The organism is Streptomyces sp. NPDC107546 (assembly GCF_055639175.1).
Genome location: NZ_JBVKBA010000011.1, coordinates 113,721 through 169,195, shown reverse-complemented (window position 1 = coordinate 169,195; position 55,475 = coordinate 113,721). Strand labels below are relative to the sequence as shown.

Annotated in this window: 52 protein-coding genes, 1 tRNA gene and 1 pseudogene (2 of these 54 cut by a window edge); 23 read left to right on the top strand and 31 right to left on the bottom strand. The window is 70.7% G+C overall.

Annotated elements, in window-relative coordinates; all coding sequences use genetic code 11:
- Positions 1-74: the end of an aggregation-promoting factor C-terminal-like domain-containing protein gene (locus ACZ7L1_RS18645; protein ID WP_471438405.1), read on the top strand. 346 nt of this gene lie to the left of the window's left edge; only the last 74 of its 420 coding nucleotides appear in the window; its start codon lies off the left edge, out of view; its stop codon occupies positions 72-74.
- 88 nt (positions 75-162) lie between these two features.
- On the opposite strand, the gene ACZ7L1_RS18640 is transcribed toward ACZ7L1_RS18645, so the two are convergent.
- Positions 163-594, bottom strand: a complete 432-nt coding sequence (locus tag ACZ7L1_RS18640; RefSeq protein ID WP_471438404.1) for a hypothetical protein — start codon at positions 592-594, stop codon at positions 163-165.
- Between the two features lie 104 nt (positions 595-698).
- Between ACZ7L1_RS18640 and ACZ7L1_RS18635 the strand changes: the two genes are divergently transcribed.
- Complete coding sequence (locus ACZ7L1_RS18635) at positions 699-1,385, top strand: YoaK family protein (protein WP_471438402.1); 687 nt, start codon at positions 699-701, stop codon at positions 1,383-1,385.
- 28 nt (positions 1,386-1,413) lie between these two features.
- Here ACZ7L1_RS18635 and ACZ7L1_RS18630 read toward each other — a convergent pair whose 3' ends face one another.
- Positions 1,414-3,036, bottom strand: coding sequence for a glycosyltransferase family 87 protein (locus ACZ7L1_RS18630; RefSeq protein WP_471438400.1), 1,623 nt, complete (start codon positions 3,034-3,036; stop codon positions 1,414-1,416).
- A gap of 89 nt (positions 3,037-3,125) precedes the next feature.
- On the bottom strand, positions 3,126-4,637 hold the full coding sequence (locus tag ACZ7L1_RS18625) for an MFS transporter (protein WP_471438398.1): 1,512 nt from the start codon (positions 4,635-4,637) through the stop codon (positions 3,126-3,128).
- 96 nt (positions 4,638-4,733) lie between these two features.
- Between ACZ7L1_RS18625 and ACZ7L1_RS18620 the strand changes: the two genes are divergently transcribed.
- Both ACZ7L1_RS18620 and ACZ7L1_RS18615 read left to right on the top strand, forming a co-directional pair.
- On the top strand, positions 4,734-5,213 hold the full coding sequence (locus ACZ7L1_RS18620) for a winged helix-turn-helix transcriptional regulator (protein WP_471438396.1): 480 nt from the start codon (positions 4,734-4,736) through the stop codon (positions 5,211-5,213).
- Between the two features lie 83 nt (positions 5,214-5,296).
- Entirely contained in the window at positions 5,297-5,905 is a 609-nt protein-coding gene (locus ACZ7L1_RS18615; RefSeq protein WP_471438533.1) for a type 1 glutamine amidotransferase family protein, read from the top strand.
- 143 nt (positions 5,906-6,048) lie between these two features.
- On the opposite strand, the gene ACZ7L1_RS18610 is transcribed toward ACZ7L1_RS18615, so the two are convergent.
- Positions 6,049-7,284, bottom strand: a complete 1,236-nt coding sequence (locus tag ACZ7L1_RS18610; RefSeq protein ID WP_471438395.1) for a cytochrome P450 — start codon at positions 7,282-7,284, stop codon at positions 6,049-6,051.
- 258 nt (positions 7,285-7,542) lie between these two features.
- Between ACZ7L1_RS18610 and ACZ7L1_RS18605 the strand changes: the two genes are divergently transcribed.
- Positions 7,543-8,712, top strand: coding sequence for a steroid 3-ketoacyl-CoA thiolase (locus ACZ7L1_RS18605; protein WP_471438393.1), 1,170 nt, complete (start codon positions 7,543-7,545; stop codon positions 8,710-8,712).
- Here ACZ7L1_RS18605 and ACZ7L1_RS18600 read toward each other — a convergent pair.
- Positions 8,696-8,782, bottom strand: a pseudogene (locus ACZ7L1_RS18600) (DUF397 domain-containing protein); the annotation flags it as partial. The gene ACZ7L1_RS18605 and the pseudogene ACZ7L1_RS18600 sit on opposite strands and share 17 nt — an antisense overlap.
- A gap of 8 nt (positions 8,783-8,790) precedes the next feature.
- Positions 8,791-10,836, bottom strand: coding sequence for a bifunctional glycosyltransferase 87/phosphatase PAP2 family protein (locus ACZ7L1_RS18595; protein WP_471438391.1), 2,046 nt, complete (start codon positions 10,834-10,836; stop codon positions 8,791-8,793).
- A 550-nt stretch (positions 10,837-11,386) separates the two neighbouring features.
- On the opposite strand from ACZ7L1_RS18595, the gene proP reads away from it, so the two are divergent.
- Both proP and ACZ7L1_RS18585 read left to right on the top strand, forming a co-directional pair.
- Positions 11,387-12,766: a glycine betaine/L-proline transporter ProP gene (proP, locus tag ACZ7L1_RS18590; RefSeq protein ID WP_471438389.1), complete on the top strand. Its 1,380-nt coding sequence runs from the start codon at positions 11,387-11,389 to the stop codon at positions 12,764-12,766.
- A 168-nt stretch (positions 12,767-12,934) separates the two neighbouring features.
- A complete protein-coding gene (locus tag ACZ7L1_RS18585; RefSeq protein WP_446790155.1) occupies positions 12,935-13,609 on the top strand; it encodes an O-methyltransferase in 675 nt (224 codons plus the stop codon).
- Between the two features lie 16 nt (positions 13,610-13,625).
- On the opposite strand, the gene ACZ7L1_RS18580 is transcribed toward ACZ7L1_RS18585, so the two are convergent.
- On the bottom strand, positions 13,626-14,021 hold the full coding sequence (locus ACZ7L1_RS18580; protein ID WP_471438387.1) for an FHA domain-containing protein: 396 nt from the start codon (positions 14,019-14,021) through the stop codon (positions 13,626-13,628).
- Between the two features lie 118 nt (positions 14,022-14,139).
- On the opposite strand from ACZ7L1_RS18580, the gene ACZ7L1_RS18575 reads away from it, so the two are divergent.
- Positions 14,140-14,559, top strand: a complete 420-nt coding sequence (locus ACZ7L1_RS18575) for a DnaJ family domain-containing protein (RefSeq protein WP_471438385.1) — start codon at positions 14,140-14,142, stop codon at positions 14,557-14,559.
- A gap of 178 nt (positions 14,560-14,737) precedes the next feature.
- Here the strand turns inward: ACZ7L1_RS18575 and ACZ7L1_RS18570 are convergent, their stop codons facing one another.
- Positions 14,738-15,277: a hypothetical protein gene (locus ACZ7L1_RS18570; protein WP_471438383.1), complete on the bottom strand. Its 540-nt coding sequence runs from the start codon at positions 15,275-15,277 to the stop codon at positions 14,738-14,740.
- A 5-nt stretch (positions 15,278-15,282) separates the two neighbouring features.
- Positions 15,283-15,957, bottom strand: a complete 675-nt coding sequence (locus tag ACZ7L1_RS18565; protein WP_471438381.1) for a hypothetical protein — start codon at positions 15,955-15,957, stop codon at positions 15,283-15,285.
- A gap of 175 nt (positions 15,958-16,132) precedes the next feature.
- On the opposite strand from ACZ7L1_RS18565, the gene ACZ7L1_RS18560 reads away from it, so the two are divergent.
- Positions 16,133-16,624: a GNAT family N-acetyltransferase gene (locus ACZ7L1_RS18560; RefSeq protein ID WP_471438379.1), complete on the top strand. Its 492-nt coding sequence runs from the start codon at positions 16,133-16,135 to the stop codon at positions 16,622-16,624.
- Positions 16,625-16,670: 46 nt separating this feature from the next.
- On the opposite strand, the gene ACZ7L1_RS18555 is transcribed toward ACZ7L1_RS18560, so the two are convergent.
- Positions 16,671-18,809 (bottom strand): MDR family MFS transporter, encoded by a 2,139-nt coding sequence (locus ACZ7L1_RS18555; protein WP_471438377.1) that lies wholly within the window; start codon positions 18,807-18,809, stop codon positions 16,671-16,673.
- Positions 18,810-18,997: 188 nt separating this feature from the next.
- Here ACZ7L1_RS18555 and ACZ7L1_RS18550 point away from each other — a divergent pair, with 188 nt between their 5' ends.
- Positions 18,998-19,963 (top strand): peptidoglycan-binding domain-containing protein, encoded by a 966-nt coding sequence (locus tag ACZ7L1_RS18550; protein ID WP_471438375.1) that lies wholly within the window; start codon positions 18,998-19,000, stop codon positions 19,961-19,963.
- Positions 19,964-20,024: 61 nt separating this feature from the next.
- On the opposite strand, the gene ACZ7L1_RS18545 is transcribed toward ACZ7L1_RS18550, so the two are convergent.
- Complete coding sequence (locus tag ACZ7L1_RS18545; protein WP_471438374.1) at positions 20,025-20,684, bottom strand: HAD-IA family hydrolase; 660 nt, start codon at positions 20,682-20,684, stop codon at positions 20,025-20,027.
- 209 nt (positions 20,685-20,893) lie between these two features.
- Positions 20,894-21,475 (bottom strand): TMEM165/GDT1 family protein, encoded by a 582-nt coding sequence (locus ACZ7L1_RS18540; protein ID WP_471438372.1) that lies wholly within the window; start codon positions 21,473-21,475, stop codon positions 20,894-20,896.
- Between the two features lie 406 nt (positions 21,476-21,881).
- Between ACZ7L1_RS18540 and ACZ7L1_RS18535 the strand changes: the two genes are divergently transcribed.
- The 3 genes from ACZ7L1_RS18535 (at position 21,882) to ACZ7L1_RS18525 (ending at position 24,187) form a co-directional block, all read left to right on the top strand.
- Entirely contained in the window at positions 21,882-22,526 is a 645-nt protein-coding gene (locus ACZ7L1_RS18535) for an HNH endonuclease family protein (RefSeq protein WP_471438370.1), read from the top strand.
- A gap of 310 nt (positions 22,527-22,836) precedes the next feature.
- Positions 22,837-23,289, top strand: coding sequence for a DoxX family protein (locus ACZ7L1_RS18530; protein WP_471438368.1), 453 nt, complete (start codon positions 22,837-22,839; stop codon positions 23,287-23,289).
- Between the two features lie 298 nt (positions 23,290-23,587).
- Positions 23,588-24,187 carry a DedA family protein gene (locus ACZ7L1_RS18525; RefSeq protein WP_471438366.1) on the top strand — a complete coding sequence of 200 codons (600 nt, stop codon included), beginning with the start codon at positions 23,588-23,590 and terminating at the stop codon, positions 24,185-24,187.
- Here the strand turns inward: ACZ7L1_RS18525 and ACZ7L1_RS18520 are convergent.
- Positions 24,159-24,410, bottom strand: coding sequence for a DUF2277 domain-containing protein (locus ACZ7L1_RS18520; protein ID WP_471438364.1), 252 nt, complete (start codon positions 24,408-24,410; stop codon positions 24,159-24,161). The genes ACZ7L1_RS18525 and ACZ7L1_RS18520 overlap by 29 nt on opposite strands.
- 199 nt (positions 24,411-24,609) lie before the next feature.
- Between ACZ7L1_RS18520 and ACZ7L1_RS18515 the strand changes: the two genes are divergently transcribed.
- Positions 24,610-24,963: a hypothetical protein gene (locus ACZ7L1_RS18515; RefSeq protein ID WP_471438362.1), complete on the top strand. Its 354-nt coding sequence runs from the start codon at positions 24,610-24,612 to the stop codon at positions 24,961-24,963.
- Between the two features lie 186 nt (positions 24,964-25,149).
- Here ACZ7L1_RS18515 and ACZ7L1_RS18510 read toward each other — a convergent pair whose 3' ends face one another.
- Both ACZ7L1_RS18510 and ACZ7L1_RS18505 read right to left on the bottom strand, forming a co-directional pair.
- A complete protein-coding gene (locus ACZ7L1_RS18510) occupies positions 25,150-25,659 on the bottom strand; it encodes a hypothetical protein (protein ID WP_471438360.1) in 510 nt (169 codons plus the stop codon).
- A 254-nt stretch (positions 25,660-25,913) separates the two neighbouring features.
- Positions 25,914-25,985, bottom strand: a tRNA-Val gene (locus ACZ7L1_RS18505).
- Between the two features lie 176 nt (positions 25,986-26,161).
- Here ACZ7L1_RS18505 and ACZ7L1_RS18500 point away from each other — a divergent pair.
- Positions 26,162-26,938 carry a DUF4097 family beta strand repeat-containing protein gene (locus tag ACZ7L1_RS18500; protein ID WP_471438358.1) on the top strand — a complete coding sequence of 259 codons (777 nt, stop codon included), beginning with the start codon at positions 26,162-26,164 and terminating at the stop codon, positions 26,936-26,938.
- 228 nt (positions 26,939-27,166) lie between these two features.
- Positions 27,167-28,516 (top strand): hypothetical protein, encoded by a 1,350-nt coding sequence (locus ACZ7L1_RS18495; protein ID WP_471438356.1) that lies wholly within the window; start codon positions 27,167-27,169, stop codon positions 28,514-28,516.
- Positions 28,517-28,545: 29 nt separating this feature from the next.
- On the opposite strand, the gene ACZ7L1_RS18490 is transcribed toward ACZ7L1_RS18495, so the two are convergent.
- From ACZ7L1_RS18490 to ACZ7L1_RS18480, 3 genes are all read right to left on the bottom strand, one after another.
- Positions 28,546-29,700 (bottom strand): amidase domain-containing protein, encoded by a 1,155-nt coding sequence (locus ACZ7L1_RS18490; RefSeq protein ID WP_471438354.1) that lies wholly within the window; start codon positions 29,698-29,700, stop codon positions 28,546-28,548.
- A 126-nt stretch (positions 29,701-29,826) separates the two neighbouring features.
- The gene (locus ACZ7L1_RS18485) at positions 29,827-31,125 is read right to left on the bottom strand and encodes a polysaccharide deacetylase family protein (RefSeq protein WP_471438352.1); all 1,299 of its coding nucleotides are present in this window, start codon (positions 31,123-31,125) and stop codon (positions 29,827-29,829) included.
- Positions 31,126-31,180: 55 nt separating this feature from the next.
- The gene (locus ACZ7L1_RS18480) at positions 31,181-33,331 is read right to left on the bottom strand and encodes a transglycosylase domain-containing protein (protein ID WP_471438532.1); all 2,151 of its coding nucleotides are present in this window, start codon (positions 33,329-33,331) and stop codon (positions 31,181-31,183) included.
- Between the two features lie 643 nt (positions 33,332-33,974).
- Between ACZ7L1_RS18480 and ACZ7L1_RS18475 the strand changes: the two genes are divergently transcribed.
- Complete coding sequence (locus tag ACZ7L1_RS18475) at positions 33,975-34,199, top strand: FmdB family zinc ribbon protein (RefSeq protein ID WP_366024281.1); 225 nt, start codon at positions 33,975-33,977, stop codon at positions 34,197-34,199.
- On the opposite strand, the gene ACZ7L1_RS18470 is transcribed toward ACZ7L1_RS18475, so the two are convergent.
- The 4 genes from ACZ7L1_RS18470 to ACZ7L1_RS18455 are packed head-to-tail and all read right to left on the bottom strand — an operon-like array spanning position 34,161 to position 38,870.
- Positions 34,161-34,394, bottom strand: coding sequence for a hypothetical protein (locus tag ACZ7L1_RS18470; RefSeq protein ID WP_471438350.1), 234 nt, complete (start codon positions 34,392-34,394; stop codon positions 34,161-34,163). The two genes, ACZ7L1_RS18475 and ACZ7L1_RS18470, sit on opposite strands and share 39 nt — an antisense overlap.
- Positions 34,391-35,203 (bottom strand): HAD family hydrolase, encoded by an 813-nt coding sequence (locus ACZ7L1_RS18465; protein WP_471438348.1) that lies wholly within the window; start codon positions 35,201-35,203, stop codon positions 34,391-34,393. The genes ACZ7L1_RS18470 and ACZ7L1_RS18465 overlap by 4 nt, the downstream gene beginning before the upstream one ends.
- Positions 35,200-37,647: a phosphoribosyltransferase gene (locus tag ACZ7L1_RS18460; protein ID WP_471438346.1), complete on the bottom strand. Its 2,448-nt coding sequence runs from the start codon at positions 37,645-37,647 to the stop codon at positions 35,200-35,202. The genes ACZ7L1_RS18465 and ACZ7L1_RS18460 overlap by 4 nt, the downstream gene beginning before the upstream one ends.
- A gap of 17 nt (positions 37,648-37,664) precedes the next feature.
- Complete coding sequence (locus ACZ7L1_RS18455; RefSeq protein WP_471438344.1) at positions 37,665-38,870, bottom strand: HpcH/HpaI aldolase/citrate lyase family protein; 1,206 nt, start codon at positions 38,868-38,870, stop codon at positions 37,665-37,667.
- A gap of 189 nt (positions 38,871-39,059) precedes the next feature.
- Here ACZ7L1_RS18455 and ACZ7L1_RS18450 point away from each other — a divergent pair, with 189 nt between their 5' ends.
- Entirely contained in the window at positions 39,060-39,938 is an 879-nt protein-coding gene (locus ACZ7L1_RS18450) for a TerD family protein (protein WP_471438342.1), read from the top strand.
- A 107-nt stretch (positions 39,939-40,045) separates the two neighbouring features.
- Here the strand turns inward: ACZ7L1_RS18450 and ACZ7L1_RS18445 are convergent, their stop codons facing one another.
- The 6 genes from ACZ7L1_RS18445 to ACZ7L1_RS18420 all read right to left on the bottom strand — a co-directional run bounded on the left by ACZ7L1_RS18445 (position 40,046) and on the right by ACZ7L1_RS18420 (position 45,090).
- Positions 40,046-40,777: a TerD family protein gene (locus ACZ7L1_RS18445; RefSeq protein ID WP_471438340.1), complete on the bottom strand. Its 732-nt coding sequence runs from the start codon at positions 40,775-40,777 to the stop codon at positions 40,046-40,048.
- A gap of 109 nt (positions 40,778-40,886) precedes the next feature.
- Entirely contained in the window at positions 40,887-42,035 is a 1,149-nt protein-coding gene (locus tag ACZ7L1_RS18440) for a DUF475 domain-containing protein (RefSeq protein ID WP_471438338.1), read from the bottom strand.
- Positions 42,036-42,206: 171 nt separating this feature from the next.
- Positions 42,207-42,782, bottom strand: a complete 576-nt coding sequence (locus ACZ7L1_RS18435) for a TerD family protein (RefSeq protein ID WP_388986806.1) — start codon at positions 42,780-42,782, stop codon at positions 42,207-42,209.
- Positions 42,783-43,226: 444 nt separating this feature from the next.
- Positions 43,227-43,802 carry a TerD family protein gene (locus ACZ7L1_RS18430; protein WP_471438336.1) on the bottom strand — a complete coding sequence of 192 codons (576 nt, stop codon included), beginning with the start codon at positions 43,800-43,802 and terminating at the stop codon, positions 43,227-43,229.
- Between the two features lie 155 nt (positions 43,803-43,957).
- Positions 43,958-44,416 carry a peroxiredoxin gene (locus tag ACZ7L1_RS18425; protein ID WP_471438334.1) on the bottom strand — a complete coding sequence of 153 codons (459 nt, stop codon included), beginning with the start codon at positions 44,414-44,416 and terminating at the stop codon, positions 43,958-43,960.
- 236 nt (positions 44,417-44,652) lie between these two features.
- Positions 44,653-45,090: a DUF3052 domain-containing protein gene (locus tag ACZ7L1_RS18420; RefSeq protein WP_200417185.1), complete on the bottom strand. Its 438-nt coding sequence runs from the start codon at positions 45,088-45,090 to the stop codon at positions 44,653-44,655.
- A 426-nt stretch (positions 45,091-45,516) separates the two neighbouring features.
- Between ACZ7L1_RS18420 and aceE the strand changes: the two genes are divergently transcribed.
- Both aceE and ACZ7L1_RS18410 read left to right on the top strand, forming a co-directional pair.
- The gene (aceE, locus tag ACZ7L1_RS18415) at positions 45,517-48,264 is read left to right on the top strand and encodes a pyruvate dehydrogenase (acetyl-transferring), homodimeric type (RefSeq protein ID WP_471438332.1); all 2,748 of its coding nucleotides are present in this window, start codon (positions 45,517-45,519) and stop codon (positions 48,262-48,264) included.
- 104 nt (positions 48,265-48,368) lie between these two features.
- Positions 48,369-49,115 carry a potassium channel family protein gene (locus tag ACZ7L1_RS18410; RefSeq protein WP_471438330.1) on the top strand — a complete coding sequence of 249 codons (747 nt, stop codon included), beginning with the start codon at positions 48,369-48,371 and terminating at the stop codon, positions 49,113-49,115.
- Between the two features lie 122 nt (positions 49,116-49,237).
- On the opposite strand, the gene ACZ7L1_RS18405 is transcribed toward ACZ7L1_RS18410, so the two are convergent.
- Together ACZ7L1_RS18405 and ACZ7L1_RS18400 are read right to left on the bottom strand one after the other, a co-directional pair.
- Entirely contained in the window at positions 49,238-49,537 is a 300-nt protein-coding gene (locus ACZ7L1_RS18405; protein ID WP_471438328.1) for a small hydrophobic protein, read from the bottom strand.
- Between the two features lie 192 nt (positions 49,538-49,729).
- Complete coding sequence (locus tag ACZ7L1_RS18400; RefSeq protein WP_471438326.1) at positions 49,730-51,346, bottom strand: MFS transporter; 1,617 nt, start codon at positions 51,344-51,346, stop codon at positions 49,730-49,732.
- A gap of 112 nt (positions 51,347-51,458) precedes the next feature.
- On the opposite strand from ACZ7L1_RS18400, the gene ACZ7L1_RS18395 reads away from it, so the two are divergent.
- The 3 genes from ACZ7L1_RS18395 (at position 51,459) to ACZ7L1_RS18385 (ending at position 54,491) form a co-directional block, all read left to right on the top strand.
- Complete coding sequence (locus ACZ7L1_RS18395) at positions 51,459-52,100, top strand: TetR family transcriptional regulator (protein WP_471438324.1); 642 nt, start codon at positions 51,459-51,461, stop codon at positions 52,098-52,100.
- Positions 52,101-52,356: 256 nt separating this feature from the next.
- Positions 52,357-53,574, top strand: coding sequence for an alpha/beta hydrolase (locus tag ACZ7L1_RS18390; protein ID WP_471438322.1), 1,218 nt, complete (start codon positions 52,357-52,359; stop codon positions 53,572-53,574).
- A gap of 65 nt (positions 53,575-53,639) precedes the next feature.
- Entirely contained in the window at positions 53,640-54,491 is an 852-nt protein-coding gene (locus tag ACZ7L1_RS18385) for a DUF4429 domain-containing protein (protein WP_471438320.1), read from the top strand.
- Between the two features lie 24 nt (positions 54,492-54,515).
- Here ACZ7L1_RS18385 and ACZ7L1_RS18380 read toward each other — a convergent pair whose 3' ends face one another.
- Positions 54,516-55,475 carry the 3' portion of an aldo/keto reductase gene (locus ACZ7L1_RS18380; protein WP_471438318.1) on the bottom strand. 57 nt of this gene lie beyond the right edge of the window, so the window shows 960 of its 1,017 coding nt (coding positions 58-1,017); the start codon falls outside the window, past its right edge; the stop codon is at positions 54,516-54,518.

Sequence of the window (55,475 nt, the reverse complement as noted above, 5' to 3'; positions counted from 1 at the left end):
TGGACTACATGAACTCCCGCTACGGCAGCCCCGCCGCGGCGTGGAACTTCTGGTCCACCCACCACTGGTACTGATCGAGCCGGTCCACGCGACCACACCGGTCCCACGCGACCACGAAGGCGGCGACCCCGAATCCGGGGCCGCCGCCTTCGGCGTGTCCGGTCAGCGGCGCACCGTGTCGAAGTACCGCACCACCTGCGGCGCCGACACGGCAAACGACCCGAAGTGGTCCACCTGGCCCTGGTCCAGCGAGCGCCGGTCGCGCCGTCGGCCGGTGGCAGCGGTGGATTTCCCGTACGGATCGCCGGTCCGGTACGTCAGCCGGTAACCCGTCACGCCGTAGCGCACGGTGTCCGTGGCGATGTTCCGGTCGGCCAGGAAGGTCCGTACGCCGGTGGCGTCCCGGGACAGGACCGGGGTAAGCGAGACGAGGGCGCCGCGACGGGGTGCTGTGGTGTTTTCCGGCGTGTGCGTCGCCGCGACCGCGGGGGCCGCGGCGAGGCCCGCGAGCAGGAAGGCCGCGCCGACGGCGAGCCCGCGTCCGACTGTCCAACTCGTATGGTTCTCTTGGCGTTTGTGCGTGTCCTCACTCATGATCCGAGGCTATGGGGCGCCCCGTTCGCCCGGACATCCGAACATCCCCCGCGTCCGGGGTGTACCTGAGTACACCGCGCCCGTCCCGCTGCCCGGAGGCCCGTATGAGCACTGACACACCGGTGGAGGAACCCGGAACGCGCGGACTGCGCCTGGTCCCCGCGCTCCTGGTGATGACCGTGATCAGCGGGATCGTCGACGCGGTGAGCTACCTCGGGCTCGGGCACGTCTTCACGGCGAACATGACCGGCAACGTGGTGGTGCTCGGCTTCGCCGCCGCCGGGGCGCCCGGCTTCTCCACCTCGCACGCGGTGATCTCGCTGGGGTCGTTCCTGGTGGGGGCCGTGGCGGGCGGACGCGCGGGCCGGAGGTACGGCGGCGGGTCGCGGCGCGCCTGGGCCCGGCTGACGCTCGGGGTCGAGGCGGTGCTGCTCGGGGCGTCGGCGGCGGTCGCCTTCGTCGCGCCGGGCACCACCACGACCAGGTACACGCTGATCGCCGTGACGGCCTCCGCGATGGGGGTGCGCAACGCGACGGTACGGAAGCTGGCCGTGCCCGAGCTGACGACGACCACCGTCCTCACCTCGACCCTGACCGGGCTCGCCTCGGACTCCCGGCTCGCCGGGGGGACGGGCAGGCGCTCCCGGCGTCGCGCGGCCTCGGCGGTCTCCCTGCTGGCGGGCGCGGTCCTGGGCGGCTGGCTGGTCATCCACCACGGCCTGGGCTGGCCCCTGCTGCTCACGGCCGTGGCGACGGCCGTGCTGGCGGTGGTCGCGTCCGGGCGGGAGTGACGGCGTCCACGGCCGCGGCCCGCGGGTGTCAGCAGCGCCCCGGTTCCGGTGCCGGCCCGTACCGCGAGCCGATCCGGTAGGTACCGGGCGCGGTCACCGTCAGCCGCGTGAAGTCGCCCTCCCGGCCCAGGCACGCCCCCTCGGTGCGCAGCCACGGCGAGTAGGCGACCCGGACGGTCACCGAGCCGGCCGCGGGCATCCGGACGTCCACCTCGGCGCCCGTGGCGCGGACGACGGTGGCGGGCGCCGACACCAGGGGCACCGCGTCGCGCACCCGGTACACGCGCCAGTGCGTGTCCTGCCACACCGGCTCCAGCCAGGCAGGGCGGTGGTCGCGCACCAGCCGTGCCTCGGCCTCGGCGTATCCGTCCGGCTTGCCCAGTGGCAGGAGGACGTAGCCCACCGCCCAGTGGTCCAGCCACCTCCGGTAGGCCGCCGCCGAGAACGTGCCGTCGTAGAAGAGGCGGCCGCGCTCCATGTCGAGCTGGCGGTTCCAGCCCCGGGCCATGGGGACGTACGGGGCCAGTGCGGTGGCCTCGCGGTGGTTGCGGGCGGGGACGACCTCGACGCGGGTGCGGTCCGCGCCCAGGTCGCGGACGGCCCGGACCACTCCGGCGGTGTCCGCGGCCCAGGCGGGCACGGCGGTGGAGACCTCCAGGTCGTCGGCGGTCTTGCGGCCCACCCAGAAGACGGAGAAGGCCAGCGTCGCGATCAGCAGGGTGCGCCGCAGCGTCCGCATCGGCGGTGCGGTGAGCAGCACCGCGAGCAGCGCGGCGGGCGCGAAGAGTTCCGCGAACCGCTCGATGTTGGTCCCGACGGGCGAGGGGACCAGGTACGCGAGGACGGTCCCGGCCGCGTAGACGACGCCGCTCCAGCGTGCGACGCGCCAGCAGCGCGGAGCCAGTACGGCGACGGACAGCCCGAACAGCACCGGCTGCCAGATCCGGTCCGGCGGCATCAGCTGTTCTCCCCGGAACGGGAACAGCAGCGTGGTGGTGGCGACCACCGCGAGCGGCGGCACCAGCAGCACCAGGGCCCGTCGCCAGTCCCGTACCAGCAGGAAGCCGGCCCCGACCACAGCCAGGAACAGCCCCGCCACCGGACTCGCCGCGGTGGCGAGTCCCGCACACACCGCCCCCGCCACCAGCCGCCGTCGCGTCAGCAGCACACAGCACGCCAGCCCGAGCGCGACACCCAGCGCGAACGTGGTGCGGCCCGAGGCGACATCGCACCACAGCGCAAGCGAGGCGAGCAGCGCGGGCCACAACGGCCTGCGGACCCCGGCGCGCACGATCAGCAGCGCCGCGAGCCAGGAGGCGGCCAGTCCGGAGACCACCGTCACCGTGCGCACACCGAGCGCGGCCATCAGATACGGCGAGATCAGGCTGTAGTTGGCGGTGTGCATCCCGCCGTACCAGGAGAGGTTGTACGCCGACTCGCCGTGGCGGGCCGCGAACTCGGCCCAGGCCTCCTGAGCCGCGAGGTCGCCGCCTCCGGTGGCGAGGGACAGCCACCACACCGCGTACAGCGGCAGGGTGGGGAGCGTGGCGAGGAGCGGAACCCGATGGCGGTTCCAGAGCGTCCGCAGGCGTCGGTCGGGGTGGACGGCCGTGTCCTTGGGCTGGGCGAGAGCGGGCTCGGCAGGGGCCACGGGTGCGCGTTTCCGTTCGACGTCTTCGGCGAGGGGACGATTGTGCCCCTTCGAAGCGAGGACGACGAGCATCAGCAGCGTCACCAGGGTCAGGCCGCTCCACCGCGGCCCCCTTCTACTTGATGCGAAGGAATAGCTGTAGGGCGCGGTTCGGGGTGTCCGGCCGGCAGCCCGGGTCGGTCAGGACGCGTCCGCGGAGCCTGGGCATCCGCCTCGGGCTGCTGCGATGCGGCGGACGCCGTCTGGTCCGAGCCGCCGCCACGGCTGAGGTGCACACCGATCGCCGACGTCGCCAGGCTCAATACGGCGGCCGCACACCAGGCGATCCGGAAGTCGTGATGCGAGGCGGCACCGACGTGGGAGCCGACCACCGCGACCAGGACGGCGACGCCGACCGTGGCCGAGATTTGGCGGACGGAGTTGACCAGCGCCGATCCGGTCGCCGCACGGTGCCCTGGCAGGGCGTGCACACCGGCGGCCACCAGAGTGCCCAGAGCCAGACCGATGCCCGTACCGGTCAACAGCTGGCTGGGCAGCAAGTCACGCACATAGTCCGGCGCGACGGACGCGAAGCACGCGCGCCAGACCATGCCGCCGGTGAACAGCAACCCGCCCACGGCGATCAATGGACCGTGCCCGAAGCGCTGCGCGGCGCGGGCGGTCAGAAGGGTGACGACCGGCACGAGGGCGGGACCGGGGACCAGAGCGACACCTGTGCGCAGCGCGCTCCAGTGCCAGACCTCCTGGCACCACAGCACGTTCGACAGCAGCATGATCGCGAAGGCGACGCCGAACACGAGGCTGCCCGCGTTCGCCGCTCCGAAGCGCGGCAGCCGCAGCAGGTCCAGCTCGAACAGCGGGCGGGGGTGCCGCAGGGATCTGAGGACGAATGCGGCGCCGCTGGTCACGGTAACGGCCAAGAGCAGTGCGGTCCTGCCGCTCGTCCAGCCCCAGTCGGGTGCCTGCACCAGTGCCCCGGACAGCGCCGCGACCGACGAGATGAGCAACAGGGCGCCGAGGAGGTCGGGCAGCGGTCCCGCCTCGCGCGCGGCCAGCTTCGGAAGGACCGCTCGGCCGGCGACGAGCGCCGCGATGCCGATGGGCACGTTGACGGCGAAGACCCACCTCCAGTCCACCTCGACCAGGAGGCCGCCGGCGACGGGCCCGGCGGCCGCGGCGAGTCCGCCGACCGCAGCCCAACTCCGGGTGACGTGGGTACGGCGCTCGGCCGGCACCGACGCCAGCAGCAGGGCCAGGGACGTCGGAATCTGGGCGGACGCTCCGACGGCCTGCACCACCCGGGCCACGACGAGGGTCCCCAGGTTCGGGGCCAGGGCACAGCCCAGCGACGCGAGGGTGAACACGGCGATCCCGGTGAGGAAGACCGGCCGCTGGCCTATGCGGTCCCCGGCACGCCCGGCCACCACCAGCAGCGCCGCGAAGGTGATCGCGTAGGCGTTGAGGACCCAGGACAGCGCCCCGAGGGCCGTGCCCCTGCCGTCCCCGGAGAAGGTCGCTCCCATGGCGGGAAGTGCGACGTTGACGATCCACAGATCCAGGTTGGTCATGAAGACGGCCACCAGGACGACGGCGGTGGTCATCCGAGGCTGCTTTGAAAATCCAAGCATCATGGGCATGACGCCAGTCAAGCACGGGGCGGTTTGGAACTCAAACCATACCTGGGTGATACTGGAGCCGTGGCCACGCGCATCGACCCCCAGGACATGGCCGGACGTCCCTGCTCGCTCGCCGCCGCCCTGCAGGTCGTCGGCGACCGATGGGCCCTGCCGGCGATCCGCGAGGTGATGCTCGGCAACCATCGGTTCCGGCAGATCGCCAGGAACACCGGCGCCCCCACGGACCGTCTGGCAGCGCGCCTGAAGTCGCTGGTGGAGAGCGGTGTCCTCGAACGGCGCCCGCTGCCGGACGACACACGCCACAGCGGGTACTACCTGACGGAGGCGGGACGCGACCTGGCGGGCATCACCCGCGAGCTCATCGGCTGGGGCGACCGCTGGGCCGTCACCTCGCCGCCCGTTCGGCTCCTCCACCGGGACCACGAACTCGTCACCCACGCGGTCTGCGAGACCTGCGGCGAGCCGGTCCACGCCGAGGACGTCCACCGGGAGGAGCTGATCCCTGGTTGGGACAGCTCCGGTCCGGTACAAGCTCCGTAGACCCTGCGGTGGTCGTCGATCCGCCCCGGAACGGGCGCGCCGGGGAGCAGTGCAGATCCAATGTCGTGCATGAAGGAGATGTGATGCAGGTAGCCGTGGTCACCTTCGACGGGTTCAACGAACTCGACAGCTTCATCGCATCCGCGCTGATCAACCGATGCCGTAAGGATGGCTTGGAGGCCTTCATCACCACGCCGACGCCGGTGGTCACGTCGATGAACGGTGTTGAGGTGACAGGGCAGCGCCCGATGGAGTTCGTGACCGAAGCCGAGGTCGTGCTGATCGGTAGTGGCGTGAAGACACGAGACGTAGTCGCCGACGACCGGCTGATCTCCCGGCTGCCGCTCGACCCTTCACGACAGCTCGTCGGTGCGCAGTGCTCCGGCGCGCTGGTGCTCGCCCGGCTGGGGTTGCTGGACGGCGTGCCGACGTGCACGGACCTGAAGAGCCGGCCCTTCGTCGAAGCCTGCGACATCACCGTGCTGGACGCGCCGTTCCACGCCGAGGGAAACATCGCCACGGCAGGAGGCTGCCTGGCGTCCCAGTACCTCGCCACCTGGGTGATCACCCGCATGCTCGGGGAGGACGCCGCGCGCGACGTCATCGGCTACGTGGCTCCGGTCGGCGAAAACCAGGAGACCGTCGAGCGCGCCATGCGCACCGTCCACACGGGCGCGGTCGCACTGCGCTGACGTCCCATACAGCGTGTGAACGTCCCGCGTCGCTTCAAGCGTGGGCTCCTGGTCCCGGGGGGGCAGGGGCGGGGCGTAGGGGTGATGCCCCTGCCTCCCTCGGGGCGGGCCGGCGGCGCCGGGAGAGCGGCGGCCCGGGTCCGTCAGCCCACGGCGACCGGGAGCTCCTTCACGCCGTTGATCCAGGCGGAGCGCAGGCGGCGCGGGTCGCCGGCCGGTTTGATGTCCGGCATGGCGTCGGCGATCGCGTCGAAGACGAGGTCGATCTCCAGGACGGCCAGGGACTTGCCGAGGCAGTAGTGCGGGCCTCCGCCGCCGAAGCCGAGGTGCGGATTGGGGTCGCGGGTGATGTCGAAGGCGTCCGGGTGGTCGAAGACCTCGGGGTCGTGGTTGGCGGAGGAGTAGAAGAGCCCCACGCGGTCGCCCTTCCCGATCTGCTTGCCGCCGAGCTCGGTGTCCTGGGTGGCGGTGCGCTGGAAGGCGTTGACCGGGGTCGCCCAGCGGACGATCTCCTCGGCGGCGGTACGGGGGCGCTCCCGCTTGTAGAGGTCCCACTGGGCGGGGTGGGTGAGAAAGGCGTGCATGCCGTGCGTGATGGCGTTGCGGGTGGTCTCGTTGCCTGCGACGGCCAGCATCAGCACGAAGAACCCGAACTCGTCGGAGCTGAGGTTCCCCTCGCCCTCGGCGGCCACCAGCGTCGTCACGATGTCCTGCGCCGGGCACTGCTTGCGGTCGGCGGCCATGTTCATGGCGTACGCGATGATCTCGGTGGCCGACCGGGCGCCGATCTCCTCGGTGACGGCGTACTCGGGGTCGTCGTACGCGATCATCTTGTTGGACCAGTCGAAGATCTTGGCCCGGTCGCCCTGGGGGATGCCGATCAGCTCGGCGATGGCCTGCAGCGGCAGTTCGCAGGCGACCTGGGTGACGAAGTCGAAGGGGCCGTCGTGGGCGAGGGCGCTGTGGACGATGGCCCGGGCCCGGGCCCGCAGCCGCTCCTCCAGGGCCCGGATGGCGCGCGGGGTGAAGCCCCGCTGGACGATCTGGCGGACCCGGGTGTGCTCGGGCGGGTCCATGTTCAGCATGATCAGCCGCTGGGCGTCGATCGAGTCGCGCTCGATGTGCGCGTTGAACCGGATGATCGCGGTGTTGAGGGACGAGGAGAAGATCTCCGGGTGCGTGGAGACGTACTTGACGTCGGCGTGGCGGGTGACCGCCCAGTACCCCTCGTCCTGGAAGCCCGCGAGCCCGGCCGGCTGGGGTACCCAGCACACCGGTTCGGCCCGGCGCAGTGCGGCGAACTCCGGCAGGGGCACGCGGTGGTGCAGCAGATCGGGATCGGTGAAGTCGAACCCGTCGGGCAGCGCGGGACAGGGCATGGGCGACCTCTCACCATTCTGACTGTCCATCAGGAATTGCGGTGAAGGTAGTAACGGGTTCTACAAGTCGCAAGGGGCACGGCGCCTCGATCGCGTGCGAGACTCGCGCAGATCACGACTTCGGAGGCTGCACGACCCTTGCGGCCCTGGACACCCTGTCAGCACACTGCACACAGAACTAGAACGGGTACTAGTTCTGCGTGGCGGGTGGGCCGGGACGCCCGCGCCACGCGGGTGACCGAGGAGAGGACGAGCCCCATGGCCGCGGAACCCGTGATCGTCGAAGCCGTGCGCACCCCCATCGGCAGGCGCGGCGGCGCGCTCGCCCATCTGCACCCCGCCTACCTCCTGGGCGAGACCTACCGCGAACTCCTCGGCCGCACCGGCATCCCCGCCGACTGCGTCGAACAGATCGTCGGTGGCACGGTGACGCACGCCGGCGAGCAGTCGATGAATCCGGCGCGCACGGCGTGGCTGACGATGGGCCTGCCCTACGAGACGGCGGCGACGACGGTCGACTGCCAGTGCGGCTCGTCCCAGCAGGCGTCGCACATGGTGGCCAACATGGTCGCGGCGGGCGTGATCGACGTCGGGATCTCGTGCGGTGTCGAGTCGATGTCACGGGTGCCGCTCGGCTCGGGCTCCAAGCACGGTCCGGGCAAGCCCTTCCCCGACGAGTGGAACGTGGACCTCCCGAACCAGTTCGAGGCGGCCGAGCGGATCGCCCGCCACCGGGGCCTGACCCGCGAGAACGTGGACGCGCTGGGCCTCGTCTCCCAGGAACGGGCGGCGATCGCCTGGTCGGAGGAGCGGTTCAAACGCGAGACGTTCGCCGTGCAGGTGCCGACGACGGAGGAGGAGCAGCGGGCCGGCCAGGGCATGTGGCGACTCGTCGACCGGGACGAGGGCCTTCGCGACACGTCGATGGAGGCGCTGTCCCGGCTGAAGCCGATCATGCCGAGGGCGGTGCACACGGCGGGCAACTCCTCGCAGATCTCGGACGGCGCGGCCGCGATCATGTGGGCGTCGAAGCGGATGGCGCGCGCCCTGAGGCTGCGCCCGCGGGCCCGGATCGTGGCCCAGGCCCTGGTGGGCTCGGACCCGCACTTCCACCTGGACGGCCCGATCGACGCGACCAAGGCGGTCCTGGGAAAGGCCGGGATGTCCCTGGCGGACATCGACCTGGTGGAGATCAACGAGGCGTTCGCGTCGGTGGTGTTGAGTTGGGCGCAGGTCTTCGACCAGGACCTGGAGAAGGTGAACGTGAATGGCGGTGCCATCGCGCTGGGGCATCCGGTGGGGGCGACGGGCGCCCGTCTGATCACCACGGCATTGCACGAACTGGAGCGTGCGGACAAGGAGTTCGCGCTGGTGACGATGTGCGCCGGGGGTGGGCTGGCCACCGGGACGATCATTCAGCGGTTGTAATCGCCCAGGAGACGAACGCCGAGAAGGCGGCCGGCGCGAGGGTGAGCACAGGCCCGGCGGGGGTCTTGGAGTCGCGGGCTAATTCGTAGCGCTCTGGCGCCGTTCCCTGATCGCGTGGTCACGGGCCAGGTCCGTTCCGGCTGCCATGGGCAACGCCACTGACCGCGGCCCCGACAGCACATGCGTCAGCCCGAATCCTGCGCCGACGACCACTGCGCCGCCCACCGCGTCCAGGACCCAGTGGTTGGCCGTCGCCACGATCGCGGAGACCGTGAAGAGGGGGTGGAGCGTGCCCAGCGCCTTCATCCACCAGCGGGGAGCGAGGACGGCGATCACGATGCCGCACCACAGGGACCAGCCGAAGTGCAGGGAGGGCATGGCGGCGTACTGGTTGGTGACCGCGGTCAACGCGCCGTAGTCCGGCTTGGCGAGGTTCTGGACGCCGTGCAAAGTGTCGACGAAGCCGAGGCCCGGCATCAGGCGCGGCGGGGCGAGCGGATAGAGCCAGAAGCCGACCAGGCCGAGGAGCGTGGCGAAGCCGAGCGAGGTGCGGGCCCAGCGGTAGTCGGCGGGGCGCCGGGAGTAGAGCACGCCGAGGATCGTCAGCGGCAGCACGAAGTGGAACGAGTCGTAGTAGAAGCCGAGGAAGTGCTCCAGCCACGGCACCTTCGTCACCGCGTGGTTGACCCCCTGCTCGATGTCGATGGAGAGGGCCTGCTCGACGGAGTGGATCTGGCGGCCGTGCGCCTCGGCGGACTCGCGGCTGCCGGTCGCGACCAGGCGCACCTGGGAGTAGGCGGCGTAGCAGACCCGGAGCAGCAGCAGTTCGAAGAGCAGGTTGGGGCGGCTGAGGACGCGGCGCCAGAAGGGCAGCAGCGGCACCAGGGAGAGCCGGGCGGGTACGGGGGCGGCGTACACGGTGGGGCGCGGTGACCGGTAGGCGGGGGACTCCCGCTCCAGGAACGGGAGCCCGCAGGCGGTGGCGAGGGCCGCCAGCAGGATGGCGTTGTCCCTCAACGGCTCCAGGAGCGCCGTGTCGGGGACCACGGTCGTCGCCGGCAGCGTCATCACCGTGACGACGGCGAACGGCCATACGTACCGGTCCGAGGCGCGGCCGCCGACCCGGCCGACCACCGCCGGCAGCACCCACAGCAGCTGGTGCTGCCAGGTCGTCGGCGACACGGCGACGGCGACGCAGCCGGTGATCGCGACGGCGAGCAGCAGCTGTCCGTCGCGCGCGTAGCGCACGGCGCGGCGCAGGCCGACGACCGCGACGGCGGTGCCGACGACCAGGAACAGGCCGATCTCCAGGGGACCGGTCAGGCCGAGGCGCAGCAGGGCGCCGTGCAGGGACTGGTTGGCGAGGTCGTCCGCCCTGCCGCCGAGACCGACGCCCGCGAGGTGGTGCACCCAGTAGGTGGAGGAGTCGTGCGGCATCGCGGCCCAGGCGAGCGCCGTGCACAGGGCGAAGGTGACACCGGTGGAGGCGGCGGCCCGGCGACGGCCGGTCGACCACAGCAGCGGCGCGAACAGCAGGACGGTCGGCTGCATCGCCGCGCCCACACCGATCAGGACACCGCCCGTGCGCTCCTCGCGCACCGTCGAACAGCCGAGCAGGACCAGCAGCACCGGGATGATGCTGGTCTGCCCGAGGTGCAGCGTGTTGCGGACCGGCAGCGACAGCATCAGCAGGCTGATCGCCACGGGTGCGGCGAGCAGTGAGGTCCGCCGACTCACCGGCTGCGGCAGCGACCGCGCGGCGACCAGGCCGAGCGCGGCGACCAGCAGGAGGGTGCCGAAGGTCCACGCCAGGCCGAGTGCCTGTTCGGCCGCCCGGGTGAGCGGCTTGAGGACGAGTCCACCGAACGGGGTACCGGTGAACCGGGTCGAGTCGTACAGCGAGCCCTTCACGTGCAGGACGCCGCCCGCTCCGACCCAGGTCTCGAGATCGGTGAGGCGCTGGGCTCGGGGGGTGCGCAGGACCACGGCGACCTGCCGGACCGCGAGGACGGCGGCGATCAGCCAGAGCGTGACGCGGGCCGCTCTCAGCCGTTCCTGCGCCTGCTGTACCGCCTCCGCCCCCAAGACGCCGCCCGTCTGCCCGCTGTGCTCCACGTTCGCCACGCCTCGTCGGCCCTCCCGCCGCACCGGCCCCATGTGTCCCGTTTCGCCGGCCGCTGCCCCGACCCTATGAGGTGGGCGGCCCCCGCGCCGTGAGACGCGGGCGACCCTCTCTTCACCTGAGGTCTGCTCCGCCTTCGGCCGCATGGCGACCCGGCGCGGACGGTTCCGGTTCCGGCTTCGGTACGCGAGATGGATCACAGAATGACCGGCGGCCGGCCGGGCACAGTGGAGCCGTCACGCCTGGACATGGCGCTTTTCGCGCACTGCGCGATGGACCGGCTACCGTCCGTTATGGCGGCAAGTTCCGTTATGGTCGTTTTCGGCTCGGCCCCCACGGCCGGCCCCCGGCCCGTTCGTCGTGCGGCAGGCCACGATCGGCCTCGTGTGCGGCCGTCGGCCCGCCGTACGAGACGCAGCAGACGTACGACGACGTACGAGGCGTACGAACAGACACGAAGACGTGCGAAGAGGTATCAGGCGTACACCCCCGTACGCCCTGACGACGACGGGCCCCGTCCTTGTCCCCGTCGAAAGGCAGGCGAGCGGAATCTTGCCGACCGTCGCTCCACCCTCAGTACCCTACGCACCCCCGTCCCCCGACCGCCCGAAGGCCACGGTCACCGACCCGGCGCTGGTCAAGCGCGCCGTACAGGCCGCCGCGCTCGGCAACGCCATGGAGTGGTTCGACTTCGGCGTCTACAGCTACATCGCGGTCACGCTGGGCAAGGTGTTCTTCCCGTCCGGCAACTCCACCGCACAGCTGCTGTCCACCTTCGGCGCGTTCGCCGCGGCCTTCCTGGTCCGCCCGCTCGGCGGCATGGTGTTCGGGCCGCTCGGCGACCGCGTCGGGCGCCAGAAGGTGCTCGCCGTCACCATGATCATGATGGCGATCGGCACGTTCTCGATCGGCCTGATCCCGTCGTACACGGCGATCGGCGTCGGCGCGCCGGTCCTGCTACTCGTGGCCCGGCTGGTGCAGGGCTTCTCCACCGGTGGCGAGTACGCGGGCGCGTCCACGTTCATCGCCGAGTACGCGCCGGACAAGAGGCGCGGCTTCCTCGGGAGCTGGCTCGAGTTCGGCACGCTCGCCGGATACATCGGCGGCGCGGGCCTGGTCACCCTGATGACGGCACTGCTGTCCTCCGAGGACCTGGTGTCCTGGGGCTGGCGGATCCCGTTCCTGATCGCCGGTCCGATGGGCGTCATCGGGCTCTACCTCCGGCTGCGCCTGGAGGAGACCCCGGCGTTCGCGGCCGAGGTGGCGAAGGCCGAGGCAACCCGGCCCAAGGTGCCGCTGCGCGAGATGATCGCCGGCCAGTGGAAGGCGTTGCTGCTGTGCATGGGGCTGGTGCTCGTCTTCAACGTCACCGACTACATGCTGCTGTCGTACATGCCGAGCTATCTGACCAGCGAGCTGAAGTACGACGAGACGCACGGGCTGCTGGTCGTGCTCGCCGTGATGGCGCTGATGATGATCGTGCAGCCCTTCGCCGGCACCCTGACCGACCGGGTCGGCCGACGCCCGGTGATCGCGGCGGGCTGCGCGGGCTTCCTGCTCCTGTCCGTCCCGGCGATCCTGCTGATCCGCCAGGGCAGCCTGCTCGCGGTCGCGCTCGGCATGGGCGCGCTGGGACTGCTGCTGGTCTGCTTCACGGCGGCCATGCCGTCCGCCCTGCCGGCCCTCTTCCCGACCCGCGTCCGCTACGGCTCGCTGTCGATCGGCTTCAACGTCTCGGTGTCGCTGTTCGGCGGCACGACCCCGCTGGTGGTCACGGCGCTGATCGGCGCGACGGGGAACATGATGATGCCCGCCTACTACATGATGGCGGCGGCCGTGATCGGCGGTGCCGCGGTGTGGTTCATGACGGAGTCGGCGGGCCGCCCGCTGCCGGGTTCGGCACCGTCGCTGGAGCGGGGCGCGAAGCGCTGATCCGGTCCACCTGAGCCGACTCCTGGGTGACGTGCCGCTCGCACGGGGCGGCACGTCACCCGGTTGGTGGAAGCTGGTGGAAATCGGCTGACACGGCACCTTGCCCTGGCTATATTCGTTAGGGAGCCTAGTTAGGTGATCTAACCATCCATATGAAAGGCACGGTGCATGAGCACAGCGCAACAGCTCTGGGACGACGTCGACGCCTACTTCACGGACCTGCTCGCCCCCGAGGACGAGGCGCTCACCGCGGCCCTGCGGGACAGCGACGCCGCGGGACTGCCGCACATCAACGTGGCGCCGAACCAGGGCAAGCTGCTCCAGCTCCTGGCCCGGATCCAGGGCGCCCGCCGCATCCTGGAGATCGGCACGCTCGGCGGGTACAGCACGATCTGGCTGGGCCGCGCCCTGCCCGCGGACGGCCGGCTGATCACACTGGAGTACCAGGCCAAGCACGCGGAGGTCGCCCGCCGGAACCTCGAACGAGCGGGCCTCGCCGGGATCACGGAGGTGCGCGTCGGCCCGGCGCTGGAGTCGCTGCCCAAACTGGCCGAGGAACAGCCCGAGCCGTTCGACCTGGTGTTCATCGACGCGGACAAGGTCAACAACGCGCACTACGTCGAGTGGGCGCTGAAGCTGACCCGCCCCGGCAGCCTGATCGTCCTCGACAATGTGGTGCGCGGCGGCCAGGTCACCGACGCCGGCAGCGAGGACCCGAGCGTACGGGGGACCCGGGCCGCGCTGGAACTGATGGCCTCGAACCCGAAGTTGAGCGCGACGGCGGTGCAGACGGTGGGCAGCAAGGGGCACGACGGGTTCGCGCTGGCCCGGGTGGTGGGCTGACCGACCGGGGCGGTCCTCAGGCCTCGTGGTAGAAGCCCACGTTGACGCTGCGCGGGGCGGTGCGGTCCTGGATGACCAGCTCACCGGAGGCGCCCTGCGGGAGCTGGGCCGCTCCGCCGTAGGGCAGGGGCTGCGCGGGGTGTCCGGCGAGGGTGAGCAGGACCTCCGAGGAGGGGTCGGGCTGGGAACCGCGCAACCAGGTGACCTGCCAGACGCCGCCGGGGCCGCACTGGAACTCCAGATGGACGCGGGAGACGAACAGCCAGTCGTCGGGGGTCGCCAGTCGGCACACGGACCTGTCCCGGCCCACCCTCAGCACGGCGCCCGGGTCGCTGGGCGCGTCGGCCATCTGCATGCCGGCCGTCGCCCCGGCGTCCGCCGCGGAGACCGAGGCCATCGTGAGTTCGAGCACGTGCGCTCCTTCGGGTGCGGCGGTTCAAGTGTGCTGCGGTCCGGCCCGATTGGCGTGCCGCGCCGGAATGATAATTCGCCCGATCGCCCCATCGGGTGACGTCGCACACAATGAACCCATGACCGAGCGCAAGCCACCCGGTGTCAGCTTCGAGTCGTTCGCCGACAAACAGATCCGCGACGCCCAGGCACGAGGCGAGTTCGCGAACCTCCCCGGTGCGGGCGAGCCGTCACCGGCCGTCAGCGACACCGCGTACGACGAGCTGTGGTGGATCAAGCGCAAGATGGCCCGCGAGGGGATCTCGGTCCTGCCGCCGACACTGGCCCTGCGCAAGGAGGCGGAGGACACGCTGGCGGCGGCCGCTCAGGCACCCTCGGAGCGGGTGGCACGGCGACTGGTCGAGCAGCTGAACGTGAAGATCCGCGACATGATGTTCAAGCCGCCGCCGGGTCCGCCGCTGGGCCTGAAGCCGTACGACGTGGAGACGGTCGTCGAGGCGTGGCGCGCACGCCATGGGGGGCGCTCGGGAGCGAGCTGAGCGCCCGGGGCCGGGCCAGGCCGGGGAAAGCAACAGGCCGGCCACAGCGGCCGTCGGGCGGACCGACCACAGCGGTCGCCGGGCCAAGCGGCCGCCGGGCCGGCGCGGTGACACAGCGAGCGGGGCCGGCCCGGAGACGTCGTCCGGGTCGGCCCCGCTCGCTGTGTCCATGGGCCACTCACATGTTCAGCAGCCGCTCCGCCGTCGCCCGGTAGTCCCGCAACGCCAGGCGTAGCTGTTCCGTGTCGGCCGTCGGGTGGGCGGTGTCGCCCGTTTCCTGCCAGGACGCCTTCAGGGTGCGGCGCCGGGACGACACGGCCTCCGCGAGGCGCGAGGCGACCTCCTGGACCACCTGGTCCGCTTCCTCCACGGCCTCCTTGGGCCGGTCGACGAACCTGCCGACCGCGTGCTGCAACCGCAGCTCGAACTTGTCGCACTCGTCCCGCGGCAGCAGCCGGGGCTCCCGGGAGGAGCCCGCCGCGGCCGGCCGGGACTCGCCGGTATCGGGCCGGAACGCCGCAGACCGGGGCTCACCCGCCTCGGACCGGTACTCGCCCGCGACCCGGGGCTCGCCTGCCTCCGGTCGGAACTCCGCGCCCGACCGGCGCTCACCCGTATCGGGCCGGAACTCCGCCGCCGACCGGGGCTCTCCGGTGTCGGGCCGACGCCCCGTCGCTTCCGGACGTTCGGCAGCGCCGCCCGGTGTCCATTCCGTCATCACCCTCAACTCCCCTTCACATGCTGCCTGTGGAACGCCCACGGCAGACGGGACTGCCCGGCGTTGCCGGCGGCGTGCCGGGGCGTCTTCTCCGTGGGGCCGGCCGACTGCCGGCGCGGGGGTGCCACCAGGTCCTCGAAGAGCGCACGCGCCTCGACCATGGCCTCGCGCATCTCCTCGGTGCCCGCGTGGCCTGAGGAGGTGCCGGTGTCCGGGGCGTGGGCGGCCCGGTGCAGCCGGCGGTAGCCGTGGACGTGGTGGGCGTGGTGCACCGACAGCGCGTCGAGCTGCTCCTCGTAGCGCGCGCCGTCCGGGAACCCCCGTACGCCCGCCAGCTCGGCGAGCAGCCGGTCCGCCTCGGCCACCGCCTCACCCGGGGAGTCGACGAAGCGCTCCTGCGCGGCCGCCCAGCGCGCCGCGTACCGTTCACGCTCGGCCGGCTCCAGCGGGTGCTCGTTCATTGCGCCGTACTTGTTCAGCCGCTCGGTCAGTTCGCGCTCCGCGGCCTTGGTGTCGCCGTCGTGACGAGCCACGGTCCGCTCGTACTCGGGTCCGAAGCGGCGCTTCAGGCTCCGACCGCCGACCGCGCCCCGGGCCCGTGGGGACACGGCGGCCGCGCCGGCGAGGGCGGCCGCCACGATCACTATCACGATCAGAGCGATGATCCAGCCTGTGGACATGGGTGCCTTCCGGGGTTGCCTTCAGGTCGTGCGGCCCGGCGGGCCGTCTCCCGCCCGGGTTGCCCGGACGGCCGCCCCCAAACGAGCCGCCCGGCCCCGTGCCGCCGAAGAGCCCGGGAGGGACGCGCGTAATTCGTTTGCGCGCTCCTCCCGGACCCTCCGGAGAATGTCCCGCATGAGCTGGACCATCGCCCCCGAACCCTTCGACTCCCTGGTCGCCACCGCGCTGTGGCGGGCGTACTACACGGAGGTCAGCGACCGCTGGTACCTGCTGCACGAGGGGCGTCGCACGGACCCTGACGAGCTGGAGCGCGAGGTCGCCGCCGACAGGGGCGACTACCTGGCGCCGCCCGGCGGGGCGCTGCTGGTGGCCCGTCACGACGGCCGCCCGGCGGGCATGGCGGGCGTACGCCTGATCGATCAGGCGACTGCCGAGCTCAAGCGGGTCTTCGTGCACCCGGACATGCGGGGCAAGGGTGGCGCCCCGCTCCTTGTGACCGCCGCCGAGGACGCGGCCCGGGCGCTGGGCGCCGAGCGGATGGTGCTCGACACCCGGGGCGACCTGGTCGAGGCCCGGGCCCTGTACGCGCGCCTGGGCTACGTCGAGACGGCGCCGTACAACGACAACCCGTACGCGGAGCACTGGTTCGGCAAGCCGCTGATCTGAGCGGCCGGGCCGGGCGGACGACGGCTGCTCGGGAGAGCAACCCGCCCTAGTGCTGTGGCCGGCCAAGCTGTCGCGGAGTCGTCGAGCCGTTGTGCGGGCGTTCCGCGTCCGAGCCGCACAGTTCCGCGTTCAGTTCCTGGACCAGCTTGATCAGGTCGGTCGGGCGGTCGGGGCCCCACCAGTCGCCGAGCAGTTCGGCCAGGGACTCCTCACGCGCCTCGGCGAGGCGGTCGGCGACCTCGCGGCCCTGTTCGGTCAGCATCAGGTCGAGCCCTTCACGCACCCCGAGGCGCCGCTCCTCCACCTGCCGTGCGGCGGCGATGATGACGGGCAGCGGGATCGAGCTGCGCTCGGCGAGCAGCGCCGGCTCGGCCCAGCCGTGCTTCTTCATCCGCAGCAGCAGCCAGCTCGTCGCGGGCAGCAGGTCGTACCCGGCCCGCCTGGTGATCTTCTCGTAGATCTGCCGGCGCCCCTCCCGGGAGCCGAGCAGGGACAGCGCGCGACTGGCCTCCTCGTACGACGAGCGTTGCACCGGATTGCTCGCCAGGGTCTCCGCCACGTCCGGTGCCGTGACCGAGCCGCGCAGCTTGTCCTCGCGCAGGAACCAGGCCAGGACGAAACCGAGGAGGGCGACCGGGGCCGCGTAGAGGAAGACGTCGATGATGGAGGAGGAGAACGCGTGCAGCACGGAGGGCCGGACGGTGGGCGGCAGGGCCGCGATGCCGCGTGGGTCGGCCTTCAGGGCGGCCGGGGTGACGCCCGGCGGGAGCGGATGCCCGGCGAGCGCGGCCACGAGTTTGTCGGCGAGGCGGCCCGCGAAGACCGTGCCGAAGACGGCCACGCCGAACGAGGCCCCGATGGAGCGGAAGAAGGTGGCGCCGGAGGTGGCGACGCCCAGGTCCTCGTAGGCGACGGCGTTCTGCACGATCAGCACCAGCACCTGCATGACGAGACCGAGGCCGAGGCCGAAGACGAAGAAGTAGCCGCTCATCTCGGCGGTGCTGCTGTTCTCGGTGAGCCGGTGCAGCAGGAGCAGGCCGATGGTGGTGACGGCGGTGCCCGCGATCGGGAACACCTTCCAGCGGCCGGTGCGGCTGACGATCTGGCCGGAGGCGGTGGAGGACAGCAGCATGCCGGCCACCATCGGCAGCATGTGCACCCCGGACAGGGTGGGGCTGATGCCGTGGACGATCTGCAGGAACGTCGGCAGGTACGTCATCGCGCCGAACATCGCGAAGCCGACGATGAAGCTGATGACGGCGGAGAGCGTGAAGGTGCGGACGCGGAAGAGTTTCAGTGGCAGGACGGGTTCGGCGGCGCGGCGTTCGACGACGAGGAACGCCACGAGCAGCACGGCGCCGAGGGCGGCCAGGCCGGCGATCTGCGGTGAGCCCCAGGCCCAGGTGGTGCCGCCGAGCGAGGCGACGAGGACCAGGCAGGTGGCGACGGAGGCGATGAGGAGGGTGCCGAGGTAGTCGATGACGTGCCGTTCGGCCTTCCGTGGGATGCGCAGGGCCGTGGCGATCACGGCGAGGGCGATCACACCGACGGGCAGGTTGACGTAGAAGACCCAGCGCCAGCTGAGGTGCTGGGTGAACAGTCCGCCGAGCAGCGGGCCGAGGACGCTGGTCGCACCGAAGACGGCACCGAAGAGGCCCTGGTAGCGGCCCCGCTCCCGGGGCGGGACGATGTCGCCGACGATGGCCATCGACAGCACGATGAGCCCGCCGCCGCCGAGGCCCTGCAGGGCGCGGAAGCCGATCAGCTCGGGCATGTTGCGCGCCATGCCGCACAGCGCGGAGCCGATCAGGAACAGCACGATCGCGGCCTGGAACAGCTTCTTGCGCCCGTACTGGTCGCCGAGCTTGCCCCACAGGGGGGTGGCCGCGGTGGAGGCGAGCAGATAGGCGGTGACCACCCAGGACAGATGCTCCAGACCGCCGAGGTCGCTGACGATGGTGGGCAGCGCGGTGGAGACGATCGTCTGGTCGAGGGCGGCCAGCAGCATGCCGAGCAGCAGTGCTCCGATGGACACGAGGACGCCGCCGTGCACGCTGTCGTCGCCGGGCGCGTGGCGTGCGGCGACGGAGCCGCCGGCGCCCGCACCGGTGGCGATGCCGGGTATGGCCGGTTCCGTGGGACCCGTGCCCGCTCCCGCCGCCCTGCCCTGGGTGTCATCGGTCATGAAGGCCTCCCGTGGAAGGTCGTACGACCTCCGTGCGCTGTCGTCCGTCGTGCACTCTCATCGTGGGCGGTGTGACCCGTTATGGCCTGTCGAGTCCTGATGGGAGGGAGGAATTCCGGGGGCTGCCGGGAGATTCCGTGAGGGAGATCTGCATAATTTCTGGAATTCGGCGGGGAGGGGGCCCACGCGTGAACGGACCGAACGGACGGACCTGTCCGGAGTGCGCGGCACCGCGACGAGGAGACGGCACACCGTCGTGCGGATGCACCCGGCGGGCGGCCGAGGCACTCCGGGAGGCGCGCACGGCGGAGGCGGCAGCGGCGGAGGACTTCGATCCGCTGCGCATCAGGCCGTATGTGGAGCTGGGGGACGAGACGGTGCGGCTGGGCGCCGTATCGGGCGAGCCGGACGCGACCGTGCGACTGGGCGCCGTATCGGGCGAGCCGGACGCGGCAGTGCGGTCGGCTGCCGCACCGGACGTGACGACGGCTCTCCCGGCCGTGCCCGACGTGGAGGACCGGGCCGCCGCCGCGCCCACGGACGCCGAGCCGCGCGCCCGGCGGCTGCGGCGCACCGCCTTGCTGGCCACCGGGGGTGCGGTGGTCGCGGTCGTGGCGGCGGCAGGCTACGCGAGCGGGCTGTTCTCCTACGACCCTCCGCAGCGGGACGGTGCGCTGCCGCAGGAGATCCGGGCGAGCGTGCCGGAGGCGTCGTCGCCGGCCGGTACGTCGTCGCCGACCGCAACGGTGTCCGTGGTGGCGCCCCCTCCGCGCAGGAACCCGTCGCCGAGCGGGAGCCCTTCGCCGTCACCGTCACCGTCGAGCCCGTCCCCCACGCCCTCCACGTCGCCGACCCCGAGCGGCACTCCGACGACCGCGCCGGCCACCGCAACGGCGTCTCCCGGCCCGCACGCGCAGCCCCACCAGAGCGCCGTGGTCCTGCGCACCGGCGACACGGGCCCGGAGGTCAGGGAGCTGCAGCTCCGCCTGCGCCAACTGGGCCTGTACCTGGGCCCCGCGAGCGGCACCTACGACGCCCAGGTGGAAAGCGCGGTCCGCAACTACCAGATCAGCCGGGGCATCACACAGGACGAGCCGGGGGTGTACGGCGCGGCAACGAGAGCACGGCTGGAATCGGAAACGACGCGGCCGTAGTGCACGGCTTCCGCCACGAGACCGGGCCCTGTCGTCGGAACTGCCGCGCGCGAGCGGACGGTCAGGCGAGGCGGAGCCGTATCGCGCCGTCCTGGGCCGTGTCCACCCGCACCCCGGTCAGGTCCCGCACCAGCACGTCGGGTCCGTGCAGGCCCGCGCGCGGGCCGACCCCCACCACCCGCATCCCCGCGGCGCGTCCCGCCGCGATGCCCGCGCCCGAGTCCTCGAAGACCACGCACTCCTCCGGGGCCACGCCCAGTTCCGCGGCGCCCTTCAGGAAGCCCTCGGGGTCGGGCTTGCTGGCACCGACCGACTCGGCGGTGATCCGCACCGGCGGCAGTTCCAGGCCCGCCGCCGCCATCCGCGCGGTCGACAGGGCCACGTCGGCCGAGGTCACGAGCGCGTGCGGCAGCCCCCGCAGCGCGTCCAGGAACTCCCGGGCCCCGGGGATCGGCACGACCCCGTCCATGTCCGAGGTCTCCTCGGCGAGCATGCGGGCGTTGTCCGCCAGGTTCTGCTCGACGGGCCGGTCGGGCAGCAGCAACGCCATCGAGGCGTGCCCCTGCCGACCGTGCACCACCTTCATCACCTCGTCGCCGTCCAGGCAGTGCCGCTCGGCCCAGCGGCGCCAGATCCGCTCCACGACGGCGTCGGAGTTGACGAGGGTGCCGTCCATGTCCAGCAGGAGGGCGCGGGCGGTGAGCACGGTCGTGGCCGTCATCGGCAGCTCCAAGACACGGCGGAGGGGCCGTACGTGCGGGCCCCACGGGGACAAGGCGGCCCCGCCCGCCGGTCAGGGGAAGCGGGCGGGAGCCACTTTGTTCCTCCACGGTACAAAACCGTCGGCGATCCCGCCAGTGCTCCGGTCAAGACGTCACCAGCCGTTCGCCGCCCGGCCACCCCCGCCGGGCTCCCCGGCCTCACCCGGCCTCACCCGGCCACGGCCTCGTACAGGGACCACGCACCGAGCGTCAGCATCACCAGCGCCGCGATCTTCGTGATCAGCCCGAGCGGCACCCGCTTCATCAGCGCCTTGCCGCCCACGATGCCGAGTCCCGCGACGGCCCAGAGCCCCAGCACCGCGCCGAGGCCCACGGACAGCGGGTCGTCGTAGCGGGCCGCGAGGTTCGCCGTCATGATCTGGGTCAGGTCGCCGAACTCCGCGACCAGGATGAGCATGAAGCCGGTCCCGGCCACCTTCCAGAAGGACTGGTCCTGCGGCTTGCGGACCTCCTCCTCGTCGTCCCCCTTCTTCAGCAGCAGCATCGCGGCACCGCCCAGGAAGAGCACACCCGTCAGCGCGTGCACGAGCCGCTGCGGCAGCAGGGTCAGCGCGCTGCCCGCCGCGACGGCGAGCACGACGTGCAGCGTGAAGGCGGCGGCGACACCGGCGAAGACGTAGGAGGCGCGGTACCGCGTGCCGAGGACGAGTCCGGCGAGAGCCGTCTTGTCCGGCAGCTCGGCCAGGAAGATGACGCCGAAGACGAGCGCCAGGACGGTGATGCTGATCAAGGTTCCTCAATCGGTCGGGGCCGCCCCACCGAGAGTGCTGTGAACGCTTCGACACCTCGGCACGGCAGCACACGGATCGCCCGTGCCGTACGGCACGGGCGTGCACTGCTTGCCGAAGGTCTCGCTGGCCGACCCTGATCGAGTCCGCCCCCGGGCGCCGGCTCAGCGGAACTGAGCAGTGTGTCGACGGTCCGGCGAAGAGCTACTCCCCTTCTGCGGCACCCATCGTACGGGACGGCACAACCCACACCAAAGGGCGCCGGTCACACGGCCGGTTCCGACCCACCCCTTGTCGTGTCATGTTCACGTCATTAGCTTCTTACCAAACACACACCTGTAGGCAACACGCCCCCGCGAGCATTCCCTCGCTCGCACCTCAACATCCCCACACGACAAGGAAGTTGCCATGCCCAGGGTCTACGCGCGTCGACGTGTCAGCATACTCGCCGCTCTTACCGGACTCATAGCCTCCGTCGGACTCTTCAACGGTCCGGCCGCCTCCGCCGCCCTCCCCACCCCGGTCAGCGCCGCCACCGCCCGCAGCTACCTCGCCTCGCTCACGGTGGCCACCGAGAACCGCACCGGCTACAGCCGCGACCTCTTCCCGACCTGGATCACCGTCAGCGGCACCTGCAACACCCGCGAGTACATCCTCAAGCGCGACGGCTCCAACGTCGTCACGGACTCCTCCTGCGCCGCCACCAGCGGCAGCTGGTACTCCCCGTACGACGGCGCGACCTGGTACGCCGCCTCCGACGTCGACATCGACCACCTGGTCCCGCTCGCCGAGGCCTGGGACTCCGGCGCGAGCAAGTGGACGACGTCCCAGCGCCAGGCCTTCGCCAACGACATCACCCGCCCGCAGCTGCTCGCGGTCACCGACAACGTCAACCAGGCCAAGGGCGACCAGGACCCGGCCACCTGGATCCCGTCCCGGTCGTCGTACGTCTGCACCTACGTCCGCGCCTGGGTGCAGGTGAAGTACTACTACGACCTCTCCGTCGACTCCGCCGAGAAGAGCGCGCTGCAGAACTACCTCGCGAGCTGCTGAGCCGCCCCGCGGGCGCCGAGCCCGGCGGGCCGACGGCGCGCCGGGAACCGCGGAGCCACCGCCCGCCCCGGCCGCGCCGCGCGGGCGGCCCGCGGTTCGCCAACCGGCCCGATCTGATGTGCCGTCAACAAAACCCCGCCTTTGGCGGGTTGAGTGACGCAATCGCGACAGCGAGCGAAGCGGATCGGCCATCGACCAGATGTTGAACTTGCAAGTACTGCTTAGGGCTGCCTAACCTGTGGGCTCACTCGGTTTCCGTCCCCCAGACCGGTCCGTTCGCGGACCGGACCAGACCGAAGGAGCCCCCCACATGACCGCACGCCTCAACCAGGCACAGCCCTACGCCCTCGGGCTGTTCCGCATCGTCGTCGGCCTGCTCTTCGCCTGCCACGGCGCCGCCTCGCTGTTCGGCGTCCTCGGCGGCGCGGCGGGCACCAAAGGCGGCACCGTCCCGACCGGGACCTGGCCCTTCTGGTACGCCGCGGTGATCCAACTGGTCGCCGGCGCCCTGACCCTGCTCGGTCTCGGAACCCGCGGTGCCGCGTTCATCGCGTCCGGCTCGATGGCGTACGCGTACTTCGACGTGCACCAGTCCAACGCCCTGTGGCCGATCCAGAACGGCGGCGAGCTGCCGGTGCTGTTCTGCTGGGCCTTCCTGCTGCTGGTCTTCACCGGCTCCGGGGCGCTCGGTCTGGACCGCCTGTTCGCCTCCCGGTCGGCGGCCGGCGAGAAGAAGCGGGCGTCGGAGCCCGTCGCGGCCTGATCGAGTCCCGTACGGACGACGGCGCCCGCTTCGGGCGCCGTTCGACATGTTCGGCATGTACGGCGACCGCTTGGGGCGCCGTTCGGCATGTAAGGCGACTGCTTCGGGCGCTGTTCGGCATGTACGGCGACTGCTTCGGGCGCGCCGTGCGCTGGTGCGGCGACCGTCTCACTGGCCCCCTCCGCACCGCCAGTCACACCCGCGGCGTACGCTGTACGGCTGTCGAAGGCCGCTCCTGCCGCTCCCCCACCACATCGCGGCACGTGGTTGCCGCTGGGGAGTCGTACGGGGAGTTCCGGTGATGGAGAGCGTGGGGTCGCTGGCCGGTGGCCCCTGGATCTACCCCGTGGTGGCCGTGTCGGTCCTGCTGGACGTCTTCCTGCCGTTGCTGCCGAGCGGCGTGCTGGTGATCACGGCGGCCACGGCGGCGGCCGCCGGCTCCGATGTCGCGCGGATACCGGACATCGTCGGGCTCACGGTGTGCGCGGCCACGGCGTCGGTCCTCGGCGACCTGGTGGCGTACGGCCTGGCCTGGCGCGGCGGTGAGCGCCTGGACCGCGCCATCGCCCGCTCCCGCCGCCTGACGCACGCGCAGGAACGCCTCGGTGCGGCACTCGCACGCGGCGGCGGTGCGCTGGTGATCGTCGCCCGGTTCGCGCCCGCGGGCCGCTCACTTGTCTCACTCGGCGCGGGCGCCGCCCACCGCCGCGCCCGCGACTTCCTGCCCTGGTCGGCTCTGGCGGGCATCACCTGGGCCGTCTACAGCGTGGCCCTCGGCTACCTGGGCGCCCAGTGGCTGGGCGCGAGCTGGCTGGCGACCGGTGTCTCGGTCGCGGCCCTGTTCGCGGCGGGAGCGGGCGCGGCCCACCTCATGCGCAGCCCGGCGTCGTCGAAATAGCCTGCCGGGGCTGTCCACCACGGACCTCGAGGCCGGCGAGCAGCTCCGCGGTAGCCGCGGCGACCGCGTCCACCGCGTGCTCGAACACCTCGCGGTTGTGGGCGGCCGGGGCACGGAACCCGGATACCTTGCGCACGAACTGGAGCGCGGCGGCGCGGATCTCCTCCTCCGTGGCCTGATCGGGCAGGGCGGGCGGGCGGAGCGTCTTGATGCTGCGGCACATGACTCCAGTGTGACCTCCTCGCCCCCGAGGCGAGGAGGGTTTCCGGGTGACGCCGCGGCTCGGCGCAGCCCGACGTCGAGGTCGGTGCCGTGGAAGGCGCCGGACCGGGCCGACCCGTGATCCACGCGACGGACGTCCGCTCGAGTGAACGTAGGGAAGAGGGTCGCACCCGAAAATCGAACAGGCGTAGCATTGGCCTGTGGCTGCGAGCTATGAGTTTCCGAGTGACCTCCTGGCCGGCCAGGAGGAGTTGCATCAGGTCCGGGCAGAGCTCCTGGCCCTGCTGAAGCGGCTGCCGTGGTCGGTGGAACCGCTGGACGGATTCAGCGACGACGCCGGCTGGCGCAAGGTGGAGCGCCCCGCCTCCCCGGGTTGGACCGAGGACGAACAGGCGGAGGTGGAAAAGCTCCGCCGGCGCGAGCGGGAACTCGCGGTGTTCGTCTCCTGCCACCGCTTCTGGGACGAGGTGGCGGCCGAGGACAGGATGGACGCGCGGACGCGTCTGAAGCACGTGCACGAGGACGAGGGGAACGACGAGCAGAAACAGAAGTGAACACGAAGACCCCGGCCGCTCCCGGCCGGGGTCTTCAGGGTTTCACGCGACGGGGCACCGCAGGCGGCGCTGTTACGCGCGGCGACCAGTCACGCGCGGCGACCAGGCGCGGAAGGGCGTCCGGGACTCAACGGCTCGGTGCGCCGGCCAGATCTGCCCTTCTGACACCTGCGCTCGGCCTCGGTGTCATCGATAGTCCTCCGGGTGGCCCTGCATCCAGGTATTGATCTTGTCGCGCGTGCCGGTGAGCAGGCTCTGGTGCTTCTTGAGGTTCTCGAAGGACCTGTCGTCGCCAAGTTCGGCCCGCAGTTTCGCGATCCATGCGAGGAGTTCCCCGAAGTGTTCAGGGCCTTGGGGGTCGGCTTTCATCGCCTCGCCGAGGCTGCTGAGCTCATCGAGCACGCGCCCCAGGAAGTACTCGCAGTTCCCCGGGGTCGTGCACCCGTCGTTGTAGGTGGCCTGAAGTCGGGCGAACACATCGCGGACCTTCTCGGTACTCGGTGCCGGGTCTGCCGTGCTCGGGGCGGACGGCTCCTGGCTCGCGGCGGCCGATGCCGTCTGGCGGACATCACGGGTGGGCGACTCCCCATCACTGGACGTCGTGCCCGGGCCGCTGGAGCAGGAGAGCAACAATGACGCCAGGACCACGACGAGCGTGGAGCCGCCGAAGGCCTGCCGTGCGCGCGTGCTGATCATGCCGCGTACGACTCCTTGACGGGCCCCCTGGTTGTACCGCCTGCCGGGACTTCGCTGCGATGGTGATCTATCGAACAGCGCACCCGGATGTCTGAGACACCGGATCAGCGGTGGACATGACCGCAACCGGTGGATGATCGGCCGCGGCAAGGGCCATGCCGTCGTCCCCGCCCACCACTGACCCCGCGCCCGGCACAGGAGAGCCCCGGAGGTGGCCTGCACAGGCACTTCCGGGGCTCTGCCAAGACATCCGGTGGGCGCGGACGGTTTCGAACCGCCGACATCCTGCTTGTAAGGCAGGCGCTCTACCCCTGAGCTACGCACCCGAGACGAGTCGACAGCCTACATTGCCGGAGGGGATGCCTCGCAAACCCGTAACCGGGGGATATCCCCACCCCCAACCCGGGAGCACGCCGGATCCTCGCGTCAGCCGTGGGTCCGTACCGTCGAAGCACTTCGGCGTTGAGGGCGTCCGGCCCTCCGGCACTCAGGGGGAAACATCATGGCTCGTACGACGGTGCTCGCGCAGCGCACCCGGGTGGCCGCCGTCGCGGGGCTCGCCGCCGTGCTCATCGGCACCGTCGCCGCCTGCGGGAACGACGCCCGCGACGACCCGCACCCGGACCACGCGGCCTTCGCGCTGCACGGCCGTACGCTCACCGTCGACTCCGACGACTCGGCGTTGGAGATCGTCTCGGCCGATGTGGACAAAGTGCAGGTCACCCGTTGGTTCCGCGGGACGGTCGTGGTGGGTGGGGATCCGCGTGTGACCTGGGCCATGAAGGGCGACCGGCTCGTGCTGCGGCTGAAGTGCTCGGGGATCGTCGCGGACTGTTCCGCGCGGCACCGGATCGAGGTGCCGCGCGGGGTCGCCGTCACGGTGGACGACGGTGACGGGAGCGTGCGGGCGGAGGGCTTCGCCACGGCACTGGACATCCGGACGCGGGACGGGTCGGTGCGGGTGAGCGATTCCAGGGGTCCGCTGGCGCTCGCCAGCGACGACGGGTCGGTGCGCGCGACAGGCGTACGGTCGCGGCGGGTGCGGGCGATGACGAACGACGGGTCGGTGAACCTGGAGTTCCGGGACGTGCCCGACCGGGTGGAGTCGAGCAGCCACGACGGGTCCGTCGCCATCGCGCTGCCGCACAGCACGTACCGTGTGACGACGCACTCCGCCGACGGCTCCGTCCATGTGTCCGTCCCGACGGAGGCGACGAGCTCCCACCTGATCGACGCCCGGACCCGTGACGGGTCGGTCAGCGTACGGGCGGCGGGCTGAGCCGGCCGTCACCGGTCCGGCACGCCGCGAACGGCCGTCACCGGTCCGGCATGCCGCGAACCGGCCGTCACCGGCACGGCACATCGCCGACCGACCGTCACGGGTAGCGCACACCGCGAACCGGCCGCCATGAGTCCGGCGCACCGCGAACCGACCGGCCCGTGTGTTCGTCCTCTACCGGTGGGAGAATGACACCGGGCAGGGCGGATCACGGTACGGGAGAGGGATGTGACGGCGACACCACGGCAGGAGTCCGACCGCGTCGCTCGGCCCGTCTCCGGAGCCCTCCTCCTTCCTCTCCTCGTCGCCCTCGTCCTCCCCGCCGCCTTCGCCTCGGGCGGTACCCGGCGGTGGTTCGGCGGGCGGGGCGAGGCTCAACGGGCCGAGGCCCAGGGGGCCAAGGACGCAGCCGCAGAAGCGTTCTACGAGCTGGACACCGCTCAGCGGGACGTGCGGATCTCCGTCGAGACCATCACCGCGGTCGACGACTCCCCTGCCGCCCGCCGTGCCCTCGCCGACTTCGAGGCGCTCGGGCGGCGGATCGACGAGGTCAGCCACCGGTACATCCAGGCCGTGGACGCACATGATCTCGACCGGGTGGATCTGCAGGCCTCCGCCGCCGCCCGGGCCCGGGCGGATCTCACCGCCGCGAAGGACGAGCTGGTCCGGGTCAAGCAGGAGCTGGATCGATTCGCCCAGGGTCTCGGGCCGCTGCTCGGCAAGGCCGAGACCCAACTGGCCCGCCTGGCCCCGGCGGTGGAGCGGGCCCGGCAGGCGCTGCTCGCCGCCAGCAACGCCCTGGACGGGGTACGGGGTTCCGGGCTGAAGGCCGACGACCTGGCCGCTCGGCTGGCCGCCCTCGGCCCGGAGCTGACCAGGCTCAACCAGGGCGCGGGGCAGCACGGGGTGCAGCAGACGCTGGAGCGCGCCGAGCGGGTCACGCGGGAGGCGGCGGCGGTCCGGGCCGAGGCCGAGCGGCTGCCGGAGAAGGCGGCCGAGATCGACCGCCGGCTGGTGTCGCTGCGCACCCGGGCCGAGGCGCTGACCACGCGGGCCGGGCAGGTCGAGCCCGTGCTGAGCGAGCTGCGGCGGAGGTTCGCGGCGGCCTGCTGGCAGGATCTCCAGCACGTGCCGGAGCAGGCCGCCGAGAACGTACGGCAGGCCGAGCTGAAACTGCGGCAGGCGCAGGGCGCGCGTGACGCACAACGCTGGGCGGACGCGACCTCGCTGCTGTCGACCGTACGGGCGCTGCTGAACACCACCGACGAGGCCGTCTCGGCCGCCGGGGAGCGCCTGCAGCGGCTCAACGCCGTGCAGAAGGATCCTGAACAGGAGATCGAGCGCACCCGGTTCGCGATCCGGGACGCGCAGCGGCTGGCGATGGCGGGCCGTACGACGCCCGATCCGCGGCACGCCCGCCCGCTCGACGACTCCGTGGCGCGGCTGGAGCGGGCGATCGCCACGCTGGGGGGCCGCCACCCGGACTACTGGCAGTTCCTGACGGAGACCGAGGCGGTGCGGCAGACGGTCGCCCAGGTCGTGGCGCGGATCCGGGGGGAGCGGGGAGCCGGTCACTGAGCCCGGCCCCCGCCCCGGAGGACCACCGGTCAGGTGCGGTAGGCGTAGTAGTAGGCGTTCGGGTACGCCGCGATGAGGCTCGCCACCGACCTGCGGAGGGTGTTGTTGGAGTGGTACGTCACGTACGGGACGCCGCCGCTCTTGTAGGTGACGATCATCGTGTGGTCCTTGGACCCGTCCCGGTCGAAGTCCATCTGGAGCACGTCGCCGACTTCGAGCTGGTAGACGTTGGCGAGCGGCTTGGTCCGCTTGGAGTTCTGGGCGAACCAGGACCACTCGTTGACGCCGACGAACGAGTCCGACTGGATGTCGGCGTTGCCGAACCACTTCGTGTAGTCGTACACGTAGCCGGGAACGTGCTTCCAGCCGCCCGCCTTCAGGGACTGACTGACGAAGTTGGTGCAGTCGCCGCCCGCGCCGTGCCCGTTGTAGTCCGGGTAGTCCTTGTTGTAGACGTTCCAGTACTTCTCGGCGTAGGCCGCCATGGCCTTGTAGTCGTAGGCGGTGCCGGTCTTCGGGACGGCGACCGGGTTGCGGGTCGTGGCCGCGCGCGGGGCGTTCGGCATCCCGCCGTCATCCGCGGTGGTGGGCGCCTTGACGGACGGCTTGGACAGCGTGTTCACCGCCATGCCCGCGTCGGTGTCGCGGATGCCGGTCAGCTGCCAGGTGCCCTGCCGGTCGGCCTTGAACGTCAGCTGGTGGTGGGCCTGGAAGCCGGTGGTCTTCGGCTCGTTGCCCTTGACCTTCTCGTACGTCAGGGTGGTGGTCTCGGTGACGTCGACGGTGGCGTGCCGGCCGTTCACCCGCGTCCGGTCCAGCGAGACCGTGGTGTCGGCCTTGCTGTACTTCTCCCCCAGCGCCGCGAGGCGGGACTTACGACCACGCAGCGTGGACAGGGCGGAGTCCTCCTGGTGCGACAGCGTGGACGACAGGCGTACGTCGCCGGAGAAGCGGGACGCCAGCGGCTTGCCCCGTCCGCTGTCGCTCTTGTCGACCAGGGCGTCCGTACGGTCGGTGAAGACCGCGTCCGCCAGCCGCTGGAAGGTGGCCGTGGTCCCCGGGTCCACCGTGGGTTCCGCGACGCTCGCCGCGTTCGCGCCCCAGTTGGGCAGCAGTGCGGCGCCGGCGACGACCGAGGCGGCGGCCGCGGTGACTATGGTCGCGCGACGCCGCTTGCGGCTCAATCTTCTTGATTTCAATGATGTTCCCCTCTACCACCGGTACTCGGATACCGGGGGCCGCATCTTCGCACGCCTTGTGTGACTTCTGTGAAGGGGGTGGCCCAAGAGGCGTGCTGGAAGGCCGGGTTGTCACTGCACGACGCTCGCCCAGTCCGGCGACTGCCCCGGGTCGAGGGTGCGGAGCCGCTGGAGGGTGGCGGGCTTCTGCACCTGCAGCCAGTCGGTCAGCTCCTTGAAGGACACGCACTTGACGCCCTGTTTCGTGCAGACGTTCTTGACGACCTGGTCGATGGCCTTCATGTAGATGCCGCCGTTCCAGTTCTCGAAGTGGTTCCCGATGAACAGGGGCGCCCGGCTGCCGTAGTAGACGCGGTTGAAGCCGGCCATGTAGGAGTCGACGGTCTGCTGCTCCCACTGGGTGTACTTCGCGGGGTCGCCGTGGGTCTCGCCTTTGGACTGGTTGGCGAGGAAGTTGAAGTCCATCGACAGGCCCTGGTACCTGCCGCCCTCGTAGGGGAGCATCTCCAGCGGGAAGTCCCAGATGCCGTTCTTCTTCGCCGGCCATATCTGGAAGTCGCCCGGGGAGCTGGCGTCGTAGCGCCAGCCGTAGCTCTTCATGGCCTTCAGCAGGTTCGGCTGGCCCTCCAGGCAGGGCGCGCGGCCGCCGGTGACCTCCCTCTGGAAGTCGAAGGGCAGGGCGGGGATGTCCTTGGCGCCGGTGTTGGTCTTCCAGTTCTCCACGAAGGAGTAGAACTGGTCGATCTCGCTCTTCCACTCCTCCACGCTCCAGTCCCCGCCGCCCTTGGCGCCGCAGAAGTGGCCGTTGAAGTGGGTGCCGATCTCGTTGCCCTGGTCGTAGGCCAGGCGCAGTTGCCGGAGGGTGTCGCGGATGTGCTCGTCGGTGGCGTAGTCGATCGCCGCGGAGCCCACCGGGTGCTGCGGCGGGTGGTAGAGGTCCTTCTTGCTCTTGGGCAGCAGGTATATGCCCGTGAGGAAGAAGGTCATGTGTGCGTTGTACTGCTTGGCCATCTCCCGGTAGTGGGAGAAGAGGTGGTCGTCGCCCTCCAGCGCGCCGTCCCAGGAGAAGACGACGAACTGGGGTGGTTTCTCACCGGGTTTGAGCGGTTTCGGCTTCAACTGGCCTTTCTGTGGCCCGGTGTACGAGGTGGAGCCGTCACCGATGATCTCCGTCTTGCCGTCCCACTTGGGTTGCGTGGTGGGCCGGGGGGTGAATCCTCTGCCGATGCTCTTGCCGGCGTCCGCCGTAGCGGTCGCCGCGGTGCTGTCCGGCCGGGACACCGCCAGGAAGGTCACCGTCACCGACGCCACGGCGAGGAGGGCCGCCAGCGTCATGAAGTTCGGGCGGCTCTTCCATTGGTCGATGCGGGACGGGCGAGGGCGGCGGCGACGGCCGTTTCTGGTGGTCATGGGCGGCTCGTTCTCCGAGGAGGAAGGTGGGGGGTGGGGTGCTCGGCCGGTGGCGTCAGCCGAGCGGACTCATGGCCGCGGACCAGATGCCGTAGGGGGCGCCGTCATTCGGCGTGCCGGCGACTCCCTTCAGCGGCAGTGGTTCGAGGCCCTTGGACAGGTCCATGCGGTAGGCGACCACCGCGGTGGACACGGACCGGGCCGTGCCCACGTACCAAGAGGCCGTGTCGTCCTGGGTGGTTCCGGCCTTCCCGGCGACCTGCGCGGAGGCGGACGCCGCGCCCGGGTGGGCGGCGCGGAATGAGTCCGTGAGCGCCTCGGTGACCTCCCCGGCCACCTGGGCACCCACCGCGCGGCGGGACTTCGGCGCGTTCAGGGACACCGTGGCGCCGTTGCGGGTGACGTGCCGCACCGAGTACGGCTCGGTGTGCGTGCCACCCGCGGCGAACGTGGTGTACCCGCTCGCCATCCGGATCGCGCTCGGCGTGGAGTTGCCCAGGGACAGCGCGGGGACCTGCGGTCCGATGCTGTCGGGCAGCAGCCCGGCCGCCTCCGCCGTCTCGCGCACCTTGTCGAGGCCGGCGTCCATGCCGAGCTGCATGAACGGCGTGTTCACCGACTGGACGAGGGCCTGGCGCAGGGTGATGTGCCCGTACGACTTGTTTCCGTCGTTGTGGGCGGAGACCTTCTTGCCGCTGCGGTCCCAGTACGGTCCCTCGGGGGTGGTGACGGGGACGTTGTCACGGCCGTCGTAGACCGACTCCGGGGTGACCGGGGTCGCGGGCCCGCCGCGGGTCTTGTGGACGCCGTGTTCGAGGCCGGCGGCGTAGACGAACGGCAGGAAGGCCGAACCGGCCGGGACGGTGGCGGCGTTGGACTCGTTGTATCCCTGGGTGCGGTGGTCGGGGCCGCCGTAGACGGCCAGGATCCGGCCGTCGGTGCTCACCGAGGCGGCGCCGAAGTGGGCGGTCGGCGCCGTGTCCGGGTGGTCCTTCCGGGCCTGTTTGCGGGCCTTGTTGACGGCGTCGGTGAGCGCGCTCTCCCGCTTGCGGTCGAAGGTGGTGTAGATCTGGTAGCCGCCCAGGTCGAACTGCTGGTCGGAGATGTGCGCGGCCTTCTTGGCGTAACTCGACGCCAGCTCCACCAGGTAGTCGCTCTGCTGACCGGTGTCGTAGAGCGGGTTCAGCTTGAGCGGCTCGGGGAAGGTCGTGTACTTGGCCCGCTCGGCCTTCGAGAGCTTGCCGATCTTGACCATGCGGTCGAGGATCCACTTCCAGCGCTCGACGGCCCGGTGGTGGTTGGCCTTGCCGAGGGTGGGGTCGTAGAGGCCGGCGCCCTTGAGCAGGGAGGCGAGGAAGGCGGCCTGGGAGGCGTTGAGCTGGCTCACGTCCTTGCCGTAATAGGCCTGGGCGGCGCGCTGGATGCCGTAGGTACCGCGGCCGAACCAGCTGGTGTTGAGGTATCCCTCGAGGATTTTGTCCTTGCTCATCCTGTTGTCGAGCTTGAGGGCGATCATCGCCTCGGTGAATTTTCGGCTGATGGTCTGGTTCTGGGTCAGATAGACGTTTTTCACATACTGCTGGGTGATGGTGGAACCGCCTTCGGTATCACCCTCGCCGACCGTCTTCCACAGGGCGCGGGTGATGCCTTTGACGGATATGCCGGGGTCGGAGTAGAAGCTCTCGTTCTCCGCCGCCAGCACCGCCCAGCGGACCTGCTCGGGTATGTCCTTCAGCGGCATGGCCTGACGCTGCACCCAGCCGGTGCGGGCCATGGGCGTGCCGTCGGACCAGAAGTAGACGTTGTCCTGCTGGGTGGCGTACGAGTTGAGGTTGTCCGGTATGTCGGTGACGGCGTACGCGACGACCAGGAACACGCTGCTCAGACCGACAGAGGTGAGCACGGCGCCGAGCCACTGCCGCCATGAGGGCATCCAGCGGCGCCAGCCGACGCGGCCCGGCCGCGGATAGACGGGCCTGAGCTTGCGGGCGTACGGGGCGAGCCTTCGGGCGTAAGGGGTCAACCGCTGGGCGTGCGGGGCCAGTTTGCGGACGTACGGCGTCAGGGACGAGGTGACACGAGTGAGAGGGGACGGACGTGCGGCCTTACGCCGCGCGCCCCGGGGCCTGGACGCCTCCGGCGGGCGCGGCATCCGCAGTTGCACGGTCTCGTCCGGCGCCGGGGGCGGGACGGCCTTCAACTGCATGGTTTGGTCCTGGGCTTGGAACGCGACGACCTTCAACTGCATGGTCTCGTCCGGCGCCGGGGGCCTGACGGCCTTCAACTGCGTGGTCTGGTCCGGCTCCACGGGTTCGGTCGCCCTCGAGCGTGTGGTCCGGTCCGGCGCCACGGGTTCGGCGGCCCGCGACCGCGGGACGCCATCGGCGTCGGAAGGCGCCCCGGCTTTCAACCGCATGGTGACGTCCGGGTCGAAGGGCGTCTTTGACGGGTCGTCGGCCCCGGTGCGGCGGTCCGTGGGACGGTCCGGACGGCCGCCGTCCTGGCTAGCCACGACACGCCCCGGTGCGCGGACGGCCCTGGGACGGCCTGTCCCCTGTTCGATGCCATGCCTCGGTCACGACTGCGTCTCCCTCCGCACTCGGAATTGCACGCGCGGGTAGATGCAGCGGCCGGACATGCGGCAGCGAGCCCCCCTCCCCGACCTTGCGGCTCATCGCGGCTTCCTTAAATTATCAGCGACCTTTGTGATGTCCTCGATCGGGAACCGGCCGGTACGTGGTCGCGGAGAGAATATTAAGGAGATCTTGAGGAGATCGTGCGGCATTCACAAAGCGGTGCGGGCACCGGAAGTCCTGTGATCGCCGGTGAGCGCCCGTTAATCTGTGCACATGCCACGCTATGAGTACCGCTGCCGTACCTGCGGCGACACGTTCGAACTGAGCCGTCCGATGGCGGAGTCCTCCGCCCCCGCGAACTGCCCGCAGGGCCACGACGACACGGTGAAGCTGCTGTCCACCGTGGCGGTGGGCGGCACGGCCTCCGCCCCGGCGCCGGCGCCGAGGGCAGGCGGGGGTTCAGGAGGCGGCTGCTGCGGCGGCGGTTGCTGCGGCTGAAGCGCTGCAGCGGCGGCGGGCCGGGGTCAGGCCGTCCGCGACCGGCAGCACCACGCTGTCCACCCGGTCGTCCGTCTTCACATGGGCGTTGAAGTCCCTGATCGCCGCGGCAGGCCCGGTGGCGTCCGGGTCCGTCACCGGGCTCAGCCCTTCGGGCCTCGGCGCCTCGAAGGTCCCGGTGCCGGGACCGGTCACGCCTCCTTGGCCGCCTTCAGGAACTCCCGCAGGATCCGCTCCCCGGCCACCACACCCCGCTCCGGCAGCGCGCCGATCCCGGGGGCCGTCCAGTCGGTGTCGGCCAGTTCGCCGTGGCCCGGGCGCCAGCCGCGGTCCGCGGCGAGCAGCAGGTCGGCGTCGAGCAGCGAGTCCCCGGCGGCCAGCGTCAGCGTGGCGCCGGTACGGCGGGCGACCTCGCGCACGGCCGCGCTCTTGGTGAGCGGCTTGGGGACCGCGTAGATCTTGCGGCCCTGCAGCGACACCGTCCAGCCCCGGTTCTCCGCCCAGACGGCCAGTTCCTTCACCCACTCCTCGGACAGCAGCTCCCGCTCGACGACGAGGTAGGCGAACAGGTCCTCCGCGACCCGGTGCTTGCGCACCCAGGCCGGGTCGGCGGTGGCCGCCAGATGGTCGCGCACCTCGGCCAGCGGCACGCACTCGTCCGCCAGCCGGGCCAGCACCGCGGCGTGCCAGTCGAGGTCCGTGACGCCGTCGACGAGCAGATGGCCGCCGTTCGCGCAGATCGCGTACGCCGGGGTGGGGCCCGGCAGGTTGATGCGCTGGTACTGCTTGCGGGTGCGGGTCGTGGTCGGTACGAACACCGCCCGGTCGCCGAGGTCGGTGAGCAGCCCGGCCGCGGTCTCGGTCATGTACGACAGCGGCCTGCTCTCGTGGACCTCCACGCACAGCAGCCGGGGCGCCCGCGCGTCCGGCATGGTCAGCGCGAGCGCGGCAGAGGAGTAGATCAGGGTGCGGTCGAGGTCGCTGGCGACAAGCACGGTGCTCATCCGGCCACCGCCTTGCCGTCGGCGCCCGTCGCACCCCGCGTGTACTGGGGGTGGATCAGCCCCACGCAGGTGTACGGCAGCCCGTCGACCTCCTCCACCGGCACGCCCCGCTGGGCGGCCAGCAGGCGCACATGGTCGAGGTCGGCCCCCGCCCCTGCCCGGGCCAGGATCTTCCACGGCACCCGGCGCAGCAGTACCCGCGTGGTCTCGCCCACGCCCGGCTTGACCAGGTTGACGTCGTGGATGCCGTACTCCTCGCTGATGCGCTCCACGGCCGCCCAGCCCTCCCAGGTCGGCGTACGGTCACCGGCCAGCAGTTCCTTGGCCTGCAGATCGACCGCCTCCTCGACCTCGGCGAAGCGGGCGGAGACGGCGTCGAGGAAGGCCACCGAGACATCGGCCCCCGCCAGCTCGCGGTAGAACTTCGCGCCGTGGTAGTCGTGCGGGCCGACCAGGTCGGCGCGCAGCACCGTGCGGGAGATCAGGCCGGAGACCGTGGAGTTGAGACAGGCGGACGGGATGAGGAAGTCCTCCCGGGTGCCGTACGTCCGTACGCACGAGCCCGGGTCGGCGAGCACCGCGATCTCCGGGTCGAAACCGGTGATGCCGTCGGACGCCTCGAACTCCCTGATCGCCTCGGCGAGTTCCCGGGTGATGGCGCCCTTTCCGGTCCAGCCGTCGACGAAGACGACGTCGCTGGGGTCGTACCGGTCGGCGAGGTAGCGCAGCGCGTTGGCGTCGATGCCGCGGCCGCGCACGATGGACACCGCGTAGTGCGGCAGGTCCATACCGTGCCGGTGCTGGGCCCAGCGGCGCATGAGGACCCCGACGGGGGTGCCGGCGCGGGCCAGGGAGACGAGGACGGGCCGTGGCGACCGCTCGGCGAGGACCGTCTCGGTGACCACGCCGACGGCCTGCGCCAGACGGGTGGCCGAGGCCTCGAGGGCCGCGTGGAACAGCTCCTGGTACTGCTCGCTCGGCTGGTACTCCACCGGCAGCGACTCCGCGTAGTGCGCGCCGCCACTCTGGATGGCCTCCTCGCGCTCCTCGGTCGGCGCCTCCAGGGTGACGTCCGAGAGGTCCTGGAGCAGCCAGCCGACCTCGTCGGGCGCGTACGAGGAGAAGGCGGGGCCGCGGAGGGGCTCGGGCAGCATGGCAGATCTTTCTGACGGGGCGGCGCCGTGCGGGGACGGGGCGGGGACATGGGCGGGGACGACCGCGAGCAGGACGTGCGGGGTGTGTGCGGCGAGCCGGTCCAGGAGGCCGCCGGGGGCGTGCAGTTCGGGCGTGTCGGCCACGGAGTCCACGACCGTGACGACGGCGTCGAAGCCGGCGCCCGCCACGTTGTAGGCGTAGCGCTCGCCGGGGCCGTCGGCCGGGTCGTCGTGCGCGGGGAACACGATGCGGGTGCGTATCGCGTAGCCGGGGTCGTCGACCGCGAGGACGGGTGAACGGGTGGTGGTGGAGTAGCGGACCTCGGTGGCGTCCAGGACGTCCTCCAGCTCGCGGGCGAGCCTGAGCGGCGCGTACATCAGCTCCTCGAAGCCGAGCACGAGGACCCGGCGGGCGTGAGCGGGCAGCGCGGCGGCGAGCCGCGTCGCCATCGCGGGCAGTGCGCGCTCGAGGCGGGAGCGGTGCTCGGGGGTGAAACCGTGCCGTCCGCCGTCGGGCAGCCCATGGGGCCAGCCGAGGTCGACGCGGGTGATCGTCCCGTGGGCCTCGTCGTGGCGCACGGGCGTCTGGTGCCGGGCCACCAGCTCCTGCCCCTTCTCCAGGACGCCCTCGGGCAGCTTCACCGTGCCCGAGGCCGCGGCCACCAGGTCCACGCGGGCGCCGATCTGCTGGGCGAAGTCCTCGAGCCGGCCCAGATCGGCGGGCGAGCGCAGGTCGACCAGGGCGACGACGACGTACCGCCTACGCGGATACCGCTCGTGCAGGTCGCGGATCGTGTTCATGACGGTGTTGCCGGTGGAGAACTCGTCGTCGACCAGGACGAGCGGGCCGTCGCCCGCCAGCAGCGCCGGGTCTTCCGGGAGCAGCAGGTGCGAGGTGGCGTGGGAGTGGGACTCCTCGAAACCGCCGGCGCGGGCGACGCCCTCGACGGGGCGGCGGGTGGAGTGCAGGTAGGGCACCGGGCCGAGGCCGTCCGCGACGGAATGACCGAGTCCGGTGGCCGTCTCCGCGTACCCGAGGACGACCGCGTGGCCCGCCTCCTCCTCCCCCAGCAGGTCCCGCACCCGCCGGCCGAGCGCCACCCCGTGGCCGTGGACGACGGACGGGAACTGCGGGACGTGCTTGCCCAGCACGTTGGAGACGAGCAGGTGGGCCCGCTTGGGGTTGCGGCGCAGCGCTAGCCCCAGCAGCTGCGTCAACCGCTCGTCGCCGACGAGTTCGACCCCGAGCCGCTCGGCGACCCAGGTCCCGGACCAGACCACGTTCTTCATCGGTTCCTTCACGGTTCTCACTGCGGCAGTCCGGCGGCCAGCAGTTCCACGAAGCCGACGTTCTCGTTGGCGACGCCGAAGACCTCGGCGCGCCGGAGCGTGCGCTCGGCCCAGGCGCGGTGCGGCTTCACCTCGTTCATCTTGTTGGTGTACGCCGAGCGCAGGACGCCGCCGCCGAGTCGCTCGGGCCGCAGGATGTCCTGGGCGTCGCTGTACTCCTCGTGGCTGACGACCGACAGCGCGTGCACCGGCATCACGTGCGAGGGGTGGATGCACGTCTTGCCGAGCAGGCCGTTGGCGCGGTCCAGGGAGATCTCGCGCAGCAGCCCGTCCAAGTCGTGCTCGATCAGCGTCTCCCGCAGTTCCTCGACGTGGCCCTCGAGGAAGGGACTGCGGCGCAACTGCGGCTTGAACATGCGCTCCTGGACCCGGAAGTACTCCCACACGGGTCCGGTCACCGTGAACCCCGTGCCGTCGGCGCGGCCGAGGACGTTGACGACGTCGGCGATCACCGAGGCGACGATCTGGACGTCGTAGGCGGTCATGTCGGGGGCTCGGCGCAGGCCGTACGAGGAGCAGAAGTCGGTGACGCCGAGGCGCAGCGCGAGGACGCGGTCGCGCCACTTGTCGACCGTGCGGAAGATGCCGTCCAGGGTCTCCCGGCGCGACTCCAGGTAGAGCAGGTCGGGGGACTCCAGGACGGGCATGGCGAACAGGCGGCGTCCGCTCGCCGTCTCGGCCGTGGTCAGCGCCTCCAGGAAGGGGACGCCGCGTTCCTCGGTGAACTTGGGCAGCACGAAGCCGGACAGCAGCCGGACGGCCGGGCCGAGCCGGGCGACCAGGTCCGGGATCTGCTCCGGGACGCGGACGCGGACGAACAGCAGCGGCAGTTCGACGTCCGTGGTGGTCCCCCCTGCTCGAGCGGAGCCGGGAGCTTGGGGGAGTGAAGCCAGGTCGGTGATCTGCCGGACCAGGTTCTCCTCCGCGGGCACGACGTCCGCGTCGTCGATGGAGTCCTCCAGGCACAGCACCATGGAGACGACACCGCGGGCCGCCTGCTTGATCACGTCGTCGGCCAGGCCGGGGCGGGTCGCCGGACTGTAGAGGGTGGCGCCGAGGGCCGCCGCGAGAACGGGGGCCGGCGAGTCGGCGGTGAAGACGGCCGGCTCGCGGTAGAAGAGACGCTTCCGCTCCTCAGGGGCGATGTGCCCGAAATGACGCATATAACTCCCCCGTGATGCAGGACTGCCCGGAAAGACGTGGCCGGTAATAGTACGTACAACTCCGTGTCATGGGTTCCCCTCGGGCATGAAGTTCAGGTAACTCGGCCGTGTCGACGATCCTGCGGAGAGCATGCGGACGGATGGCCCCCGCGTTGTCGTGACCAGGACGGAGAGGGCAGGATGACGGGCATGACGCACGCGATGCTGAAGGGGTCGAACGTACTGCTCGAGGCGACGGCGGTACGGGCGGTGCTGCGCTGGGCGCCGGGGCAGGGCGTACCCGAGGTCGACGCCTCGGCGCTGCTGCTGGGTTCCGAGGGTCGTGTGCGGTCCGACGAGGACTTCGTCTTCTACAACCAGCCCCGGCATCCGTCCGGGAAGGTACGGCTGCTCGGGAAGAAACGGGAGACGGACGGGCTGACCGACACCATCCAGACGGACCTGGCGGGCGTCGAGCCCGGCGTGGGGCGGATCCTGCTGGTCGCCTCGGCGGACGGCGTCACGTTCGACCGGGTACGGGGGCTGCGGATCCTGCTGTACGACGCTGGGGGCTCCGACGGGGAGCCGCTGGCCTACTTCGACGTCAAGCCGGAGACGGGTGCCGAGACGGCGCTGATCTGCGGGGAGCTGTACCGGCGGGGGGAGAACTGGAAGTTCCGGGCGCTGGGTGAGGGATACAGCAACGGGCTGAAGGGCCTCGCGAACGACTTCGGCATCTCGGTGGACGAGTCGGAGGAGGCGGCTGCGTCGGCGACCGCTTCGGAGGTGCCGGTTTCCGCACCGGAGGCGCCGGTCTCCGCGTCGGAGGTGTCGATGCCGTTGCCGCCGGAGCGGCCGGTGGGGGCGCCTGCGGCGTACGGGTATCCGGCGGAGGCGGGAACTGCGGCCGTGGCTGCGCCTGCGACTGTGTCGGCGCAGCCCGCGTACGGGTATCCGCAGACGGCGTACGGGTATCCGCAGACTGCGCCGGTGCCCGCGTACGGGTATCCGCAGACTGCCGTGCCGTTGCCGGACCCCGACTTCAAGCTGCCGCCGCAGGGGCCGCAGTTCATCGGGCGCCAGGGGTAGACGCAGCCCGTGGCTTCGGTCGCCCGGGGGTCGGTTCCGCCGCTCGGCGGCTCGAGGTGCCTCCGTCAAGGCTCTGGCGGCGGCACGGCTCCCCGCAGCGGGGGCGGCTACGCCTTGGTCTTGTAGCCCCGGCCCCACTGCAGGCCCCAGCCGTACAGGCGGTCCAGTTCTGCCTGGAAGCCGTAGACGAACCTCACCTCTCGGCTGACGACGAGCTCGCCCTTGACGTTCTCGATGAGGACGACCGCGCAGGAGCGGGCCTGGGGGTGGCGTTCGTCGAGGCCGATCTCGATGCGGGGGCCGCTGCTCGGGTAGAGCGTGACGTGGGCGTGGGTACGGTCGAACGCCGGCGTCTGGTCGTAGATGTAGACGAAGATCAGCAGCCGCTTGAAGTCGTCCCGGTGGTCGAGGTTGACGAAGATCGTTTCACCGGAGCCGGAGCCGAACCGGTCGTCGCCGCTGAGCTTGATGTACGGCGGTTCGTTGAGCTCCCCGAAGAAGCCGCCGAGCGGCTGCACCACGCCCTTCGTGCCGTCGCTCAGCTCGTACAGGCACCCCAGGTCGAGGTCCACGTTGACCATGCTCTGGGTGTGCGCCTGCACGACCTCGGGGGTGAAGAACCGCAGCGGGTTGCGCAGCAGGCTGCCGCGCTCGGGGCCGCCTATGTCGGACGTCCGCATGCGCCACGACAGGTTGATGCGCAGGTTGCCGTTCGCCGCGCCCTGCTTGGTGAGCGAGACCCGGTGGTGCCGCTTGGTCAGCTCGATCGCGTTGGTCGCCGCGCTGCCCGAGTCGAAGTCCATCGCCCGCCCGCGCCACACGCCGTCCCAGAAGCCCATGCCCGCCCCCTGCACCTACACGTCCCACCGGTTCCACAGCCGCGGGGCGGCCGCCGAGGACGCCTCCTCGCGACCGCCCCGCACAGAGCGTTCCTCTCCTCGCGTTCCCTCACACCCCGGACGAGACCTCAGTCTTCTCGTCCGAGGCCGTCGCTTTTCCCTCGGCCGCGGCGAGCGCTCGGTTGCGGCGCACGGAAGACCAGAAGGACGCTGCGATCAGGACGACGCCGACGAGGCCGGTGACCACCTCGTTGATCTCGTACTGGATGGTGACGAGGAGGATCACGGCGAGCGCGCCGATCGCGTAGTGGGCGCCGTGCTCCAGGTAGACGTAGTCGTCGAGGGTGCCCTGGCGGACCAGGTAGACCGTCAGCGACCGCACGTACATCGCGCCGATGCCGAGGCCGAGCGCCATCAGGACGATGTCGTTGGTGATGGCGAACGCGCCGATCACGCCGTCGAAGGAGAAGGACGCGTCCAGGACCTCCAGGTAGAGGAACATGAAGAACGCGGCCTTGCCGGCCAGCATCACCGCCGAGCGCGGCTTGCCGCTGCGGGCGGCCTCTTCCTCCTCCTCGTGCTCCCGCTCCTCCTCTTCCTCGAGCTTGTCCTCGAAGTAGCCGGAGAGACCGCCGACGATCATGTATGTGATCAGACCGGCGATACCGGAGATGAGCACCGTCTGGGCCTTGTCGACGTGCGCGCCGCCGTGCTGGTGGGCGTGGGCCGCGAAGGTCATGGAAGCGATCAGCAGGACGATCAGCGAGATGCAGACCGACAGCATGTCGACCTTGCCGAGCTTGGCGAGCGGGCGCTCGATCCAGCGCAGCCACTGGATGTCCCTGTCCTCGAAGATGAAGTCGAGGAAGATCATCAGCAGGAACATACCGCCGAACGCCGCGATCGCCGGGTGGGCGTCGGTGACCAGCTGCTGGTACTGGTCCTTGTCCGTCAGCGCGAGGTTGACGGCGTCTATGGGGTTCTTCTTCGCGGTGACGGCGACGATGACGACGGGGAAGACCAGTCGCATGCCGAAGACCGCGATCAGCACGCCGACCGTGAGGAAGATCTTCTGCCAGAAGGCGTTCATCTTCTTCAGGATTCCGGCGTTGACCACCGCGTTGTCGAAGGACAGCGAGATCTCGAGGACGGAGAGGATCGCCACGATGCCGAAGGCGGTCCACCCCCCATAGAGGACCGCCAGGGCCAAGCCGACCGCGGTGACCACGAACGACCAGCCGAAGGTTTTCAGAAGCACTGGCTACCCAATCCGTATGTGTACGGGGCTACCCGTCGCCGTACCCGGCTTTACCCAACATTGACCACAGAGTCTAGAGGGGTCCCGCTCCGGCCGGGACATGTGGTCCAGCCGGACCGGGACATCGCAGGTCCAGGGGAGGCGTGGAGGGGCACAAAACGGACCGCCCCTTTACGAAACGTTCACTCCGAAGTCCAGAGCGATGCCGCGCAGGCCGGACGCGTACCCCTGACCCACGGCACGGAACTTCCATTCGCCGCCGTGGCGGTAGACCTCGCCGAAGATCATGGCCGTTTCGGTGGAGGCGTCCTCGCTGAGGTCGTAGCGGGCGAGTTCCTGGCCGTCGGCCTGGTTGACGACGCGGATGAACGCGTTGCTGACCTGGCCGAACGTCTGGCCGCGCTCGTCGGCGAGGTGGATGGACACCGGGAAGACGATCTTGTCGCACTGGGGCGGGACCTTGGAGAGGTCCACCAGGATGGTCTCGTCGTCGCCCTCCCCCTCACCGGTGAGGTTGTCGCCGGTGTGTTCGACGGAGCCGTCGGGGCTCTTGAGCTGGTTGTAGAAGACGAACCACTCGTCACCGAGGACCCGACCGCCGCTGCACAGCAGTGCGCTGGCATCCAGGTCGAAGGGGGCCCCGGTGGTGGAGCGCGCGTCCCAGCCGAGCCCGACCATCACCTGCGTGAGGTTCGGCGCGGCCTTGGACAGGGAGACATTGCCTCCCTTGGCGAGCGTGACGCCCATGATCCTGATCCTCCCCGGTACGTGGTTGCCCCGGGGGGCGAAACCCCCCGGTGGCCGGGGGCTGGTCCCCCGGACGCGGGGGTTCCTCCCCCGGTGGCCGGGGTTGGTGCCCCGGTGATGAGGCGGGCCCCGGTGCTGGGGGCTCGTCCCCACTGATGGGATCGGCCCCGGTGACGGGATCGGCCCCGGTGACGGGATCGGCCCCGGTGATGAGGGTTTCCCCCGGCTGGTCCGAGCCCCCCCCTGGTGGTGCTGGTTTCTCCCCCGGTGGCCGAAGGGGAAACCCTCGGCGGCCGGAGGCGTGGTGTCGTGCGGGCGAAGTCGTCGCAGGGCCGGAGGGCAGCCCGACGAACCCCGAGGGGCACGCGGCCCTCGCGGAACATACGGCTCCCCGCACCGCCCGCGTCGGACGGTGCGGAGGAGTCGTGGGCCGGTGCGCTCGGGTCAGACGTTGACGCCGAAGTCCTGGGCGATGCCGCGCAGGCCCGAGGCGTAGCCCTGGCCGATGGCGCGGAACTTCCACTCGGCGCCGTGGCGGTACAGCTCGCCGAACACCATGGCGGTCTCCGTGGACGCGTCCTCGCTCAGGTCGTACCGCGCGATCTCCTGCTGGTTGGCCTGGTTCACCACGCGGATGAACGCGTTGCGCACCTGGCCGAAGGACTGCTGACGGTTCTCGGCGTCGTAGATCGAGACCGGGAAGACGATCTTGTCGACGTCCGCCGGCACCGCCGCGAGGTTGACCTTGATCACCTCGTCGTCGCCCTCGCCCTCACCCGTGAGGTTGTCACCGGTGTGCTCGACGGAGCCGTCGGGGCTCTTGAGGTTGTTGAAGAACACGAAGTTCTGGTCGCTGGCCACCTTGCCCGACGAGTTCAGCAGCAGAGCGCTGGCGTCCAGGTCGAAGTCGGTGCCGGTGGTGGTGCGGACGTCCCAGCCGAGTCCGACGAGGACCGCGGTCAGGCCGGGGGCCTCCTTGGTCAGCGATACGTTGCCGCCCTTGCTGAGGCTGACTCCCACGAGTCCCTCCATTGGTGTCCAGGGGCGGGGAGCCCCGTCGTGCGATGTACCGGATCAACGAGTCGATCCTAGTGACGGGTTCCCACGCCCCACAGGCCTTGGAACCGAAGTAAGCCGAAGGGGCGCGCCTCTCGGGTGGACCCTTCGGCACGGGATCACAGGGTGTCGAGCGCCTTCACGTACTCGTTCAGGTCACGCGCGTCCGGCAGGCCGTTGACGACGGTCCACCGCACGACGCCCTCCTTGTCGATGATGAAGGTCCCGCGCACCGCGCAACCCTTGTCCTCGTCGAAGACGCCGTAGGCGCGCGAAATGTTGCCGTGCGGCCAGAAGTCGGACAGCAGCGGGTACTCCAGGCCCTCCTGCTCGGCGAAGACGCGCAGGGTGTGGATGGAGTCGTTGGAGACGGCGAGCAGCTGGGTGTCGTCGTTGACGAACGTCGGCAGGTTGTCGCGCAGCGCGCACAGCTCCCCGGTGCACACGCCGGTGAAGGCGAACGGGTAGAAGAGCAGCACCACGTTCTTCTGACCGCGGAAGTCGGAGAGCTTCACGGACCTGCCGTGGTTGTCCTTGAGCTCGAAGTCGGGGGCCTTGTCGCCGACCTGGATCGCCATGGTCCTGCTTCCCTTTCGACGGGACGGTTGAGGCAGGACCACCCTACGCAGTGACCAGGGCACGCTCGCGGACGGGCTGGGCAAAACCAGCCCGTCCGCGAGCGTTCCCCTGCTCGAAGAGCTTGGGCGAGATCGAGGGCGAGGCCGTCCAGGCCGATGGGGGTCCGGGGGCGCAACCCCCGGCTACGGCCACCCGCCCGGGGGCACCGCTCAGTGGCCGGCACCCCGGCGGAGCGTCACCGCTTGGACTTCGCGGCCTTAGGCGTCACCAGACGCGAGCCGCTCCAGTCCTTGCCCACACTGACGCTCTTGGACGCCGACAGACCCGCCGTCGTCGCGGCTTCCGAGATGTCGCTGGGCTCCACATAGCCCGTTCGGCCGGTCTTCGGCGTGAGGAGCAGGATCGAGCCGCCTTCTTCGACGTACGTGGTGGCGTCCACCAGCGCATCCGTCAGGTCGCCGTCCTCGTCGCGGAACCACAGCACCACGGCATCGGCAACGTCGTCGTAGTCCTCGTCCACGAGCTCGCTGCCGACAACTTCCTCGATGGCCTCGCGAAGCTCCTGGTCGACATCGTCGTCGTAGCCGATCTCCTGGACCACCTGCTCGGGCTGGAACCCCAGCCTCACGGCAGGGTTCGTCCGCTCCTCCGCGTGGTCCGCGGTCGCGCTCACGGGTTGCCTCCTGATCATGTCTTGGATGGAATCTCAGCCACGCGCGTACGCGAAGCATTGGCCGTAGTCCACACGGGCGGGGCGGATCGCGCAAGTACCCGGCGGTTCAGACCGCCGAAACGGTGACGATCCTGGCCGTGTCGCCGCAACTCCAGGCACGGTATCGCGCCGCGAGGTGACCTACACCACACCGTTCTGCCCGGTTTGCGCATTCCGGAATCATCCGCGGGTACGGGCCCCGAATGACTTTGCGGGGCGCGTCACGGCCTGGGCGTATCGTTGCGCTTTGATCGGGCCCGCCCCTGAACATCCGGTCCGCCGCCATGGTTACCTCGCAGTAGAGATGACGTTTCACTTCCCCGAGGTACACGATGGGGACCGGTGCAGGCACAGGAAAAAGTGGCCCTCTGACAGGTAAGGAACAGCGTGGCTTCCGGATCCGATCGCAATCCGATCATCATTGGCGGCCTTCCGAGTCAGGTTCCTGACTTCGACCCCGAAGAAACCCAGGAGTGGCTCGACTCGCTCGACGCCGCCGTGGACGAGCGCGGCCGGGAGCGGGCCCGCTACCTGATGCTCCGTCTGATCGAGCGGGCCCGTGAGCGACGCGTGGCCGTGCCCGAGATGCGCAGCACGGACTACGTCAACACCATCCCCACCAAGAGCGAACCGTTCTTCCCCGGCAACGAGGAGATCGAACGCAAGATCCTCAACGCCACCCGGTGGAACGCCGCCGTCATGGTCTCCCGCGCCCAGCGCCCCGGTATCGGCGTGGGCGGCCACATCGCCACCTTCGCCTCCTCCGCCTCGCTGTACGACGTGGGCTTCAACCACTTCTTCCGCGGCAAGGACGAGGGCGACGGCGGCGACCAGGTCTTCTTCCAGGGGCACGCCTCGCCGGGCATCTACGCCCGCGCGTACCTCCTCGACCGGCTCACCGAGCAGCACCTGGACGGGTTCCGCCAGGAGAAGTCCAAGGCGCCGTACGGCCTCTCCAGCTACCCGCACCCGCGCTCGATGCCGGACTTCTGGGAGTTCCCGACGGTCTCCATGGGCCTCGGCCCGATCGGCGCGATCTACCAGGCGCGGATGAACCGCTACATGGAGGCTCGCGGCATCGCCGACACCTCCAAGTCGCACGTGTGGGCGTTCCTGGGCGACGGCGAGATGGACGAGCCGGAGTCGCTCGGACAGCTGACGATCGCCGCCCGCGAGGGCCTCGACAACCTCACGTTCGTGGTCAACTGCAACCTGCAGCGCCTGGACGGCCCGGTCCGCGGCAACGGGAAGATCATCCAGGAGCTTGAGTCGGTCTTCCGGGGCGCCGGCTGGAACGTGATCAAGCTGATCTGGGACCGCTCCTGGGACCCGCTGCTGGCCCAGGACCGGGACGGCGTGCTGGTCAACAAGATGAACACCACGCCGGACGGCCAGTTCCAGACGTACGCCACCGAGTCCGGCGCGTACATCCGCGAGCACTTCTTCGGCGACGACCTGCGGCTGCGCGCGATGGTCGAGAACATGAGCGACGACCAGATCCTGCACCTGGGCCGTGGAGGTCACGACCACCGCAAGATCTACGCCGCCTTCTCCGCGGCCAAGGCCCACAAGGGCCAGCCGACGGTGATCCTGGCCAAGACGATCAAGGGCTGGACGCTGGGCCCGAACTTCGAGGGCCGCAACGCCACCCACCAGATGAAGAAGCTGACGGTCACCGACCTCAAGCACTTCCGGGACCGCCTGCACCTGCCGATCTCCGACAAGGAGCTGGAGTCCGGCCCGCCGCCGTACTACCACCCGGGCCGGGACTCGGAGGAGATCCAGTACATGCACGACATGCGCAAGGCGTGCGGCGGATACGTCCCGACGCGGGTCGTGCGGTCGAAGCCGCTGGCGCTGCCGGACGACAAGACATACGCGACCGTGAAGAAGGGCTCCGGTCAGCAGTCGATCGCCACGACCATGGCGTTCGTACGACTGCTGAAGGACCTCATGCGGGACAAGGAGCTCGGCAGGCGGTTCGTGCTGATCGCGCCCGACGAGTACCGCACCTTCGGCATGGACTCGTTCTTCCCGAGCGCGAAGATCTACAACCCGCTCGGCCAGCAGTACGAGGCCGTGGACCGGGACCTGCTGCTCGCGTACAAGGAGTCGCCGACCGGGCAGATGCTGCACGACGGCATCTCCGAGGCGGGCTGCACCGCGTCGCTGATCGCGGCGGGCTCGGCGTACGCCACGCACGGCGAGCCGCTCATCCCGGTGTACGTCTTCTACTCGATGTTCGGTTTCCAGCGCACCGGCGACCAGTTCTGGCAGATGGCCGACCAGCTGGCGCGCGGCTTCGTCCTGGGCGCGACCGCCGGCCGTACGACGCTGACCGGTGAGGGGCTGCAACACGCGGACGGCCACTCGCAGCTGCTCGCCTCGACGAACCCGGCGTGCGTGGCGTACGACCCGGCGTTCGCCTACGAGATCGCCTACATCGTGCAGGACGGTCTGCGCCGGATGTACGGCTCCTCGCCCGAGCACCCGCACGGCGAGGACGTCTTCTACTACCTCACCGTCTACAACGAGCCCATCCAGCACCCGGCCGAGCCGGCGAACGTGGACGTCGAGGGCATCCTCAAGGGCGTCTACCGCTTCAGCGAGGGCACGGCGGGCTCCGTCCCGGCGCAGATCATGGCCTCCGGTGTCGCCCTGCCCTGGGCGGTCGAGGCGCAGAGGATCCTCGCCGAGGAGTGGAACGTGAAGGCCGACGTCTGGTCGGCGACCTCCTGGAACGAGCTGCGGCGCGAGGCCGTGGCGTGCGAGGAGCACAACCTGCTGCACCCGGAGGAGGAGCAGCGCGTCCCGTACGTGACGCGGAAGCTCAGCGGTGCGGAGGGGCCGTTCGTGGCGGTCTCCGACTGGATGCGGTCGGTGCCGGACCAGATCGCGCGCTGGGTGCCGGGGACGTACCAGTCGCTGGGCGCGGACGGCTTCGGCTTCGCCGACACGCGCGGTGCGGCGCGCCGCTTCTTCCACATCGACGCGCAGTCCGTCGTGGTGGCGGTGCTCGCGGAGCTGGCGAAGGAGGGGAAGGTCGACCGCTCGGTGCTGAAGCAGGCCATCGACCGGTACCAGCTGCTGGACGTGACGGCGGCGGACCCCGGCGCGGCCGGCGGCGACGCGTGACATCACGCTGCGCTCGGCCTGAGCGATAGCGGTCGAAGGGCGGCGGTGCCCCGCTCCCGCCGCCCTTCGTCGTCATGTCTCTTTACGTTCTTTACGATGCGGGCATGAACGAGCAGTCGGCGCAGGGCCGTTGGGAGTACCACACCCAGCGCCCCCTGCTGGCGCTGGCGGTCCTGTTCGGCGTCGCGTACGCCGTGCCGATCGTGGAAAGCGGGGCGAGCCGGGCACTGGCGACCGCGTGCGCGGTGGTGGAGTGGGCGGTGTGGGCGGCGTTCGCCGCCGACTACCTGGTGCGGCTGGCGCTGTCCGGGCAGCGGCGTGAGTTCGTACGGACGCACTGGCTGGACCTGTGCGCGGTGATCCTGCCGATGCTGCAGCCGCTCAGACTGCTGCGGATGGTGGCCACGCTGATACTCGTGGGGCGGCGGGCGCGGATGGCCTCGCAGATCCGGCTGACGACGTATGTCGGCGGAGCCGTGATCGGGCTGCTGATGTTCGGGTCGCTGGCCGTGCTGTCGGTGGAACGCCAGTCGCCGCGCGGGAACATCAGGACGCTGGGCGACGCGGTGTGGTGGTCGTTCACGACGATGACGACCGTGGGGTACGGGGATCACGCGCCGACCACCGGGCTGGGGCGGATGATCGCGGTCGGGCTGATGCTGTCGGGGATAGCCCTGCTGGGTGTGGTGACCGCCAACATCGCCACGTGGTTCATCGCGCGGTTCGAGAAGGACGACGTGGAGGAGCGGCGGCAGACCGCGGCGATCGAGGCGTTGACGCAGGAGGTGCGGGCGCTTCGGGGCGAGGTCGCGGCGTTGTCGCGTGCCGCGCGGCAGGAACGTCAGCTGTAGCGGTGCCCGGTGCTGGGCTGGGGCTGGCCGGGGGCGGGTTCCGCCCCCGGGGGTCCCCAGTGCCCTTCAGGGCACTGGGGGAGGCACGACTGCCCGCAGCTGTGCAGCTGCACGGCTACCGACTACGTCAAACCGGGTGTCCCGCCCGCCAGCCACACGATCGCCAGGAGCGTGTCGATCGCTCCCAGGACCACGGCCACCAGGGCCGGCACCGAACGGCTTCCCGTCCAGGTGCGGCCCATGGCCAGCCAGCCGCAGATGACCGCGACCGGGCCAAGGATGATGCCGAGGGCGAAGAAGCCCGCGATCGCGCAGATGACTCCGACGATCCCCAGCGTCGCGCTATCCGGCCCGCTCCGGGACCACATCCGGCTCCGTGAGCGGGGGTACCTGCGCGTGCCGTGTCCGAAGCCCGCCATCATCAACTCCCTGACTCAGCCGTCGGTTCGGGCTGATGTGCGGGTACCCCCGTTTCGCGTTTCAGTCCTGCCGATGCGCTGCCCCCCTCCAGCAGCGCACCGCAGGACGTGACCCACTGTGACCCGCGGCGCACGCCCGGCGGGAGGGATCTTGAGCGCCTTCACCCTGATGAGCGAACTTGCCCTCTGGCGGCGTCAGATGTGCGCGGCGCCCGCGCCCGCCTCCGCGTTCTCCCCGCGCCTGGTGAGCAGCGCGACCAGTACGGCCGCGGCCGCGACCCCGGCCGCGACGAGGGAGGCGAGGCTCATCCCGGAGATGAACGTGTCGTGCGCGACGGAGGTGATCTTCGCGGCGAACGCCTCCGGCGTGCCCTTCGGCACCGGGGCGACGCCGACCTGTACGGCCTCGGAGGCCTGGTCCAGCTGGGCCTGGCCGATCGGCGGGAGTCCCGCGTCCTTCCAGTTGCCGGGCAGGTCGTGGTCCACCTTGGAGGCCATCACGGCGCCCAGCACCGCCGTACCGAGGCTGCCGCCGATCTGCATGGCGGCCTGCTGGAGACCACCGGCCACACCGGACAGCTCCATGGGCGCGTTGCCCACGATGACCTCGGTGGCGCCGACCATCACGGGGGCCAGGCCGAGTCCCAGGAGGGCGAACCACAGCGACATGGTGGCGCTCCCCGTGCCCGCCTTGAGCGTGGACATGCCGTACATGGCGACGGCGGTGGCGAGCATGCCGCCGGCGAGCGGAATGCGGGGGCCCAGCTTGGTGATCAGCGCGCCCGCGAGCGGTGAGCCCACGATCATCATGCCGGTGAGCGGCAGGAGGTGCAGGCCGGCGTCGATCGGGCTCATCCCGTGCACGTTCTGCAGGTAGAAGGTGACGAAGAACAGGCCGCCCATGAAGGCGATCGCCATCAGGACCATCAGGACGACACCGGCGGACAGCGGCACCGAACGGAACAGCGACAGCGGGATCAGCGGCTCCTTCACCCTCGTCTCCCAGATGGAGAAGAGGGCGAAGCCCAGCACGGACGCTCCGATGAACAGCCACGTCTTCCCGTCGCCCCAGCCCCACGTCGGGGCCTTGATCAGTGCCCAGACCAGGCAGAACATGGCGCCGGACAGCAGCGCGATGCCGAGGACGTCGAAGGAGCGCGGCGCGTTCTCGGCGCGGTGGTCGGTCAGGATCAGCAGGCCCAGGACCAGGGCGAGGGCGCCGACCGGAACGTTGATGAAGAACACCGACTGCCAGTTCACGTGCTCGACGAGGACGCCGCCGAGGATCGGGCCGCCCGCGGTGGAGGCGCCGATGACCATGCCCCAGATGCCGATCGCCATGTTCAGCTTCTCGGCCGGGAAGGTGGCCCGCAGCAGACCGAGCGCGGCCGGCATCAGCAGCGCGCCGAACAGGCCCTGGAAGACGCGGAAGGTGACGACCGCGGCGATGCTGTGCGACAGGCCGATGGCGCCCGACGCGGCGGCGAAGCCGGTCACACCGATGAGGAAGGTCTGCCGGTGACCGAAGCGGTCGCCGAGCTTGCCCGCGGTGATCAGGGAGACCGCGAGGGCGAGGAAGTAGCCGTTGGTGATCCACTGGACATCGGCGAAGCTGGCGCGCAGGTCCTTCTGGATGGCCGGGTTGGCGATGGCCACGATGGTGCCGTCCAGGGCCACCATCATGACCCCCACGGCAACGGTGATCAGGGTGAACCACGGGTGCCCGCGCAGCCCCCTGCCCGGCGCGGGGTCCGACGGGGCTGCCGGCGCCTTGTCCCCCGGCCCTGTCGTGTCGACGGTCTGACTAGTCATGTGGGCGAGGCTAGTGACAGCCACTGACAATTGACAAACCAGTTCACAAGTCGGTAACTGTCACGCCGCTCCCGGATAGTGTGAACGAGACGGATGAACGGAATGAGGACTGATGGAAACGGCGTCGCGGCCGGGTCTGCGTGAGCGCAAGAAGCAGCGCACCCGGGACGCGCTGTTGCGTGCCGCCCTGGAGCTGTTCACCACCCGGGGGTACGAGGAGACGACCGTCGACGACATCGCCGAGGCCGTGGACGTCTCGCAGCGCACCTTCTTCCGGTACTTCGCCGGCAAGGAGGACGTCGTCTTCTTCGCCCAGTCCGTCGCGGAGGAGCACTTCGTCGACCTCCTGCGCGGACGGCCGCGCGACGAGGCCCCGTTGGAGGCGCTGCGGCAGGCGGTGCTGGAGGGCTGGGACGGCATCGGCGAGGCCATCGAGCGGATCGTTCCGGTGGAACTCCACATGCGCACCTACCGGTTGATCGAGTCGACACCCTCCCTGTTCGCCACCCATCTGCGCCGCTCGGCGGAGCTGGAGGAGGAGATCGCCCGGATCATCGCCGGGCGTGAGGGGCTCGACATGGACACCGACCCGCGACCGCGTGTCGCGGTGGCCGTGTTCGGCGGGGTGATCCGGGTCACGGAACGCCTGTGGTGCGCGGGCGGCGACACCAGCGTGGACGCGATCCGCGAGCTGACGGCCGCGTATCTCGACGCCCTCCGGCCCGCGTTGGCGGACAAGTGGCGCACGCAGTGACGACGTACGCAGAGCGGGAACTGATTGCGTGTCGACCCCGTGGTCGTCAAGTGAATTCCCGGCGCACCCCGAGGCGACAGCGGCCGGGCGGGTGACCTCTCCGTGACAGCGTGTGCCAAGTGACGTGCACCTCATCGACTCAGCGTGACGATCGAACGCAAGGCCTACCCATTTTGCCCTAATTGGCATATGAGAAACGTGAGACGCGTCACTCGGTTAACGCGAGACCCTCTCGTTCTCCTAGTGTGTCCTCCCAGTGACTTCCTTCGACACCTCCCCGCAACTCAACGTCTGGCGCGCACTGCTCGCGCTGGCCGTGGTCTTCGTGATGCTCGCGACGACCGGCTGGACCGCCGTGCGCAGCCATCGTGGCGCGACGCCCCTCGAGGCGTCGCGTTCTGCGTGGGAGCACGGCGCGATCGCCGGTCACAGGCTCCCGGACCCCGGTGACTCCCCGGCCCACCTCGCCCGCTTCTTCTCCTCGATCGGCGCCCACCAGCGCTCCCGGCTCGCCCACCGTTACCCGCTCGCGGTCGGCAACATGAACGGCGCGCCGGTGGGCCTGCGTTACGAGGCCAACCACATCGCCCTCGACCAGCAGCGGAGGGTCGAGCGCGCACGGATGCACGACGACCGGCTGTCGTCGGTGGGCCAGCAGGAGGCGGGCCGCCTCATGCACCGCTTCGAGGCGCTGATGCAGAAAGGCCGGCAGATCCTCGCCTTCGACCCGGCCGGTTCGGGCCGGGTCGCGGAGGTCTTCGGTGACCTGGACTCCGCCCAGCGGGTCTCGGTCGTCGTGCCCGGCGTCGACACCGACCTGCTCACCTTCCAGCGCACCGTCCGCCAGTACTCGGCCCCGGTCGGCATGGCCCAGTCGCTGTACGCGGCGGAGCGGGCGGCGAGCCCCGGGACCCGTACGGCCGTGATCGCCTGGGCCGACTACACCTCGCCCGGCGGCCTCGGCATGGAAGCCGCGACCGCGATGCGCGCCGAGGTGGGCGCCGTCCGGCTGAACGCCCTGCTGCGGGCTCTGCCCGGCCGCTCGTCCGTCCAGCTGTACTGCCACAGCTACGGCTCGGTGCTGTGCGGGATCGCCGCGCGCACGCTGCCCGCGCGGGTGTCCGACATAACGGTGGCGGGCAGCCCCGGCATGCGCACCGAGTCGGCCACCGGGCTGCACACCACGGCCCGGGTGTGGGCCATGCGGGACGCCGACGACTGGATCCAGGACGTGCCCTACCTGGAGGTCGGGGGCCTCGGCCACGGCGCCGACCCGGTCTCCCGGGGCTTCGGCGCGAGGGTGCTGTCCGCACACGGGGCGGAGGGGCACGCCGGCTACTTCGCGCCGGGCACCGAGAGCCTGCACAACTTCGCCGAGATCGGCGTCGGTGCGTACGACGCGGTGCACTGCGCACACGACGATGACGCGTGCCGGTCGGATCTGCCCGGCACCGCGCCGGTCGGACGCGCGTAGAAGACCAGGAATTGCGGTCTGCTCGGGGAGCGACGGAGGAGCGCGTGCCGCATACGATGAGCCGCATGGGTGACGTACTGGCCGGATTTCATGCCGTCTGGGAGTTCGAGTCCGACTCCGTGCTCATCCGCTTCGAACGGGGGATCCGCACACCGAAGCTGTTCCAGGCGCTCGGGCAGCGCCGTATCCCCCTGGAGGCGATCGCGGGGGTCACACTGCGCCCGGGCAGACGCGGGACCTTGGTCCTGCACGCGCTGCCCAGACCCGGCGCCGACCCGCTGATGGAGGCGGCGGACGGACAGCTCAAGGAGACCTCCGACCCCTACCGGCTGGTCCTGCCCGCCGACCGCGAGAGCCTCGCCCAGTCCTACGTGGACGAGCTGTGCGCCCGTATCAGCGCTGACGGCGCCCCCGCCGAGCGGTTCCTGGTCGCGCCGCCCGAGGCGCCGCTGCAGTTCAAGGCATACGACGGGAAGGCGTCCTTCGACGGCGGGGCGGTGTCCTTCCGCTGGTTTAGGACGGGCGCGTCCTCGGCCAAGTGGAAGGCCGGCGACCAGAGTTTCCCGGTCACCGGACTCAGCGGGGTGGAGTGGCGGTCGCCCGAGGCGTTCGACGGGTACCTGCGACTGCTGCGCCGAGATGCGGGTGGCTCGCCGCCGGCTCAGCCGGACCAGGACCCGGCGGCCGTGGTGTTCGGGCTCGGCTACGGCCCGGTGCATGAGTCGTTGCCGTTCGCCGCGGCCGTGCTGGCCGCTGCGCGGGCGGCGGGCACCGCCCCGGTCGCGGTGCCCGCCGCTCGTAGGGACCCGGCGGACATCGCCGAGCGGATTCGCCACCTCGGGGAGCTGCATGAGGCGGGGCTCGTCACGGACGAGGAGTTCTCCGTGAAGAAGGCGGAGTTGCTGGCGGAACTCTGAGCGCCTGCCGGGTTCGGTGAGCGCCTACTCCCGCCCCACCGACGTGAAGCTCATGTCCGGGTAGCGGTCGCCTGCCACCTTGGACGCGATCGGCTCCAGCAGGGACAGCTCCTCCTCCGACAGGACGATCCGCGTCGCCGTCACGTTCTCCTCCACCCGTGAGCGCTTGGTCGTGCCCGGGATGGGGACCACCGCGAGGCCGCGCACCGCGGCCTGCTGCTGCACCCAGGCCAGCGCGATCTGCGCCGGCGAGGCGTCGTGGGCCTTCGCCACCGACCGGATCGGTTCGAGCAGCGCCCGGTTGGCGGCCGCGTTCTCGCCCGTGAAGCGGGGCATCGTACGGCGGAAGTCCTGGTCCGTGAGGTCCGTCTCCGCGTTCGAGAAGGAGCCCGTGAGGAAGCCGCGGCCGAGCGGCGAGTACGGCACCAGGGCCACGCCCAGCTCCTTGGCGGCCGGCACCACGTGAGCCTCGATGTCCCGGCTGAACAGCGACCACTCCGACTGCACCGCGGCGATCGGGTGGACGGCCCGGGCCGCCCGGAGTTCGTCGGCGGTGACCTCGCTCAGCCCGAGGTGCTTGACCTTGCCCTCGCGCACCAGCTCCGCCATGGTGCCGACGCTCTCCTCGATCGGCACGTTCACGTCCCGGCGGTGCATGTAGTAGAGGTCGATCACGTCGACGTCCAGGCGCTTCAGGCTCGCCTCGACGCACCGGCGGATGTAGGGCGGGTCGTTGCGGACGACCCGCTTGAAGGGGTCGTCGGGCGAGGTGGAGATCGCGAACTTGGTGGCGATGACGACCTCGTCCCGATGGGCCTTGAAGAACGGCGACAGGAACTTCTCGTTCTCCCCCGCGCCGTACATGTCCGCCGTGTCGTACAGGGTGACGCCGAGCTCCAGCGCCCGCTCCAGTGCGACACGCGACTCCTCGGCGTCCGCGGGGCCGTACGCGAAACTCATGCCCATGCAGCCGAGTCCCTGCAC

What these genes read in the sequence shown, in the direction of transcription:
- ACZ7L1_RS18640 (WP_471438404.1), bottom strand. Translation starts at nt 594, where the DNA reads ATGAGTGAGGACACGCACAAACGCCAAGAGAACCATACGAGTTGGACA.
- ACZ7L1_RS18635 (WP_471438402.1), top strand. Translation starts at nt 699, where the DNA reads ATGAGCACTGACACACCGGTGGAGGAACCCGGAACGCGCGGACTGCGC.
- ACZ7L1_RS18625 (WP_471438398.1), bottom strand. Translation starts at nt 4,637, where the DNA reads ATGACCACCGCCGTCGTCCTGGTGGCCGTCTTCATGACCAACCTGGAT.
- ACZ7L1_RS18615 (WP_471438533.1), top strand. Translation starts at nt 5,297, where the DNA reads ATGCAGGTAGCCGTGGTCACCTTCGACGGGTTCAACGAACTCGACAGC.
- ACZ7L1_RS18610 (WP_471438395.1), bottom strand. Translation starts at nt 7,284, where the DNA reads ATGCCCTGTCCCGCGCTGCCCGACGGGTTCGACTTCACCGATCCCGAT.
- ACZ7L1_RS18605 (WP_471438393.1), top strand. Translation starts at nt 7,543, where the DNA reads ATGGCCGCGGAACCCGTGATCGTCGAAGCCGTGCGCACCCCCATCGGC.
- ACZ7L1_RS18585 (WP_446790155.1), top strand. Translation starts at nt 12,935, where the DNA reads ATGAGCACAGCGCAACAGCTCTGGGACGACGTCGACGCCTACTTCACG.
- ACZ7L1_RS18575 (WP_471438385.1), top strand. Translation starts at nt 14,140, where the DNA reads ATGACCGAGCGCAAGCCACCCGGTGTCAGCTTCGAGTCGTTCGCCGAC.
- ACZ7L1_RS18570 (WP_471438383.1), bottom strand. Translation starts at nt 15,277, where the DNA reads ATGACGGAATGGACACCGGGCGGCGCTGCCGAACGTCCGGAAGCGACG.
- ACZ7L1_RS18565 (WP_471438381.1), bottom strand. Translation starts at nt 15,957, where the DNA reads ATGTCCACAGGCTGGATCATCGCTCTGATCGTGATAGTGATCGTGGCG.
- ACZ7L1_RS18560 (WP_471438379.1), top strand. Translation starts at nt 16,133, where the DNA reads ATGAGCTGGACCATCGCCCCCGAACCCTTCGACTCCCTGGTCGCCACC.
- ACZ7L1_RS18555 (WP_471438377.1), bottom strand. Translation starts at nt 18,809, where the DNA reads ATGACCGATGACACCCAGGGCAGGGCGGCGGGAGCGGGCACGGGTCCC.
- ACZ7L1_RS18545 (WP_471438374.1), bottom strand. Translation starts at nt 20,684, where the DNA reads ATGACGGCCACGACCGTGCTCACCGCCCGCGCCCTCCTGCTGGACATG.
- ACZ7L1_RS18535 (WP_471438370.1), top strand. Translation starts at nt 21,882, where the DNA reads ATGCCCAGGGTCTACGCGCGTCGACGTGTCAGCATACTCGCCGCTCTT.
- ACZ7L1_RS18530 (WP_471438368.1), top strand. Translation starts at nt 22,837, where the DNA reads ATGACCGCACGCCTCAACCAGGCACAGCCCTACGCCCTCGGGCTGTTC.
- ACZ7L1_RS18520 (WP_471438364.1), bottom strand. Translation starts at nt 24,410, where the DNA reads ATGTGCCGCAGCATCAAGACGCTCCGCCCGCCCGCCCTGCCCGATCAG.
- ACZ7L1_RS18510 (WP_471438360.1), bottom strand. Translation starts at nt 25,659, where the DNA reads ATGATCAGCACGCGCGCACGGCAGGCCTTCGGCGGCTCCACGCTCGTC.
- ACZ7L1_RS18500 (WP_471438358.1), top strand. Translation starts at nt 26,162, where the DNA reads ATGGCTCGTACGACGGTGCTCGCGCAGCGCACCCGGGTGGCCGCCGTC.
- ACZ7L1_RS18485 (WP_471438352.1), bottom strand. Translation starts at nt 31,125, where the DNA reads ATGACCACCAGAAACGGCCGTCGCCGCCGCCCTCGCCCGTCCCGCATC.
- ACZ7L1_RS18480 (WP_471438532.1), bottom strand. Translation starts at nt 33,331, where the DNA reads ATGCAGTTGAAGGCCGTCCCGCCCCCGGCGCCGGACGAGACCGTGCAA.
- ACZ7L1_RS18475 (WP_366024281.1), top strand. Translation starts at nt 33,975, where the DNA reads ATGCCACGCTATGAGTACCGCTGCCGTACCTGCGGCGACACGTTCGAA.
- ACZ7L1_RS18465 (WP_471438348.1), bottom strand. Translation starts at nt 35,203, where the DNA reads ATGAGCACCGTGCTTGTCGCCAGCGACCTCGACCGCACCCTGATCTAC.
- ACZ7L1_RS18460 (WP_471438346.1), bottom strand. Translation starts at nt 37,647, where the DNA reads ATGAAGAACGTGGTCTGGTCCGGGACCTGGGTCGCCGAGCGGCTCGGG.
- ACZ7L1_RS18455 (WP_471438344.1), bottom strand. Translation starts at nt 38,870, where the DNA reads ATGCGTCATTTCGGGCACATCGCCCCTGAGGAGCGGAAGCGTCTCTTC.
- ACZ7L1_RS18450 (WP_471438342.1), top strand. Translation starts at nt 39,060, where the DNA reads ATGACGCACGCGATGCTGAAGGGGTCGAACGTACTGCTCGAGGCGACG.
- ACZ7L1_RS18445 (WP_471438340.1), bottom strand. Translation starts at nt 40,777, where the DNA reads ATGGGCTTCTGGGACGGCGTGTGGCGCGGGCGGGCGATGGACTTCGAC.
- ACZ7L1_RS18435 (WP_388986806.1), bottom strand. Translation starts at nt 42,782, where the DNA reads ATGGGCGTCACGCTCGCCAAGGGAGGCAATGTCTCCCTGTCCAAGGCC.
- ACZ7L1_RS18425 (WP_471438334.1), bottom strand. Translation starts at nt 44,416, where the DNA reads ATGGCGATCCAGGTCGGCGACAAGGCCCCCGACTTCGAGCTCAAGGAC.
- ACZ7L1_RS18410 (WP_471438330.1), top strand. Translation starts at nt 48,369, where the DNA reads ATGAACGAGCAGTCGGCGCAGGGCCGTTGGGAGTACCACACCCAGCGC.
- ACZ7L1_RS18405 (WP_471438328.1), bottom strand. Translation starts at nt 49,537, where the DNA reads ATGATGGCGGGCTTCGGACACGGCACGCGCAGGTACCCCCGCTCACGG.
- ACZ7L1_RS18400 (WP_471438326.1), bottom strand. Translation starts at nt 51,346, where the DNA reads ATGACTAGTCAGACCGTCGACACGACAGGGCCGGGGGACAAGGCGCCG.
- ACZ7L1_RS18395 (WP_471438324.1), top strand. Translation starts at nt 51,459, where the DNA reads ATGGAAACGGCGTCGCGGCCGGGTCTGCGTGAGCGCAAGAAGCAGCGC.
- ACZ7L1_RS18385 (WP_471438320.1), top strand. Translation starts at nt 53,640, where the DNA reads ATGGGTGACGTACTGGCCGGATTTCATGCCGTCTGGGAGTTCGAGTCC.